General features: G+C 71.7%; 35 protein-coding genes and 1 tRNA gene (2 of these 36 running past the window's edge). 18 read left to right on the top strand and 18 right to left on the bottom strand.

The window, feature by feature from the left end; genetic code table 11:
• Nucleotides 1–611, top strand: partial view of a cryptochrome/photolyase family protein gene (locus tag D458_RS0105800; RefSeq protein WP_017585780.1) — the final stretch only. The gene continues 703 nt to the left of window position 1, outside the view; 611 of the gene's 1314 nt are visible here — the last part of the coding sequence; its start codon lies off the left edge, out of view; it ends in the stop codon at nt 609–611.
• A gap of 218 nt (nt 612–829) precedes the next feature.
• On the opposite strand, the gene D458_RS0105790 is transcribed toward D458_RS0105800, so the two are convergent.
• Nucleotides 830–1267, bottom strand: a complete 438-nt coding sequence (locus D458_RS0105790) for a hypothetical protein (protein WP_017585778.1) — start codon at nt 1265–1267, stop codon at nt 830–832.
• A gap of 100 nt (nt 1268–1367) precedes the next feature.
• On the bottom strand, nt 1368–1892 hold the full coding sequence (locus D458_RS0105785) for an O-acetyl-ADP-ribose deacetylase (protein WP_017585777.1): 525 nt from the start codon (nt 1890–1892) through the stop codon (nt 1368–1370).
• A gap of 192 nt (nt 1893–2084) precedes the next feature.
• Here D458_RS0105785 and D458_RS0105780 point away from each other — a divergent pair, with 192 nt between their 5' ends.
• The 3 genes from D458_RS0105780 to D458_RS0105770 all read left to right on the top strand — a co-directional run bounded on the left by D458_RS0105780 (nt 2085) and on the right by D458_RS0105770 (nt 3879).
• On the top strand, nt 2085–2447 hold the full coding sequence (locus D458_RS0105780) for a BlaI/MecI/CopY family transcriptional regulator (protein WP_083936254.1): 363 nt from the start codon (nt 2085–2087) through the stop codon (nt 2445–2447).
• Nucleotides 2448–2452: 5 nt separating this feature from the next.
• On the top strand, nt 2453–3397 hold the full coding sequence (locus tag D458_RS0105775) for a M56 family metallopeptidase (RefSeq protein WP_017585775.1): 945 nt from the start codon (nt 2453–2455) through the stop codon (nt 3395–3397).
• A gap of 182 nt (nt 3398–3579) precedes the next feature.
• Nucleotides 3580–3879, top strand: coding sequence for a DUF2516 family protein (locus tag D458_RS0105770; RefSeq protein WP_017585774.1), 300 nt, complete (start codon nt 3580–3582; stop codon nt 3877–3879).
• On the opposite strand, the gene D458_RS0105765 is transcribed toward D458_RS0105770, so the two are convergent.
• The 5 genes from D458_RS0105765 to D458_RS0105745 all read right to left on the bottom strand — a co-directional run bounded on the left by D458_RS0105765 (nt 3864) and on the right by D458_RS0105745 (nt 10021).
• Nucleotides 3864–4517: a TetR/AcrR family transcriptional regulator gene (locus tag D458_RS0105765; protein WP_017585773.1), complete on the bottom strand. Its 654-nt coding sequence runs from the start codon at nt 4515–4517 to the stop codon at nt 3864–3866. The two genes, D458_RS0105770 and D458_RS0105765, sit on opposite strands and share 16 nt — an antisense overlap.
• A complete protein-coding gene (locus tag D458_RS0105760; protein ID WP_017585772.1) occupies nt 4480–5124 on the bottom strand; it encodes a hypothetical protein in 645 nt (214 codons plus the stop codon). The genes D458_RS0105765 and D458_RS0105760 overlap by 38 nt, the downstream gene beginning before the upstream one ends.
• A gap of 203 nt (nt 5125–5327) precedes the next feature.
• Nucleotides 5328–7850, bottom strand: a complete 2523-nt coding sequence (locus tag D458_RS0105755; RefSeq protein ID WP_017585771.1) for a hypothetical protein — start codon at nt 7848–7850, stop codon at nt 5328–5330.
• A gap of 156 nt (nt 7851–8006) precedes the next feature.
• Nucleotides 8007–8936 carry a neutral zinc metallopeptidase gene (locus tag D458_RS0105750; protein ID WP_394296574.1) on the bottom strand — a complete coding sequence of 310 codons (930 nt, stop codon included), beginning with the start codon at nt 8934–8936 and terminating at the stop codon, nt 8007–8009.
• A 128-nt stretch (nt 8937–9064) separates the two neighbouring features.
• Nucleotides 9065–10021, bottom strand: coding sequence for a neutral zinc metallopeptidase (locus tag D458_RS0105745; protein ID WP_017585769.1), 957 nt, complete (start codon nt 10019–10021; stop codon nt 9065–9067).
• Nucleotides 10022–10114: 93 nt separating this feature from the next.
• Here D458_RS0105745 and D458_RS0105740 point away from each other — a divergent pair, with 93 nt between their 5' ends.
• Together D458_RS0105740 and dtd are read left to right on the top strand one after the other, a co-directional pair.
• Nucleotides 10115–11965, top strand: coding sequence for a DUF2207 domain-containing protein (locus D458_RS0105740; RefSeq protein ID WP_017585768.1), 1851 nt, complete (start codon nt 10115–10117; stop codon nt 11963–11965).
• Nucleotides 11966–12014: 49 nt separating this feature from the next.
• Nucleotides 12015–12440 carry a D-aminoacyl-tRNA deacylase gene (gene dtd / locus D458_RS0105735; RefSeq protein ID WP_017585767.1) on the top strand — a complete coding sequence of 142 codons (426 nt, stop codon included), beginning with the start codon at nt 12015–12017 and terminating at the stop codon, nt 12438–12440.
• A 10-nt stretch (nt 12441–12450) separates the two neighbouring features.
• Here dtd and D458_RS0105730 read toward each other — a convergent pair whose 3' ends face one another.
• Complete coding sequence (locus D458_RS0105730; protein ID WP_017585766.1) at nt 12451–14331, bottom strand: outer membrane protein assembly factor BamB family protein; 1881 nt, start codon at nt 14329–14331, stop codon at nt 12451–12453.
• A gap of 84 nt (nt 14332–14415) precedes the next feature.
• Nucleotides 14416–15057, bottom strand: a complete 642-nt coding sequence (locus D458_RS0105725) for a pyridoxamine 5'-phosphate oxidase family protein (RefSeq protein WP_017585765.1) — start codon at nt 15055–15057, stop codon at nt 14416–14418.
• 67 nt (nt 15058–15124) lie between these two features.
• On the opposite strand from D458_RS0105725, the gene pdxR reads away from it, so the two are divergent.
• Complete coding sequence (gene pdxR, locus D458_RS0105720; protein ID WP_017585764.1) at nt 15125–16567, top strand: MocR-like pyridoxine biosynthesis transcription factor PdxR; 1443 nt, start codon at nt 15125–15127, stop codon at nt 16565–16567.
• Nucleotides 16568–16803: 236 nt separating this feature from the next.
• On the opposite strand, the gene D458_RS0105715 is transcribed toward pdxR, so the two are convergent.
• A complete protein-coding gene (locus tag D458_RS0105715; RefSeq protein ID WP_017585763.1) occupies nt 16804–17502 on the bottom strand; it encodes a response regulator transcription factor in 699 nt (232 codons plus the stop codon).
• Nucleotides 17499–18692 (bottom strand): sensor histidine kinase, encoded by a 1194-nt coding sequence (locus D458_RS0105710; RefSeq protein WP_017585762.1) that lies wholly within the window; start codon nt 18690–18692, stop codon nt 17499–17501. Before D458_RS0105710 ends, D458_RS0105715 begins: the two co-directional genes overlap by 4 nt.
• A 124-nt stretch (nt 18693–18816) precedes the next feature.
• Between D458_RS0105710 and phoU the strand changes: the two genes are divergently transcribed.
• The 3 genes from phoU (at nt 18817) to ispF (ending at nt 20873) form a co-directional block, all read left to right on the top strand.
• Entirely contained in the window at nt 18817–19479 is a 663-nt protein-coding gene (phoU, locus tag D458_RS0105705; protein ID WP_017585761.1) for a phosphate signaling complex protein PhoU, read from the top strand.
• 405 nt (nt 19480–19884) lie between these two features.
• A complete protein-coding gene (locus tag D458_RS0105700; protein ID WP_026116638.1) occupies nt 19885–20367 on the top strand; it encodes a CarD family transcriptional regulator in 483 nt (160 codons plus the stop codon).
• A gap of 35 nt (nt 20368–20402) precedes the next feature.
• Nucleotides 20403–20873 (top strand): 2-C-methyl-D-erythritol 2,4-cyclodiphosphate synthase, encoded by a 471-nt coding sequence (gene ispF / locus D458_RS0105695; protein ID WP_193374597.1) that lies wholly within the window; start codon nt 20403–20405, stop codon nt 20871–20873.
• 303 nt (nt 20874–21176) lie between these two features.
• Here the strand turns inward: ispF and D458_RS0105690 are convergent, their stop codons facing one another.
• Complete coding sequence (locus D458_RS0105690) at nt 21177–23282, bottom strand: hypothetical protein (RefSeq protein ID WP_051049601.1); 2106 nt, start codon at nt 23280–23282, stop codon at nt 21177–21179.
• A gap of 386 nt (nt 23283–23668) precedes the next feature.
• On the opposite strand from D458_RS0105690, the gene cysS reads away from it, so the two are divergent.
• From cysS to D458_RS0105675, 3 genes are all read left to right on the top strand, one after another.
• The gene (cysS, locus tag D458_RS0105685; RefSeq protein WP_017585758.1) at nt 23669–25072 is read left to right on the top strand and encodes a cysteine--tRNA ligase; all 1404 of its coding nucleotides are present in this window, start codon (nt 23669–23671) and stop codon (nt 25070–25072) included.
• 193 nt (nt 25073–25265) lie between these two features.
• Nucleotides 25266–26243 (top strand): 23S rRNA (guanosine(2251)-2'-O)-methyltransferase RlmB, encoded by a 978-nt coding sequence (gene rlmB, locus D458_RS0105680; protein WP_017585757.1) that lies wholly within the window; start codon nt 25266–25268, stop codon nt 26241–26243.
• Between the two features lie 87 nt (nt 26244–26330).
• Nucleotides 26331–26403 (top strand) — tRNA-Thr (locus tag D458_RS0105675).
• Nucleotides 26404–26824: 421 nt separating this feature from the next.
• Here the strand turns inward: D458_RS0105675 and D458_RS0105670 are convergent.
• Both D458_RS0105670 and D458_RS0105665 read right to left on the bottom strand, forming a co-directional pair.
• Nucleotides 26825–27478 (bottom strand): response regulator transcription factor, encoded by a 654-nt coding sequence (locus tag D458_RS0105670; protein WP_017585756.1) that lies wholly within the window; start codon nt 27476–27478, stop codon nt 26825–26827.
• Complete coding sequence (locus tag D458_RS0105665; protein ID WP_239647898.1) at nt 27466–28695, bottom strand: sensor histidine kinase; 1230 nt, start codon at nt 28693–28695, stop codon at nt 27466–27468. Before D458_RS0105665 ends, D458_RS0105670 begins: the two co-directional genes overlap by 13 nt.
• A gap of 310 nt (nt 28696–29005) precedes the next feature.
• Here D458_RS0105665 and D458_RS0105660 point away from each other — a divergent pair, with 310 nt between their 5' ends.
• The 5 genes from D458_RS0105660 (at nt 29006) to D458_RS0105640 (ending at nt 53379) form a co-directional block, all read left to right on the top strand.
• Nucleotides 29006–29248, top strand: a complete 243-nt coding sequence (locus D458_RS0105660; RefSeq protein ID WP_017585754.1) for a hypothetical protein — start codon at nt 29006–29008, stop codon at nt 29246–29248.
• Nucleotides 29249–29819: 571 nt separating this feature from the next.
• Entirely contained in the window at nt 29820–31178 is a 1359-nt protein-coding gene (locus tag D458_RS0105655; protein WP_017585753.1) for a serine hydrolase domain-containing protein, read from the top strand.
• Between the two features lie 64 nt (nt 31179–31242).
• Nucleotides 31243–45228 carry a non-ribosomal peptide synthetase gene (locus tag D458_RS33025; RefSeq protein ID WP_160168041.1) on the top strand — a complete coding sequence of 4662 codons (13986 nt, stop codon included), beginning with the start codon at nt 31243–31245 and terminating at the stop codon, nt 45226–45228.
• Between the two features lie 54 nt (nt 45229–45282).
• Nucleotides 45283–53145 carry a non-ribosomal peptide synthetase gene (locus D458_RS0105645; protein WP_017585751.1) on the top strand — a complete coding sequence of 2621 codons (7863 nt, stop codon included), beginning with the start codon at nt 45283–45285 and terminating at the stop codon, nt 53143–53145.
• A gap of 24 nt (nt 53146–53169) precedes the next feature.
• Entirely contained in the window at nt 53170–53379 is a 210-nt protein-coding gene (locus D458_RS0105640; RefSeq protein ID WP_017585750.1) for an MbtH family protein, read from the top strand.
• A 105-nt stretch (nt 53380–53484) separates the two neighbouring features.
• Here the strand turns inward: D458_RS0105640 and D458_RS33020 are convergent, their stop codons facing one another.
• The 4 genes from D458_RS33020 to D458_RS0105620 all read right to left on the bottom strand — a co-directional run.
• A complete protein-coding gene (locus tag D458_RS33020; RefSeq protein WP_017585749.1) occupies nt 53485–54387 on the bottom strand; it encodes an ArsR/SmtB family transcription factor in 903 nt (300 codons plus the stop codon).
• A 40-nt stretch (nt 54388–54427) separates the two neighbouring features.
• Nucleotides 54428–55252: an ABC transporter permease gene (locus tag D458_RS0105630; protein WP_017585748.1), complete on the bottom strand. Its 825-nt coding sequence runs from the start codon at nt 55250–55252 to the stop codon at nt 54428–54430.
• A complete protein-coding gene (locus D458_RS0105625) occupies nt 55249–56211 on the bottom strand; it encodes a daunorubicin resistance protein DrrA family ABC transporter ATP-binding protein (RefSeq protein ID WP_017585747.1) in 963 nt (320 codons plus the stop codon). Before D458_RS0105625 ends, D458_RS0105630 begins: the two co-directional genes overlap by 4 nt.
• Nucleotides 56212–56340: 129 nt before the next feature.
• Nucleotides 56341–57671: the 3' portion of an FtsX-like permease family protein gene (locus D458_RS0105620; RefSeq protein ID WP_017585746.1), read on the bottom strand. The gene runs 1219 nt beyond the window's last position; 1331 of the gene's 2550 nt are visible here — the last part of the coding sequence; its start codon lies beyond the right edge, outside the window — the gene reads right to left on this strand; its stop codon occupies nt 56341–56343.

Genomic DNA, 57671 nt, shown 5'->3' with positions numbered 1-57671 from the left:
TGCGCTTCGGCTGCCTGTCCCCGCTGGAGGTCGCCACCGCCGCCCGCGACCTGCCCGGCGGTTCCGAGTACGTGCGCCAGCTCGCCTGGCGCGACTTCCACCACCAGGTCACCGCCGCCTTCCCGGCCATCAACACCCGCGACTACCGGCCCCGGGACCGCGAGTGGCGGACCGACCCCGAGGCTCTCACCGCCTGGAAGGAGGGCCGCACCGGGCTGCCGATCGTGGACGCGGGCATGCGGCAGCTGCTCCAGGAGGGCTTCATGCACAACCGCACCCGCATGATCACCGCCGCCTTCCTCACCAAGACCCTGCTCGTGCACTGGCGGGAGGGGGCCGCGCACTTCGACGCGCACCTGACCGACGGCGACGTCGCCAACGAGTACGGCAACTGGCAGTGGACCGCCGGTACCGGCAACGACACCCGGCCCAACCGCGCCTTCAACCCCCTGCGCCAGGCCCGGCGCTTCGATCCCGACGGCGAGTACGTGCGGCGCCACGTGCCCGAACTCGCGGGTCTGTCCGGCGCACGGGCCCACATTCCGTGGGAGGAGGACGACGGCCGGGGCGTGGCCGGTTACCCGCGCCCGATCGCCGACCCCGGCCGCTGAGCGGGATCGGTCGGACGACCGGGCACGGGCGGTGCGGGCGGTTCAGCCGTTGTAGTGCCCGCAGTTGGGACAGGTGCGCACCCCGGCGTTGAGGTACTCACCGCACCTCTCGCACTGGCCCACGATGGGCTTGTCGTGTTTGGGGGACATGGCGGGGAGGGGCGCGGGGACGCGGGAGGGAACAGGCAGCTGGGAGAGCTGGGGAACCGGCTTCAAGGTCAACCTTCCGTTTCGGCCAGCCCGTCGATGACGTCGTCCAGGACCAGGGAGCGGTCCGCGGTCGACATCAGGCGCAGTTCCCGGAGTGCGGGGACGGTGTCCACCCCGTCGCCCTCGGCCCCCGTCACCGTGCACACGCGCATGCAGTGCTGGGTCGGGGGCTGCCAGAAGTCTCGTTCGTCGATGGAGGCGATGCGGTACACCGTGGCGGGGTACTGGGAGGGCCGGCTCGGGGAGTGCCACTGTTGGACGCGGGACAGGACGAAACCCGTGATCAGGGAGTCGAAGACGCCGCCCGACGCGAGGTCGGACAGGGCGTCCTCGTCGCCCTCGGCACGGCAGGCGTCGCACCCCGCGAGTTCCGCGCGCAGCAGCCAACGGGCGCGCGCGTGACTCACCTCGGGGTTCTTGAGCTTGCTCGGATGCCGGTGTCCCATGGAACGGAGCGTACGACGGACCGGGGCGGCACGGTAGGGCGGGGCGGGGGCACCCGCACGCCTTCCCGCGGGCGCCCCGCGCCTTCGGGCCGCCGTCGGCTCAGGTGGTGTCGAACGCCCGCCGGAACGCCGCCAGCGCGGTCTCGTCGAACAGCACCAGGTCCACCCGGGCCACCCCGACCCGTGCGGTGCGCAGCGCCTGTGCGGCGATCCGGGCCGCGTCGTCCAGCGGCCAGCGGTAGACGCCGGTGGAGATCGCGGGGAAGGCCACCGACTCGGCGCCCAGCTCGTGCGCCACCCGCAGCGACTCGGTGAAGCAGGAGGCCAGCACCGCCGAACGGTCCTCGGACGCGCTGTACACCGGTCCGACGGTGTGGATCACCCAGCGGGCGGGCAGCAGGCCGGCCGTGGTCGCCACCGCCTGCCCGGCGGGGAGGCCGCCCCCGTAGTGGGAGGCGCGGAGCCTGCGGCAGTCCTCCAGTACGGCCTTGCCGCCCTTGCGGTGGATGGCGCCGTCCACCCCGCCGCCGCCCAGCAGGGAGCTGTTGGCGGCGTTGACGATCGCGTCCGCGGGATGCTCGGTGATGTCCCCCCGGGACAGGTGGATACGCGTTCGGTCGGCCATGGTCTCCCCCTGTGAACGGCGGGCCCCGTCCCCGGAGCAGGGGACAAGGGTCACTCCGGCTTGGCGGGCCCCGCGGGAACATCCACCCCAGGGCCCCTGACCACAGGGTCTCAAAGCCCTTCCCCACAAGCCATCCTGAATTAACGTGGGGGTGCCACGGCCGGTAGTACTACCCGTCGTAGACTCGTGTTCATGAATCGGCTTGGCGAACTTGAACGCGCGGTGATGGATGTACTGTGGGCACGAAACGAACCAATGACGGTTCGCGAGGTCGGCAAAGCACTCGCCGAGCGGGACCTGGCACACACGACCGTCATGACGGTGCTCGACCGGCTGGCCAAGAAGAAGGTCGTCGATCGGGCACGTGAGGGCCGCGCTTGGCGGTACCGTCCGGCAGCCAGCCGTGAGAACTACGTGTCGGAGCTGATGTTCGACGCGCTCGGTCAGACGGTGGACCGTGACGCGGCCCTGGCCGCCTTCGTCCAGTCCATGGACGGCCAGGAGGCTGAAGCGCTCCGGCGCGCACTCTCGGAAATCGAGCAGCCAAGGAACTAGTCCGTATGGTCAGTGCCGCCCTCCTCACTCTCGTCGCGGTCAGCTGCCTCGTCGCCATGGAAGCTCTCCACCGGGCGAAGTGGCCCTCCCGCGGCCCCTACACGGCGGTCATCGCCTGGCAGGCGCTTGGCCTGGCCTGGGGTGTGTCCACCATCGGAGCGCTGCTGGCCTACGGCCTGTCCTCCTACGAACTCGGTGCCGCCGGCGGTCTGATGGCCGCCGCAGCGGACCTGTTCACCGGTGAGTTCATCCTCGCCGAGTTCTCCCAGGGGATCGAGGGCGTCAGCCATCTGGCAGCCGTCACCCTGGCGGTCGTCCTGACCCTCGTGCTCTTCTCCGGGCTCGTCGCCTCCTTCGTCCAGGTGGTCCGGGTGCGCCGACGCCACCACGACCTCCTCGAGCTGGTGGCCAGCGAACACCCCGACGTCCCGGGCGCGCGCGTCGTCGACCACCCGGCCGCGGCCGCCTACTGCCTGCCCGGGGTCCTGCGCTCCCAGGTGGTGATCAGCGCCGGGGCCCTCGAAGTCCTCGACACCCGCGAACTCGCCGCGGTGCTCGCCCACGAGCACGCCCACCTGCGCCAGCGCCACGACCTCGTCCTGCTGCCGTTCTCCTCCCTCAAGCGGGCCTTCCCCCGCGTGCGGCTGGTGCGGACCTACTACGAGAGCGTCGCGCTGCTCATCGAGATGTGCGCCGACGACCAGGCCCGCCGCAAGAGCTCCTCCCGCGAACTCGCCATGGCGCTGCTCCGCTTCGGTGCCGCCGGACCCGCGCCCGTGCCCGCCGGCGCGATGGCCGCGGTGCGCTCCGCCGAGCCCGCCGTGATGCGCCGGGTCAACCGGCTCCTGCGTCCCGACGCCGAACTCCCCTACCACGCGGGTGCCGTCATCATGGGCGCCTCGGCCTTCCTGCTGGCCACCGTGACGTGCCTCTGGCACATCCCCATCTGACCCGGACCCCGCCCCGGCCGGCTCCTGTCCCGATCGGACCCGCACCACGGTTCCCGGGTCCGTCGCCGCAGCGCGCCGTCTGTGATATCGACCTCCACGGGGCACGATCTCCGTGCTCCGTCCGTTTAACGTGGGGAGTGGGCGGAACCCCGTTCGGACACGTGTGGCGACTGGAGTGAGTCTTGTTCTTCTGGATCTGGCAGCTGATCTACCTCGTGACCTTCGTGGCCAGCCTGTACGCGTTCATCGAGGCCCTGAGGACCCCGGAGCAGGCTTTCGTGGTCATGGACAAGCAGACCAAGAAGCTGTGGGTCATCCTCACCGGTGTCGCCACCGGTGTCTCGCTGCTCGCGGTCCTCACCGGCACCGGCATGTTCGTCATCCTGGGCCTGGTCGCCACCCTCATCTTCCTGCTGGACGTCCGCCCCGCCGTGAAGGGCGTGGGCGGTAACCAGAACAACGGCCCTTACGGCCCCTGGTAGGACTCCGAGGGCCGCCGGTCAGGCGGCCCCGAGGGCTGCCGGGACACCCGCAGTCCGGACAGGCACACATCGAGCAGGGGTTCGGCGAGTCCGGCCAGCCGGACCGAGGGGTCCATCAGCCACTGGACGAGGCAGCCCTCGATCGCGCCGACCACCACGGTGGCCTCGGGCTCGCCCACGCCGGGCCGCAGGTCACCCTCCTCGGCTGCCCGCCGGAGCAGGTCGGCTACCACGCCCCGGTACGCGCGGTACACCGCCGCCATGTCGAACGGCGCCCCGTCGCCCGTGTGGCGGCCCGCCGCCCACAGGTCGACCATCACCCGGGTGAGGTCGGGTTCGTCGGCGAGCATCGCGACGGCTGACCTCACGAGCCCGCTGAGCCGCTCCAGGGCGGGCTCCCCGTCCGCCGCGGTCTGCTCCAGCACCGTGGCGGAGCGCTCGGAGAGCCGCTCGAACGCCGCGCTCAGCAGCGCCTCCCGGCTGTCGAAGGACAGGTAGACGCTGCCCTTGGCGATCCCGGCCTCGGCGGCGACGTCCTCGATCCGGCTCGCGGCGAACCCCTGCCGGGCGAACACGCGCACGGCGGCGGACAGGATCTCCTCACGCCGCGCCGCCCGATCGACCCTCTTCGGTGCCATGAGCCGCCTCTCCCGTCCTCCGCTGTTCCGCTCCGGGGAGCATATGGCCGATCAGGAGCTTGACGAGCATGACCGGGGCCAGCCACACCAGCGCACCGGGCACGGGCAGCAGCACCAGCGCAGCGGCCGATCCCGTCACGGTGGCGCCGAGGGCGACGGGTGTGCGCAGCGCGAGCGGGGTGAGGCCGACGGCGACCGCCCCGGCCAGGGCCAGCAGGTACAGGGCGGCCGCCGTCCACCAGCCGAGGCCGGGGACGAACAGGGCCAGGACGAACGGCTGGACATGGAGGGCCACGAACAGCAGGTGGTGGCGCAGCGTGCGCCCGGGGCCGTGGTAGCGGCGTCCGGCCGCCGGGGTGGAGGTGGCCGCGGCACCCCCGAAGAAGTCGAAGGCGATGACGCCGACCACCAGCACGGCCGTCCAGGGCAGACCCGCGGCCGCACCGGCGCCGACGGCGACGAGGGTGCCGGCCAGCGCGGTGGCCAGAGCGACGGCGACCTCTCCGGGGGAGGGGTCGGAGCCCACCAGGGCCGCGGTGGTCCACCGCAGGGCGCGGGCGAGGTGGCCGCGCGGGCGGTCGGCCGGGCGGGAGGGTTCGGCGGTCACGGGGTCTCCGATCCTATTATGACTGACTGGTCAGTCATAATAAAGCGCAGGAGCCCGCCAGGGAAGGGCCCGGGCCGGGGACCGTCCCGGTCGGGCTCGCCCGGACCGCGGACGGCCCCGGGCCGTGTGCCCCCCGGGGACGGTCGCCCCCCGGGGTGTGCTGCTCCAGGTACCCCGGGAGCTCCCGGGGCACCTGGAGGCGGTCAGTTGCTCTGGGGGGACGGCTGGGGCACCGGGGGTCCCACGGTCCCCGCCGCTTCCCCGTGCCCCGCGGGCTTCGGCGGGAGCACCTCCGACAGCGCCTCCGCGTAGGCCGGATCGCTGGTGTAGGAGGAGTGGCCGAGGATCTCCGGGCGTCTGGCCTCCCCCGGCGGGGCGTCGTAGGAGCGCGGGTCGGGCAGGGGTTCGGCCTGACCCACGATCTCCTCGTTGCCGTTGCCGTTGCCGTTGCCGTCGTCCGCGTTCCGGTCGCTGTCGGCCACCCGGCGGCGGACCGGTCCCGCGATGGCGTCGGTGACCCGCCACAGGTTGCGCCAGGACGCCACCCTGCCGCTCAGGTCCTCGAACGAGGCCGGCCCGAAATAGGCCGGGAAGTACCGTGAGTACAGCCGGTCCAGCGGTGAACCGTGGGTGATCAGCGAGATCCGGCCCCGGCAGTCCCGTGGCAGCTGCCACACGGTCGCGGCGGCCAGTACCGATCCCTGCGAGTGGCCGGACAGCACCACACCGGTGCCCTCACGGGCCATCCGCGCCACCCGGGCGGTCAGCTGGGGCACGGCGCGCTCGGCGTAGGACGGCGGTGCCAGCGGATGCGCGACCCGGGGCCAGAAGGTCCCCACGTCCCAGACAGCGCCCACGGCCTGCCGGGTCGGCCGGTCCCGGTAGGCGCTCCGGCCGATCCACACCAGGGCCACCAGGCTCGCCCCGCCGATGATCGAACCCACACCCAACAGGGCGTCCAGCGCCCCCTGGGCCACCCCATGGAGCTCCCCGGCCACCGCCATCGGCGCGTCCACCGGACCGGCCACCAGGTTGCCGGTGAGGATCGAGTACAGGGCCAGTCCCACCAGCGGCACCACCGGCAGCAGCAGCGCACCCAGCACCTTGGGCAGCACCTCGGTCATCTGTCCCGCGGCCCTGGCCCTGGCGATGTCCCAGGTCCGCCGGTCCCGCACGCTTCGCGAGTACAGCGAGGTCACGGCGGGCAGCTGCGCCCGCACCGCCCCGCGCAGCCCCAGTGCCAGCACCACCACCACGACCAGCACGATCACCGCTTCGAAGGCGAACGCCAGCTGCAGCCAGGAGTACGCGGTGGGCGGGGACAGCGCCAGGCAGTCCGCCTCGGGAGCGTTCATGGAACCGCAGCCGCTCAGCCACAGCGACCCCTGGTACACGAGCGCCGCCGAGAACCCGCCGCCCAGCAGGGTGCCCAGCGCCGCCGTCGACGGTCCGGCGAGCCCGCGCATCGCGGTGCGCGGGTGCGGCCGGTCCAGGGCGAACAGCACCAGCGCCGCCACCAGCAGCACCAGCACCAGCGCGCCCTGCACGGCGAAGAGCGTGTTCAGCACGGTGCCGCTCCCGGGCAGCCGTCCCTGGGCCACCCAACCGGGTCGCGGCCACACCGTGTACACCGCCACGGCCACCACCAGCACCAGCACGGTGTCCCGCAGGACACGGCAGAACCGGTCGGCCCGCGCGTTCCACCTCGGGTCCATCCCGGGCACCAGCACACTCGCCGTGCTCGCCGCCGCCACGGTTGCGAGCAGGACCGCCAGCACCGTCCCGAACCACCACGCCCCGGGCTCGGTCGGCGGCGCACCGTCCCGCAGGGAGAGGTCGTACAGGAAGGCGGGGAGCAGGAGCAGCGCCGCGACGGTGCCGAGCGCGAGCGCGATGTGCGCCGATCTCAGCCGCGCCATGATCTCGCTGTTGCGCCAGAAGTCCGGGTGGCTCAGAGGAGCGTCCTCGGTGTGCTCCGGCGGTACCGGCCCCGTCACCACCTCGTAGTCGGCCGCGGTCTTCCGGGAGAGCCGCCACAGCACCACGACCACCGCCGCGGGCAGCACCGCGCCGATCAGCAGCCCCCAGCCCGGTACGGACAGCGGTGAGGACGCCGAGGCCAGGAAGGCCAGCCACGGACGCGCCTCGACGCACTCCTCGCCGAGCCCGCCGCACTGCCAGCCCACGAGGTCCATCCCGACCCCGGCCGCGGCCAGGGTGATGAGCACGGTCAGGGACAGCGCGAGCAGCCGGACCCCGGCCCCGTAGGCGATGTTGGCGGCCCTGAGGACCCCGGTCCGCCCCTGGTCCATCCGGCCCGGCCGCATCCAGTACGCCACGTTGAGCATCATGAACGGCAGCAACAGGAGCCAGAACGCCCGAGAGGAGCTGCCCGAGGTCAGGTTCCCCCAGGCGAAGATCTCGCGCCGCACCCCGGGGATGCTCTCGGTGTCCGGTTCGCGCCGCCACCGGAAGAAGCCGGCGAGCCGGTCGCCGCCCACGCGCATGGCGGGCTCCACGTCCAGGAGCTCCTCGGCCTGCCCGCCGCTGACACCGTGCACGCGCAGTTCCACGCAGTTCCGGGCAGGGGTGGGAGGGGTCGGCGTGACGGGGGTGACGGGCGCTATGGGCGCGACGGGGGTGACGGGGGCGGCGGAGGGGGCCCGGGGCGCGGAGGACTGGTGGTCAGGCTCGTGCGAGCCGGGGGCTTCGGGGGTGTCCGGCATGTCAGCATCCTGCCACGCGGAGTGGCGATGAAACACGGTCCGTCCACACCTGTGGACAACTGTGCGGCCCGGCATCCGTCCCGCACAGGTACCGGACGGTCCCGGCGCCCGCCGGGCACAGGGTCCGTGCCCGGCCCCGCACACGTCCCGGCCCCGTTACGCGACCAGGTCCTCGTCGTCCACGTCCCACGTGTTGCAGGCGCCCGGCGACTGCTCGTCCCAGCCGGCCCGCGTCCACCACACGCTGTTGTCCGAGGAACCGTGCGTGCGCTCCTCCTCGGTGCTGTCGGAGCGGTCGGCGGTGGCCGAGGCGTCGTCCAGCAGAGCGGACAGGTCCCCGTCCGTCAGCGGATAACTCACCCGCACCGACCCCAGGAACGCACCGGCCAGGCAGTTGGCCTGGAGCTCGCTGCGGCGCGTCCAGGTGTTGCGGCCGGCGTCGTCCTCCTCCAGCTGACGCTGCTCGTGGTAGTACTCCAGCAACCCGGACTCGCCCTGGACGTGGTGCCCGTACTCGTGTGCCAGCAGGGAGGCGTACACCACGCTGTCCTGCGAGCCGTTCCACTTCTCCACCACGTCCGAGGTGCCGATGTAGACAGCGCCGCTCGCCCGGCAGTAGAACGCTCCGGCGGGGGAGGGGTAGGCGCGGCAGGGGCTCACCCCGGGTTCGCTCCAGAACACCCGGTCCGGAGGTGCGAAGGGGATGCCCGCCCGGTCGAACTGCGTCTTCCACGCGTCGTCCAGGCAGTCGGCCACCAGGTGCAGGAACTGCTCCATGGAGCCGGGGTCGTCCACGTCCAGCTCGGGCACCGGGCACGGCAGCGGGCTCAGCCGCCCGGTGTCGTACAGCGGGTTCGAGACCAGTGCGGTGTGTCCGGAGGGCCGGTCGGGCAGGGTGCGCCCGGGCAGCCCCAACTGGCCGGAGGGAGTGTCGTCGACCAGGTTCTGGCCGGGTTTGTCGTCCCCCGCCCCGTCCGCCTGCCCGGACGCCGTGTCCGCGGTGGAGCCACCGTCGCTGACGGTGGTCCAGGAGAGCAACGACAGCGCCAGCAGGGCCACCAGGAGGCCGCAGAACGCACCGAACACCCGCCGGTTGGTCCGGTGGGCCCTACGGGAGTGCGACAACCGTGAGCCCGGACCGGAACCGGTGGAGCCCGGACCACCGGGCGCGGGGGCACCGGGGCCGCCGAAGCCGCCGAGGCCGTGGTCACCGCTCACCGCACCAGCTCCTCGCGGGCTTCCCAGGTGTTGCAGGCCGCCGGGTCCACACGGTCCAGCCCGTGCGCGGTCCACAGACGACCGTTCTCCACCGAACCGTGCGTGCTCGTGCCCGCGTGGTCGGAGCGGCGCCCGACGGAGTCGAGGATATTCGTCCGCTCCGACTCCCCGTAACCGAGGGACTCCCCAGAGGCGCCGACGAACACCCCGCCCAGGCAGTTGGCCTGGAGCTCGTTGCGCCGCGTCAGCTCGTTCGCGGTCTCCTCGTCGGCGTTGGCCCTCAGGGCGTGGAACTCGGCCAGGATCCGCGACTGCCCCTGGACGTGGTGTCCGTACTCGTGGCTGAGCAGGAACGTGTACGCCTCGGCGTCCTCACTGCCCGCCGACGCCGCCACGATGTCCTCCACCCCCAGGTAGAGGCCCTGGTTGGCCTGGCAGTAGAAGGCCGCCGTGCCCTCCTTCGGGAAGGGCCCGCACGGGCTGTGCCCCTCGGCGTACCAGTACACGCGGTTGGGAGAGGTGAAGGGGATCCCCGCCTCCTCGAAGTACTCGCTCCAGGCGGTGTCCAGGCAGTCGGCGATCGAGTGCACGAACGCCTCCACCGACTCCGGATCCTCGGTGTCCATCTTCGGCGGTGCGCAGGTGACCTCGCCCAGCTCGCCGTTGGCGTACACCGGGTTCTGCCCGAACGGGTCCTCGATCTTCGCCGGTCCGGTGTCCGCCGGCGCGGTGCTGTCCGCGGCCAGCACCTGCGTGGGGTCCGGCCCCAGCGGCTCACCCCACGCCGGCTGGGTCGACGGCAGCATCGCCGAGAACGCCAGGAACCCCGTGAACCCGACCGCGGCCAGACCCGTCCCCAGGGACAACGAGACACCCAGCCCCATCCGCTGGAGGAAACCCGGGCGCTCCGCCCAGGGGTCCGACTCCGGACCCGTCCACCGTTCCCTCAGCACGCGACCGCACCTCCGCACGCCGAGCGAACGGGACCGCCCCAGGGGGCGCCCGATGGACACGGTCCGTGTACGGACCGGATAGGCTCTCGCGTCATGTGGTGGGTCGGCTCCTGGCGCCCGGCCGTCGCGTTGGCGACGGCCCTGCTCGTGTACTCCTCGCTGGTCGCAGCGGTCGCCGTGGCGTGGCCGGGAGGAGAGGCGCACGCGGCGACGGCGGCCGCACCGGCAACCACAGTACCGGGGCAGGAACCGGCGGTCATCGCCCACCGTTCCACCACGGACACGCTCATCACCAACGAGATCAGCCTGGAACTGGACCAACTGGGCGTCCTCCATGGTGAGGAGACCCTCCGTTTCGAGGGGGCCGCCCCGGAGAGCTTCACCCGGGCCCTCACCTCCACGATGCTCTACGACACCGACCACGACCGCCGGTTCGACATCAACGGCGTCTCGGCGGTCGACTCCGACGGCTCCACCCTCCAGATCGAGGTCGAGGAGACCGACGGCGCCCTCCTGGTGCACATCCCCACCGAGGGCACCCGGGGCGTGAAACTCAGCTACCGGGTCAGCGGCACCGTCAGCGAGGTCGCCCAGGGCGTCCAGCTGGAGTGGCGGGCCGTGGGCGCCTACAGCCACACCGTCCGCTCCACCGACGTCACCGTCACCGCGCCGCTGCCGCCCGAAGCCCTGTCCTGCCTGGCCGGCGAGCCCCGCAGCGCCATGTACTGCACCGCCTCCGACATGGGCGGCGACGCGGTCGTCGCACACTTCCTCCAGGCCGACATGACGCCCAGCGACCGGCTGGACATCGTCGTCAACTACCCGCCCGACACCGCCGCCGGCGAACCCATCCTGACCCGCCGCTGGTCGCTGGCCTCCGCCTTCCAGGTGACTCCCGCCACCGCGAGCGTGTTCGGGGTTCTGCTGCTGGTCCTGGTGGGCGGCCTCGTGGCGCTCATCCGCATCCGGGGCCGCGACGAACGCGCGCTGCGCAGGGAGGCGGCCGAGGGCGACCACGCCCCGGTGGCCTCCGGCGAGCACGGGCGCGTGCGCTTCGCCCCGCCCGACGGGGTCCACCCCGGACAGATCGGGACGCTCGTCAACGAGACGGTCGACATCACCGACCTCACCGGAGCCGTCATGGACCTGGCCGTACGCGGCCACATTCGTGTGGAGGAGCTTCCGCACGAACGCTTCACCTCGGTGGACTGGCGGCTGGTGCGCCTCGACGCCCCGCCGGGGGAGACCCTGCTCTCCTACGAGTGGCTCCTGCTGAACGCCCTCTTCGGCGAGAAACGCACCGTGCGCCTCTCCGAACTCGGCTCGCCGCGCCGCTCCGCGGACTTCCCGGCCCGCATCGACCGGGTCCGCGAGGAGCTGTACCGCGACATGGTCCGGCTCAAGTGGTTCTCCCGCTCGCCCCACCGGGTGCGCAGCACCTGGACGGTCGCGGGCATGGCGCTCACCGCCGCCGGAGTGCTCCTGACCGGGCTGCTCGCGGTGTTCACCACCGCCGCCTTCACCGGTCTGGCCGTGATCATCGCCGGCGCCGCCGTCACCGCCGGCGCCCAGTACATGCCCGCCAAGACCAAGCTCGGCAGCTCCGTCTTCGCGCACACCGTGGGTTTCCGCGACTACCTGCTCAGCCGACGGGCCCAGAACGCCCCGCCGGGCCAGCGGGTGGAGCTGTACTCGCGCTACCTGCCCTACGCCGTGATCTTCGACGACGTCGACCGCTGGGCCAACGTCCTGGCCGCCGCCGCGATCGCCGACCTCACCCCCGAGGAGCTCACCGGGGACGGCCTGGCCTGGTACACCGGCCCGCGCGAGTGGCGGATCGAGGACTTCGCGGACTCCATCAGCACGTTCGCGGTCACCCTCACCGGACTGATCTCCAACACCCGCCGCGTGCGCCTGCTCAACCAGCTGCAACGATCGAGGTAGGAACGCCCCGCACCAGGGGCGGAGAGTTCGGGAAAGACAGGGGGAGCCCATGCGCGCGGTCGTGCAGAGGGTGTCGCACGCTTCGGTGACGGTGGACGGCGAGGTGGTCGGCGAGATCACCCGCCCCGGCCTGATGGCCCTGGTGGGGGTCACGCACACCGACACCGAGGAGGAGGCCCGCAAGGTCGCCAGGAAACTGTGGACGCTGCGCGTCCTGGAGGACGAGAAGTCCTGCTCGGACATCGGCGCCCCGGTCCTGGTGGTCAGCCAGTTCACCCTCTACGGCGACGCGCGCAAGGGCCGCCGCCCCACCTGGCAGGCGGCCGCCCCCGGCCCCGTCGCCGAACCCCTCGTGGACGCCGTCGTCAAGGAGCTGCGCGACCAGGGCGCGGAGGTGGCCACGGGGGTGTTCGGCGCCCAGATGTCCGTCGGCCTGACCAACGAGGGCCCGTTCACCGTGATCGTCGAGGTCTGACGACCCGGAGTCAGAGGTCCTCCGGCGTCGATCCCAGCCCGATGACGTGGGCGTGGTCCTGCCTGCCGGTGCCGAAACCGGTGATCACGACGCCGCCGGGGGCGATGTGCGCCTCGATCCCGGTGGCGCTGCCGTTCGCGTACGTGGACACCTCGTCCTCGATGGCCACCCGCACGGGCCCCTGCCCCTTCCGCCCCATGAGGATGACCTCAGGGTTCACCGTGGTGTCCCACCGGCCGCGCTTGTTGCCGCCGCTGACCGAGCCGACGACCAGCGCCTCGGACACGGTGACCGGCCCCACGGCGTTGCCCCGGGCACCCCTGCCGGCTTTCAGCGGCACCCCGGTACCGCCGGTCGCGGGCGCGTCCCGGTAGGCCAGTCCGCCGCGTTCGTCGATCTCCGTCCACAGCAGGTGGCCGCCGGCGGCGGGAGTGACCGTGCTCAGGGTCTCGCGCTGGTTCAGCCCGCCGGACCAGGTGTGATCCCCGGGGAGCCCTTCGGCGAACACCGTTCCGTCGGCCGGATCCACGGCCACCGCGTCGGGCCCGGGAGAGCCGCGATCCTGGCTCTGGTGACTGATCACCGCGACGGAGCCGTCCGGGGCGACCGCCAGGTGCCCCACCCCGGAAGGCAGTTCGAGCTCACCCCTGGACTCGCCGGTGGCCTCGTCGAGGAAGGTGACGTGGTCCTCCCGATCCGAACCGCACGCTTCCACGACCATGATGCCGGTGGTGGCGGTGGTCACCGCCTGTCGGCCGGTGCCCGCCAGGCAGCCGTCCTCGGGTTCACGCGTCCACAGCTCCTCGCCCGTGGTGAGGTCGTACGCGACGAGGGGGGCCTCGCTCTTCTCCCGGGGAACCGAGAGGACCGACGAGTCGGTCAGGTGCGGTGCGCCGTTGAGGGGGTCCCGGCCCCGGGAGTACGAGGACCCGGAATCCTCCTCAGGGCGGTTTCCGGGCTCGTCGAAGTCGTAATCGGCGATCACCTGCCCGGTCGCGCTGTCCAGCAGGCTGAGGCGGTCGCGGAGGGAACCGTCCAGCCGCCGCAGCGGGCGCAGGACCACCACGGACTCGCCGTCCGGTGTGGCGGCCGCCCGCATGACGGGATCGGCGGAGCGGAACCGCCACACCTCCTTGCCGGTGGCCGGGTCCAGGGCGAACACGCCCCGCCGGTCCATGACCAGGAATCCGGTGGGTGTCACCGCCGAGTGGAATGCCTCGCGGGAACCCGGCTGGGGGTGCTCCCACAGCCACGCGACGCCCCCGTGGCCGTACAGGTTGTCCGACCCGGGAACGGCGGCCGCCTCGGGGGCGTGCGCGGTCCGATGGCTGACGCTGTCGCGCGGTCCCTCGGTAGCGAGGTACCCGGCGATCAGGACGAACACGAGCAGCGGGCCCAGGGCCGCGACCAGGGTCTCCCGCCCGGAGCGGAGCCGCTCGGGGACCCCCGCGAACATCGTGGTCGCCGCACCGAGGGCGACGGCGACCAGCCCCAGCAGGCGCAGCACCGACGCGTAGTCCGCCCCAGCCTCCGCCGCACCCTCGGCGTCCGCGCCGGGCTCACCGCCGAAGTAGGCCGAAGGGTAGTTCTGGAACACCAGGACGGAGCAGAGGACGAGTACCAGGGCAGCCACGAGGAGCGGCAGCCGGGCTTCCTCCCGTTCCCCGGCGCTCGCACGCGCCAGGGGGAGCCAGGTCAGTCCCAACAGCAGCAGCAGGCCCCACAGGACCCACCACAGTGGGCCGCTACCGCCCCCGGAGAGCCCGGGGGCGAACTCGGCGGCCACCAGGAGCACCAGGCCGGTCAGCAGCGAACCCAGCCCGGCCCAGGATCGGGATTGCGGACTGAACCGCGCCTCTCGCAGTCCGCTGAACCATGGCGGCGTACGCACGTATCTCGTTCCTCCAACGGGCCCGGGGGCGGGATCGCGCCGAATCGGTTCCCGGCGTGCCGTGGAGGATCGTAGCGGTCCGGTTCAGCCGCCGGTCACTCGGGCCAGGACGTGCTCGGGGGCGGGGAGGTCGTGGATCAGGGCCGGGTCGGTGACCGGGGGGTCGAACACCGTACGGACCGGCTGCACGCCCGCCCAGACCGGGGTGGCGTGGTCCGACTCCTCGTCGTTGGGCGGTCCCGTACGGACCTTCACCGACGCCTCCTCCAGCGACAGCGCCAGCACCCGGGTCGCCGCCATCTCCTTGGCGTTCGGCGGACGGACCGCGTCCCACTGGCCGGGGGCGAGCTGCTCGGTGATCGCGCGCAGCCCGTCCCAGCGCTCCTGCTCGTCGGTGACCAGGCGCGGGGTCCCGAACACCATCGCGGAGCGGTGGTTCACGGAGTGGTGGAAGCCCGAGCGGGCCATCACGATCCCGTCCAGCAGCGTCACCGTCACGCACACCTCGCCCCCCGCCTGGAGGGAGCGCGCGCCGGTCGAGCCGTGCAGGTAGAGGGTGTCGCCGATCCGGCCGTACCCGGTGGGCAGCACCCGGGGCGAGCCGTCCACGACCACGCCGAGGTGGCAGACCAGCCCTTCGTCGAGGAGGTCGTGGAGCTCGGCGCGGTCGGTCCCGGCCTTGTGCTTGGCACGGCGGAGCCGCGTGCGTTCTGTGGTGGAGAGCATGCGTCTACCGTAGGGAGAAGTGGATACCCGAACCATGGCCACTTCAGGCAGGAAGTGAAAGACCACTTTGCCCCGACGCCTCGCCGAACCCCCGGTCCGCCTCGACCGCTCCGACCCCACCCCGCTCACCGCACAGCTCTCCGGCGCACTGCGCGAGGCCATGTCCTCCGGGGCGCTCCGCGCCGGTGAACGGCTGCCCTCCAGCCGCACCCTGGCCACCCAGCTCGGAGTGAGCCGCACCGTCGTCACCGACGCCTACCAGCAGCTCTACGCCGAGGGCTGGCTCGACGGACGCCACGGCTCGGGCACCTTCGTCACCGAACACGAACCCCTGCCGCGGCCGAGCGGGCAGGGACCGCAGGGAGCGCGGACCGGGAGCGCGCCGCGGACCGAGCGCCTCCGGGACCGGCCCTCACGGGAGGAGCTCCGCCGCTCCGGCACCGTCAACCTCCTGCCCGGAGCCCCCTGGGTCCGCGACCACGACCGCGCCGCCCTGCGCCGCGCCTGGCGGCACGCCGCCGAACACCCGCCCTCGGACGACCCCGACCCCCGGGGCCTGCCCGGGCTGCGCGCCCTGCTCGCCGAACACCTGCGCCGCACCCGCGGCGTCCGGGTGGGACCGGAGAACGTCCTGGTCACCCGGGGCACCGGCAACGGCCTCGACCTGGTCGGCGCCATGACCGGGGCGGAGGCGGCCCCCGGCGCCCGCGTCCGCGCCGGAGTGGAGGAGCCCGGCTACGGCAAGGCCCGCACCATCCTGGCCGCGCGGGGCGCCGAGATCGTCCCCTGCCCCGTCGACCACGACGGCATCCGCCCCGGGGACCTGCCCGAGGACCTCTCCGTCGTCTACACCACACCCGCCCACCAGTACCCGCTGGGCGGACGCCTGCCCCTGCCCCGCCGCGAACGCCTCCTCGCCTGGGCGCGCAGGACCGGCGCCCTGGTGGTCGAGGACGACTACGACGCCGAGTTCCGCTACGACGTCGCGCCCCTGCCCGCCCTGTACGGGCTCGACCCCGAACGCGTCGTCCTGCTCGGCACCCTCTCCAAGACCCTGGACCCCGACCTCGGCATCGGTTGGATCGTCGCCGAACCCGACCTGCTGCACCGGCTGGCCCGCGTCCGCGCCGAGCTGTCCGACCGCACCAGCGGCCCCGTCCAGGCCGCCACGGCCCTGCTGCTCGAACGCGGGGACCTGGACCGGCACCTGCGCCGGATGCGCCTGGAGTACGCCCGCCGCCGCGCCCTGATCGTGGAACACCTCGGTCCCCGGATCGGCGGGGACACCGCTGGACTGCACGTCCTGCTGTCCCTGCCCGAGGAGGCGGTGGCGCCCGTGATCGCGGCTGCCGCCGAGGAGGGGGTCCTGGTGGAGGACACCAGCCGCACCAGCCACGGCGCCCCGACGGTGCACGGGTTGGTCATCGGCTACGGGTCGGCGGGCCGCACGGAGCTCAGGCGCGCCTGCGAGGTCCTGGCCCGCGCGGTGGAACGGCACGCCGGGGGCTGACCAGGGAAGGGGCCGGAAGGGAGAGGGGAGACCTGCCGGGAGAGGGGAGCGCCGGGCAGGGGGGTCGGCCGGGGCCGGGCGCCGAAGCGGCGGCAGCGGCTCGGAGAACACGGCGTCCCGGGAGCGGCACGGCCGCCACCCGGGACACGGGAGGTTGGAACTCGTCGGAACTCGAAGGAGCGCCGGGATGAGGAAGGAATCGGCAGGGGGATGATCTCCCGTGCCCTGCCTCTGCCCTACTCCACCTCGACGGTGACCGGCTCGAACTTGTAGCCCAGACCGCGCACCGTGACGATGTACCTGGGACTGCTCGGGTCCTCCTCGATCTTCGCGCGCAGCCGCTTGACGTGCACGTCGAGGGTCTTGGTGTCACCGACGTAGTCGGCGCCCCACACGCGGTCGATCAGCTGCATCCGGGTGAGCACCCGCCCGGCGTTGCGCAGGAGCACCTCCAGCAGCTCGAACTCCTTCAGCGGAAGCTGCACGTTGTCGCCGCGCACCGTCACCACGTGCCGCTCCACGTCCATCCGGACGGGACCGGCTTCCAGTGCGGCGGGCAGCACGACCTCGTCCTCGCCCCGGCGGCGCAGCACCGCGCGGATGCGCGCCACCAGCTCACGGGAGGAGAACGGCTTGGTCACGTAGTCGTCGGCGCCCAGTTCCAGACCGACGACCTTGTCGATCTCGGAGTCCTTGGCGGTGAGCATGATCACGGGGACGTTGGACTTCTGCCGCAGCGTCCGGCACACCTCGGTGCCCGACAGCCCCGGCAGCATCAGGTCCAGCAGCACCAGGTCGGCGCCGGTCCGGTCGAAGGTCTCCAGAGCGACGGTCCCGGTGGGGGCCACCGCGACCTCGAAGCCCTCCTTGCGCAGCATGTACGACAGGGCGTCGCTGTAGGACTCCTCGTCCTCTACTACGAGTACGCGCGTCACTGTGCCGTCTCCTGGTGGTTGTCGTTCCGGGACGCGTCGAGCTCCCGGTTCTCGGGTCTGGGCAGACGCAGTGTGAACGTCGACCCCGACCCCTCCTTGCTCCACACGGTCACTTCTCCACGGTGGTGGGTCATGATGTGCTTGACGATGGCCAGGCCCAGTCCGGTACCACCGGTGGCCCGGCTCCGAGCGGCGTCCACACGGTAGAACCGCTCGAAGATCCTTTCCAGGTCCTGCTGGGGGATTCCGATCCCCTGGTCGGCGACACTGACGTCCACGCTGGTCCGCGAGATCCCGACGGACACCGCGACCCGCGTGTTCTTCGGACTGTAGGCGACGGCGTTGGCGATGAGGTTGCGCAGGGCGGTCCCCAGCATCGCCTCGTCGCCCAGCACCGTCAGTCCCTCGGCGCCGCTTCCGACCAGCTCGATCCCCTTGGCGTCGGCCGGCATGCGCACCGTGTCGATCGCCTCCTCGACGACCGACTCCAGGTCCACCGGGGCGGGTTCGGCGATGGGCTCGGCACCCTGGATGCGGGAGAGCGTGATGAGGTCCTGGATGACCGCCGTGAGCCGGGAGGCCTCGGTCTGCATGCGCCCGGTGAAGCGGCGCACCGCCTCGGGGTCGTCACTGGCATCCTGTACGGTCTCCGCCAACAGGGACAGCGCACCCACCGGAGTCTTGAGTTCGTGCGAGATGTTGGCCACGAAGTCGCGGCGGACGGCCTCCACCCGGCGGTGTTCGGTCTGGTCCTCCGCGAGCACCAGCACCAGGCCGGTGCCGCCCAGCGGGGCGACCCGCACGGCGAAGGACGTGGCGTCGGGGCCGAACTTGCGAACGGCCACCTCGATGTCGGTCTCGCGGATCACTCCGTCGCGCCGGACCTTGCGGGCCAGCGTGAGGAGTTCGCCTATGACCAGTTCCTCTCCTCGGACGATGCCGAAGGCCCGGGCCGCGGAGGAGGCGCGCAGCACCCTGTCACCGGAGTCCAGGACCACGGCGGAGGAGGGCAGCGCGGACAGGACCTCGGCGATCCCGGGCGGGAGGGTGTTTCCGTCGTGTCGTGGTGACGGTGGCTCCTCGCGTGTGGTTCGCGTACGGAAGAGAGGGCTGGCGGCGACGACGCCGATGGCGACGCCCACAACGAGCCCGATGATGCCGACAACGGCGGCGAGAAGTTCCCCTTGCACGGTTCGATCGTAAACGTGCGGACTGGGGCTTTACCCGGTCAGGGCACGCGACACAACCGAGGTTCTTCCATCGTTCACCAATTCTTGGCCGATTCTTCAAACACAGACTGGGAGCATTGACGCCATGCGCGATACGTATCACGAGGACCTTGACAGCCTGAGCGAACGCCTCGTCGAGATGACCAGGCTCGCCAGACACGCCGTCGCGCGTGCCACCACCGCTCTGCTGGACAGCGACCTGAACGCTGCCCAGGAGGTGATCTCGGGTGACGAGGAGCTCAACAGCCTCGACCAGGAGATCGAGGACACCGCCTTCAGCCTGATGGCCCGGCAGCAGCCGGTCGCCTCGGACCTGCGGACCATCATCACCTCCCTGGCGATGCGCGGTGACCTGGAGCGGATGGGTGACCACGCCGTTCACCTGGCGAAGATCGCCCGGCGCCGCCACCCGGACTCGGCGATCCCCAAACCGGTCCGCTCCATCGTCCTGGAGATGGGCCACCAGGCCGAGCTGCTGGTCACCAAGGCCGGCGAGGTGATCCTGGAACGGGACCCGGACACCGCCCTGGAACTGGACAAGGACGACGACAAGATGGACCGGCTGCGGCGCAAGCTGCTGCAGCGCATCCTCGCCCCGGGGTGGGAGTACGGGGTGGAGGCCACCATGGATGTGACCCTGGTGGGTCGGTTCTACGAACGCTTCGGTGACCACGCGGTGCACGTCGCGGACAACTTGGTCTACATGGTGACGGGCGAGAAGCGTGAGGATTACGAGCCCGAGAGCTGACCCCCGGCCCGTCCGGACGCGGCCCGGTCCGGCCGGGGCGCGGCCGGGTGCGTCCGGGGAGCGCTCGGCGGGTGCGGACGGGTTGGCCGGGGCCGGAGATCCGGACGGGTCACGGGTTGGTCAACCCGATCCGAAAACGTGACCTATATCGCTACGAGCCCTCGCGGAGGGTGGTCGGGCGGGGGTGCACCCTACCCTGAACCGGGCCGCTCCGCGGCCGCACTTCGGCTGGCCAGCGGGGGTGGAGGGCTTCCGGGGCCGCTCCGACCGGCTGTCCGGTACTCCTCGGGTACACTTTGTCAAGCCCTAAAAAGTGTGGTCTGACCTGCGTGTTCGTAAACCTGATAGGTACGTTAAGTCACAGATTCATGGTATCCTTGTGGTAGCGGAAGGGGTACCTGTCACATGACTTTCAAGGTCGGCGACACTGTTGTCTACCCCCATCATGGGGCTGCTCGTATTGAAGCGATCGAGACTCGCACCATTAAGGGCGAGGACAGAACCTATCTCGTTCTGAGGGTTGACAAAGGCGATCTGACGGTGCGCGTGCCGGCTGCGAACGCCGAGGATGTCGGCGTTCGTGACGTGGTGGGGCAGGAGGGCCTGGACAAGGTCTTCGAGGTGCTGCGTGCGCCTCACACCGAAGAGCCCACCAACTGGTCCAGGCGCTACAAGGCGAACCTGGAGAAGTTGGCGTCCGGTGACGTCAACAAGGTCGCCGAGGTGGTTCGGGACCTGTGGCGCCGGGACAAGGAGCGCGGTCTGTCGGCGGGCGAGAAGAGGATGCTCGCCAAGGCGCGGCAGATTCTCGTCAGCGAACTCGCACTCGCGGAAAAGACCAACGAGGACAAGGCGGAAGCCCTCCTCGACGAGGTTCTGACGAGCTGATAACAAGTCGCGGAATCACGTAATTCATGACGAAAATGCCTCGGGTGGGCGTCGGAACCGACGTCCACCCGTTTTCTCCTGGACGAACACTTTTTCTCGCCGGTTTGGAATGGCCGGGAGAAGACGGTGTCAGCGGCCATTCCGATGGTGATGTCGCCGCCCACGCGGCGTGCGACGCCCTGCTGTCCGCCTGCGGACTCGGCGACCTCGGTTCGAACTTCGGCACCTCCGATCCACGGTGGAAGGGCGCCTCCGGCGCCGCGCTTCTCACCGAGACCGTCGCGCGCGTGCACGCGGCCGGTTTCGAGATCGGCAACGTGGCCGTCCAGATCATCAGCAACCGACCCAAGTTCGCTCCCCGGCGCGACGAGGCGGAGAAGACGCTCTCCGAGGTCGTGGGTGCGCCGGTGAGCCTCTCGGCCACCACCACCGACGGCCTGGGCCTCACCGGCCGCGGTGAGGGCATCGCGGCCGTCGCCACGGCGCTCTGCGCGCCCAGGGACTGACGTACGCAACTGAAGCGGCCCCGCGCCAAGCGGGGCCGCTTCTGTGCGTCTGGGGTCGCCTGAGGCTCCCTGAGGCCCCTCCGGCCGAGTCCCGGGTGACCGGGCTCCGTGGCCAGGACCCCGGGTGGTCGGCCTTCGCGTGGCCGGTGGCCCCGTAGTCGGTATCCGGTCCGTGACACTGCGCCAGGCCAGCGGGCCGAAACCCGCTCCCGGCCCGGGCCGGGCAACACCCCCGGAAACAGGTCGGCCCCGGAACCCGCGGGGTTCCGGGGCCGAGGCCGTGCGTCCGGTGTCCGCCCGGGTTCAGCGCTCGTCCGGGCGCAGCGGCTCGCTGCGGACCCGCCGGGAGGGCGGGCCGGAGGCGAAGTCCGGCAGGGGCGGGCGCTTCGGCTTCAGGACCATCGGGCGCTTCCGCAACGGCTCTCCCGACCCGGGCGCGGGACGCGTCATCCGCTCCGTCACCTGCTCGGCTTCGGGCTCGGGCTCCGGTTCGGCTTCGGGCTCCGGCTCGTACCGAGCCACCGGCTCGGGCTCCGGTTCGTACCGAGCCACCGGCTCCGGCTCGGGTTCGTACCGAGCCACCGGCTCCGGCTCCGGTTCGGGACGTGCGGCGCCGGGCGGGACCGAGCCGAGGTGGAAGGCAGCGCGCACCTCGGGACCGGTGTCGTGGTCCAGGGCCGGGGCGGTGTCCTCGGCGGACTCGGTCGCCATCCCCACCAGGGGGGCGGGTTCGGCGGGGGAGTCGTCCTCAGGTGGGGTCCACACCGGCGGCACGTAGTCGGCCAGGGAGGAGGTGCCCGCGTCGTCGGAGGGCGGTTCCCACAGGTCCCCGGCCGCCGGCCCGGGGGTCGGTTCGGGTGCGGTCCCGGACTCGGGAGCGGCCTCGCTCTCCCCCGCCCTGGGCAGGTCCTCGACCTCGGGCAGCGGGTCGGCCCCGGCCTCCTCCGGGGGCCACAGCTCGACGGTGTCGTCGAAGGGGTCGGTGTCGTCGAACGCCTCGACGGCGGCCTGTCCGGGCTCGGACGCCGGCTCGGGTGCGCGTTCCGGATCGAACCCGGGCCGGGGAGAGGGGTCGGCGGCGACCGGGGCGGGAACCGGCGCCTCCGCCTCGTCCGTGCTCGGGTCGGCGATCGGGGAGTCGTGTTCGAAGCCCTCGTCGGCCGGCTGTTCCGGAACCACCACGGCCTGTTCGGCCCCGGCGTCGTCCCAGGCGGTGTCCTCGGCCCCGGCGGCCGCGTTCGGCTCCGGTGCGGGGGCGGCGGCGCCGGGTACCACCGGCGGCTCGGCTGCCGCCCGCTTGATCGGATTGCCACTGCCCCGGGCCCGGCGGGGGAGGGGCAGGGTGGGCACGGACGCCTCGGCCAGGTCGTCCGGCTCCCCGGCCTCCGCCTCCGCCTCGGACCGGTCCGTGGCGGGGATCGGTTCGGTCGGGTCCTCCGGGCCCGCCGGGTACACGGCGTCGGCCTCGTCCGCCGCGCCGTCCCTTCCGTACCAGGCGGCGAGGCGGCCCACCGAACCGGTCTCGGCGAGGTCCTCCTCCGCACCTTCGCGTTCGGCCCTCTCGAGCTCCTCACGATCCTCGCGCGCACGCCTTTCGAGCTCTTCCCGCTCCTCGCGCTCCCGGGCCTCGCGTTCCCGCGCGGTCCGTTCGCGCTCCTCGCGTTCGAGGCGCTCCTTCTCCCTCTGCTCCGCGCGGTCGCGGCGCAGGGTGGAGGTGCGGGTGGGCAGCGGGGCCGCCTCGGGGAGGGTGTCCTCCCCGTCCCGGCTGTCCGCGGTGTCCGGGGTGGTGCCCTCCGCCTCCGCCCGGGCCTCCGAGAGGACCTCGCCCCGGTCGGCGGCCGGCTCAGCGTCTTCGTCGTTCCTGTCGGCCTCCTCGGAACCCAGCCGCAGCAGACGGGTCTTGAGTGCCTCCGGTTCGTGCGCCTCCCGCACCCGCGCCTCGTCCACCTGTGTCCCGGGGCGGCTGCGCAGCACGGTGGCGCGGTCGTCGGAGGGCTTCGGACGGGGACGCGCACCGTTGCCGCGCCTGCGGATGTGCGCGCGCACGGCCATCCACAGCAGGAAGGCCACCAGCAGGGCGGCCAGCGGTGCGACCGCCACCACCACCTGGACGATCCTCGGCTGGTTCGCGCCGAGGGACTCGACCAGCCCCATGCTGTTCAGCACCATCGGCACCGCCGCGGCGAGGATCAGCAGGGGGATGAGGACGACGTCCACCCAGAGGCGTTCCCCCGGTGGCGCGGCGCGGAGCACGTAGCTCACCCAGAAGGCCATGAGGACCAGCAGGGTGAAGGTCACCGGGAAGACGTGTGCGAGGAAGGTGCCTTCCTCGTGCACGAGCAGGGCGAACCGGTAGATGCCGTTGTAGGCAATGACAAGGGCGCACAGGGCGATGACACTGACGAACACGGCGCCACCGACGAGAGCTCCGGCTCCCGCGCCGCGACCCGCGGTCCGACCGTTCCGTGTCCCTGTCTCGGGGGCGTTGTTGAAAGGGGCCATCGTCATCGCAGCGTAGTCGAGCCGGTGCCGCTAACACGAGATTCCGGCCGATTCCGGCTGCTTCCCGACGCCGTTGTCCAAGGGCGTTCTGGGGTGCTCTGTCGTGGTTGGCGGAGGGTGTCGGCCGATCCTCCGCCGAGGCCGGCCCGGAATGTCGGGTCATCTCACATGCGGGTGAACCCAATACGGCTCATCCCATATGAGTTCTCTGTGCTGTCCGGAGCGCGTCGAAGCTGATGGCAGTCACTGGTTTGTGACGTCCGTGCGAAGGGAAAGCGGATAGTCTTGACAACGTGAGTCTGCGCTTCTACGACACCAGTGCCCGACAGGTCCGAGACTTCACCCCGATCCGTGAGGGGTGTGCCTCCCTGTACCTGTGTGGTGCCACGGTGCAGGCACCGCCCCACATCGGCCACATCAGGTCGGGGGTCAACTTCGACATCCTGCGCCGTTGGCTGACCCACCTCGGATACGAGGTCACGTTCTGCCGCAACGTCACGGACATCGACGACAAGATCATCAGGGTCGCCGCCGACGAGGGTGTGCCGTGGTGGCAGGTGAGCGAGCGCAACCAGCGCGCCTTCACCTGGGCCTACGACACCCTGGGCTGCCTGCCGCCCACCGTCGAGCCGCGCGCCACGGGCCACGTGCCGGAGATGATCGAGCTCATGCGGCGGCTCATCGACGCCGGGCACGCCTACGCGGCCGACGACGGTTCGGGTGACGTCTACTTCGACGTGCGCTCGCACCCCGCCTACGGCGAGCTCTCCAACCAGCGCCTGGACCAGGTCGTGGAGTCCTCCGACTCCGACCCGGACCGGGACAAGCGCGACCCGCGCGACTTCGCCCTGTGGAAGGGCGCCAAGCCCGGCGAGCCCAGCTGGGAAACCCCGTGGGGGCGCGGCCGACCGGGCTGGCACCTGGAGTGCTCCGCCATGGCCACCAAGTACCTGGGTCCCAGCTTCGACATCCACGGCGGCGGACTCGACCTGATCTTCCCGCACCACGAGAACGAGCAGGCGCAGTCGCGCGCCGCGGGCGACGGCTTCGCCCAGTACTGGCTGCACAACGGCATGTTGAAGGTCGGCGGCGAGAAGATGGCCAAGTCGCTCGGCAACTCGATGCGGATCCCGGAGATGGTCGAGAAGGTCCGCCCGGTGGAGCTGCGCTACTACCTCGGCCAGGCCCACTACCGGTCCACCATCGACTACTCCGAGGCCGCCCTCCAGGAGGCCGCGACCGCCTACCAGCGCATCGAGGGCTTCCTCACCCGGGCCGTCGAGGTGCTGGGCACGGTCACCCCGGCCGCCGGCGTCCCCGCCGAGTTCGCCGAGGCGCTCAACGACGACCTCGGTGTCTCGCAGGCGCTCGCGGTCGTCCACGGGCACGTGCGCGAGGGCAACACCGCACTGGGCTCCGGTGCCAAGGAGCGGGCCCAGGAACTCGCCTCCGAACTGCGCACCATGCTCGGCGTGCTGGGTCTGGACCCGCTCGGCGAGCAGTGGTCCGGCGGCGGTGACCAGGGTCTTTCCGAGGTCGTGGACGCCCTCGTGGCGGTCGCCCTCGAACAGCGCCAGGCCGCGCGCGGGCGCAAGGACTACGCCGCCGCGGACGCCATCCGCGACCAGCTGGCCGAGGCCGGTGTGGTGGTGGAGGACACCCCGCAGGGACCCCGCTGGGACCTGCGCCACGGCTGAGGGTTCGACACGGGTTCTGATCGGGGCCGGGACCGGGGGGTTTCCCGGCCCGGCCCCGAACGCATACCGACGCGTGTGGTAGCGCGTCGGCATTAGGCTGGGAGTTTGCCGCCGCCCATCGGCGTCGCGGCTACCCCATCGGCCGGAAGAGTTCTTCCGGCATGCTCGCAAGACGTAACGGGAGGCGGCGACCATGCCGGCGAAGAAGAACAAGAAGGGCCCCACGAAGGGCAGTGGCGGTAAGAACCGTCGTTCCCTGGAGCCCAAGAGCGGCACCCTGCCCGCGTCCGAGCGCCACTGGTACGACGGCAAGCAGCGGCACAAGGCCAACAAGCGCGCCACCCAGACCGGTGGGCCCGAGGGTGCCTCGGACAGCCCCCGCAAGGACCGCTCGCCCAACCGGCCGGACAACTCCGACCTGCTGATCGGCCGCAACCCGGTCGTCGAGGCGCTGCGCGCGGGCATGCCCGCGACCCGCCTGTTCCTGGCCAACAGCCTCGACCCCGACGACCGCGTCAACGAGGCCGCCAAGCTCGCCGGCGCCCAGGGCGTGGACGTGGTCGAGGTCAACCGCACCGACCTGGACCGCCGCTGCGAGAGCAACGGCCTTCCCGGGGCCACCCACCAGGGCATCGTCCTGCAGGTCCGCCCGTACCAGTACTGGGCGGCCGAGGGCCTGCTCGACAAGGCGCTGGCCTCGGACACCCCGCCGCTGATCGTCGCCCTGGACGGGGTCACCGACCCGCACAACCTGGGCGCCATCGCGCGTTCGGCCGCGGCCTTCGGCGCGCACGGCCTGCTCATCCCGGAGCGGCGCACCGCCAGCGTGACCATGTCCGCGTGGAAGACCTCCGCCGGAACCCTGGCCAAGCTGCCCGTCGCCCAGGCCACCAACCTGACCCGCGCCCTGGAGGGCTACAAGAAGGCCGGGCTGTTCGTCGCCGGCCTGGACGCCGGGGGCGACACCCAGCTGCCCCAGCTCGAGCTGGCCACCGGCCCGCTGGTGATCGTGGTGGGCTCCGAGGGCAAGGGCCTGTCCCGCCTGGTCCGCGAGGTCTGCGACGTGGTCGCGAGCATCCCGATCAGCGGCGCCGAGTCCCTGAACGCCTCCGTCGCCGCCGGTGTGTCCCTCTACGAGGTCGCGCGCCGCCGCGGAGCCGAGGCCGAGTAACCTGGTCACCGGTGCCGAGTAGGCCCCTCGGCACCGGAACCGGTACGATTCTCCGTGGACGTACCGAGGCTTCGACCTCGGCGGTCGGCCAGCGTAGCTCAATTGGCAGAGCAATCGCCTTGTAAGCGATAGGTTAGGGGTTCAAGTCCCCTCGCTGGCTCTCACTTTGCCTGACCTGGGACAACTCCCCAGGCGACACCTACACCACGTAGCCTCGTCGCCTGGAGAGCTATCGCCTATGGGTACCCAGCGTGTTCGTCGAGGGCCGCGCAACATGGCCGCCGGACCCCTGAACCTCCACATCACGTCCAACGCCTGCGCACCTTCGTGCGGAGAAGCCGAATCCTCTCCGTGAACAGAGGCCGGAGGGGAACGCGATCAGCGTCGCCTCCCTGAAAGCCGGTACTGCATCGCTTTTCCCGCCGACCATCCCCGCTGTGGCCGTATCCGGGGAGGATCCGAAAAACCGCGGACGATCGAGTCATGGGTCAGCTTTATGTACCCGTGAGCCATTGTTCGTCAGGGCGACTCGGACGGGTGGTCCCGCTCGTCGCCGAGCGCTCGCCTGTCGGCGGGCCGGTTCAGGTGCGGTTGGAGTCGAGGTAACGCAGCACGGCCGCCACGCGCCGGTCCGACCTGTCGTCGGGGGACAGGCCGAGCTTGCCGAAGATGCTGCGGATGTGCTTGTGTACCGCCCCTTCGGTCACGAACAGCTGCTTCGCGATGGCCGTGTTGCCCAGGCCCTCGGCCATGAGCGCCAGCACGTCGCGTTCGCGCGGGCTGAGCTTGCTGAGAGCCTCGTCGGCCTTCTGGTGCACGAACAGCTGCGTGACCACCTCGGGGTCGATCACGGCCTGGCCCTCGGCCACCCGGTGCAGGGCCTTCAGGAACTGGTCGACCCGGCCGACCCGTTCCTTGAGCAGGTAGCCGATGCCCGAGGCGCTCACGGCCATCAGGTCGCTGGCGAAGGACTGCTCGATGTAGGCGGAGAGCACCAGCACCGGCAGCCCGGGGTGGAGCTCTCGGATGCGGATCGCCGCCCTGATCCCCTCGTCGGTGTGGGTGGGCGGCATCCGCACGTCCATGATGGCCAGGTCCGGGGCCTGCTCGGTCACGGCGCTGATCAGGGCGTCGGGATCGCCGACCGCGGCGGCGATCTCGAACCCCTCCCCCCGGAGCAGCGCGGCGAGCCCTTCCCTGAGGAGCATGTCGTCCTCGGCGATCATGATGCGCACGGCAGCTCCGCGTGCAGGTGGGTCGGTCCGCCGACCGGGCTGGTCACGATCAGCGACCCGTCGTGCGCCTCGACCCGTGTGCGGATTCCGGCCAGCCCCGTGCCGACGCCCTCCTGGGCCCCACCGCGACCGTCGTCGTGGACTTCGATGTGCAACCTGTCTTCCCTTCCGGTGACGCTGACGCGAGCGCGGGTGGCCCCGCTGTGCCGGGTGATGTTGGTGATGGCCTCGGCCACGACGAAGTAGGCCGTGGCCTCGATGCTGGAGGCGTACCGGTCCAGACCCCGAACCGCTACGGCACAGGGCACCGAGCAGCCGCCGGCGAGCGCGTTGAGCGCGCCCTCCAGACCCCGCTTCTCCAGCACCGGCGGCAGGATGGTCCGGATCAGTCCGCGCATCTCGGCCAGGGCGTCCTCGGCAGCGGCCTGTGCCTGCTCCAGGGCCTCGTCGGCCCGTTCGGGACGGGTGCGCACGACTCGTCGCGCCGTCCCCAGCAGGATCGTGACGGCGACCAGTCGGTTCTGCGTGCCGTCGTGCAGGGACCTCTCGATCCGGCGCAGCTCGGTCGTGTGCGCCTGGAGCGCCGCGGCCCGTGTCGCGGTGAGGTGGTGGATGCGCTCGGTGAGGACGGTCTGGGAGCGGGAACCGAGCAGCCGTTTGCCGGGCAGACCCTGGAGGCGGGCCAGCGCGGGGCTCAGACCGAACATGATGGCGCACCAGGCCAGGCCCAGGAAGCCCACGGCCAGGGCGGCGGGCCAGCTGTGCACCGGAAGGCCCACCGAGGCGCCTGCGGTGTTCGGGGGCAGCAGGTGCCACCACAGGGGAAAGGTGATGTCGCGGACGGCGATGATCGGGAGCAGGACCCCGAACAGGCCGAGCGGCAGGCCGAGGACGGAGTGGCACACCAGCCACAGGGCATTGCGCCGGACCTGAACGTCGTGCTGGAGCGAGCCCAGCGCTCGGAGGGGGCTGCGCGGCACTTCCTCGCAGTAGGAGTGAATGATCTCGACTCCCCAGCGCAGGAGCCGCTCCCGCTCCCAGTTGGCCACTGTACGCAGCAGGCGCAGGGCGGCGGGGACGAGGAGCAGGCCGACCCCGGCGAGGGAGGCCAGGGCGACGGCGGCCAGGAAGAACAGGGTGAACAGCGCGGCCAACCCGGTCAGCAGGCCTCCCGAGAGCCGCTCCAGGCTGAGAAACATGTTGTGGAGACCGGTCACGGTGAGGTCCCGCAGGGGTGTGGTCGGAGCGGACCCGGTCGCTGGGCCGGGGGGTGTGTTCAGGGGGGCGGGGGGCGTGTTCGTCTCCGGCTGGGGCACAGCAGAACCCTACCCGGGCGTCCGGTCGCGGTTTCGGGCCACAGGGCAACGGCGGCCGGGAGGTACAGCCTGCTGTACCCGGGGCCGGCAGGCTGCGGGATGGCTGTCGGCGCGGGCGCGATCCTAGGCTGGTGAGCGTGCCCAACCCACGGGTCGTCATGACGGTTGTTCTCGTCCGTCCGCGCGGCCGAAAGCATCGGGAGAACATGACATGACCGACCCCTACAGGTTCTCGGGCAGCCCTGCCGGCCAGGGACGTCGAAACGATGCCGCCCCCAGGGGGCGGCGTACGGCGATTCGGGGCGTGCTGTGGACGCTGCTCATTCTCGGGGCCGCGGGTAACGCCGTCACCTCGCTGAGCGGGTTCAGCGCGCTGATCAGTCTGGGGTTCGGTCTGGTGACCGTGCTGTGTATCGTTCTGCTGATCGTGGACCACTTCCGTCACCGCAGGTGAGCGCCGGTCCGCAGGTCCAGGTCGGCCGGGGGACCCCGAGTTCCCGTTGACCCAAGAGTAAGCAAAGGGTGAGAGAATTTCTCTCACCCTTTTTCGTGTGTCGTGCTTCATATTCTGAATAATTTTCATTTAAATGGCCGGTTGTGGCCATTTCCTGCCCTTGCGCTACTCTCTCGAAATGTGACCCTGTGTGGTCTGTCGAGGTTGGTTGCGGTGCTCAATGATCTTTACTTCCTGTTTGCCTTTGTGCTGCTGTTTGTTCGGGAAGTGCGCGCGGATGTGGTTCTGCGAGGTGGGGCGGTGTGCAGAGGGTTTTCTCCTTGCCTTGGTCGGCGTTGGGAGAGGTTCGTTTTTGCTGTTCAGCGGGTCTGTGTCGTTGTCTGCATGGGGGTGGGCGCTTCCTTGGGGAAATTTTCTCGTGTGAACTTAAGGTCTTAGCCGTATGGCTTGCCATGGGGTGGGGGTATGGGTAAGTATCAGTTTGCGCTGCTGGAGTTCTGCAGGGGAGTCCTCGTTGTTGATCTTGACTCAACTTGTAAGTGCTTAAAGCTTTTATTCTTAGGAGTTGGCCTTGGAAAACGATCTGTCTGACCTGTTCAGCGGTCTGGTTCGCGAGCATTCCGTACCCGGGGCCCAGCTGTCGGTCTACCGGGAGGGCGCCCTGTACGAGCTGGCGGAGGGGGTCGAGCACACGGGATCGAGACGGCCGGTGACGCCCGCCTCCCGGTTCGCCTACGGTTCGGTGTCCAAGATCTTCACCGCCGCCCTGATCATGCAGCTGGTGGAGGACGGTGACCTCGACCTCGACGCGCCCCTGACCGGCTACCTGAACCTCCGTGGCCTGCCCGTCGGCCACCCGGCGCACGCCACCACCCCTCGCCAACTCCTCAGCCACACGGCCGGACTCGTCTCCGACCACGAAGCGGATCCGGCCCGCACCGAACCCCTGCGCCACTACGCGGCTTCCCTCCTGCGGAGCGAGCCCGTGGGCGCCCCCGAGAGTGCCTTCTCCTACTCCAACAGCGGATACGCCCTGGCGGCCCACCTCGTGGAAGCCGTCACCGGCCAGGACTGGTGGGAGACCCTGGAGTCCTACCTGGCCCTGCCCACCGGCCTCGACCTCGCCTTCGTGTACGACGCGCGTGCCCCCAGGGCATCGGGCGGCCTGGTCAGCGGACACGCCGTGGACACCGGCTCCGGCCGCGCCGAACCGGTGGACTTCCACATCGAATCCGAGATGGCCCCCGCCGGCGGCCTGGGCGGAAGCGCGACCACACTTGTCGACTTCGCCCGCGCCTTCATGACCCCGGACGACGCGGTACTGGACAGCGACATCGCGGACACCGCGGTCCTCAACGAGATGGGCCGCGCCGTCCCCTCGGCCGACCCCTTCGGCCTGGCCGACGGCTGGGGTGCGGGTTGGGCCCTCCACCTGGCGGCGGACCGCTTCTGGTACGGCCACGACGGCACCCTCGACGGCGGGACCTGCAACCTGCGCGTCGACCCCGTGGGCCGCGTCGCGGTGGCCCTGACCACCAACGGCACCACCGGGATCCAGCTGTGGGAGGCCCTGGTGCCAGGACTGGGCGAACTCGGTCTGGACGTGGGCCACTACCGGCAGCGCGCACCGGTGATCCGCTCCCAGGAGACGGGCGCGGAGGTCACCGGGCACTACGCCAATGGGGACCTCGCCGTCGAGGTCACCCGCCACGAGGACGGAGCCCTGTGGTTCACCCTCTCCAACGGCTTCTCCGGACCTCTCGTCGCCTGCGCGAACCTGGACTTCTCCGTGACGGTGAGGGACCTCGGCGACATGTCCTTCGACGGCCGCTTCCTGCGTGCGAGTGACAACCCCTCGACCATCACGGCCATGCAGTACAACGGCCGCGTCCTGCGCCGCGCGTTCGCTCCCGTGCGTTCCCGGGTCTGAGCCCCGACCCCAACAGCCACTGCTCGGTCCGACACCAGGCCACCCCTCACAGGAGTAAGTGAACGTGCTGTCTTCCGCTACCGCCCCCAGTTCAGACCAGACCGCCCGTACCCTTCCTGACCTGTTCGCCGCACGGGTGGCCGAACGGCCGGAGGCCATCGCTCTGGTGTCGGAGGAGCACACCCTCACCTACGCCGAGCTCGACGCCCTCGTCGAGAGCCGGGCCAGGGGCCTGGCTGCTTCCGGCGTGGTGCCGGGGGACCGCGTGGGGGTCCACCTCGGGCGCGGGACCGACCTCGTGGTCGCCATGCTCGCGATCACCCGGGCGGGCGCCGCCTACCTGCCCCTGGACCCCGCCTATCCGGACGAGCGCCTGGCCTACATGCTCGCCGACTCCGGCACGCGCCTGGTCGTGTCCGGCGGGGACACACCCTGGCGGGGTGAGCCGGCGGTGGCCACCGTGGACTCCGAACGGCTGGAAGGCACCGTTCCGCTTCCGGGCGACCGCCCCCTGCCCGACGACGTCGCCTACGTCATCTACACCTCCGGTTCCACCGGCCGTCCCAAGGGCGTGCTGGTCACCCACCGGGGTATCGGGGACCTGGCGCGGACCCAGCGGGTCCGGATGAACGTCACCCCCGACTCCCGGGTGCTGCAGTTCGCCTCGCCCAGCTTCGACGCCTCGTTCTTCGAGGTGTGCATGGCCCTGCTCAACGGCGCCGCCCTGGTGGTCCTGCCCCGCCCCGCCCTCCTGGGTGACGCACTCGTGCGCACTCTGGCCGACCACCGCGTCACCCACGTGACCCTGCCGCCCGCAGTGCTCCCGGGGCTGGACCCGACCGGCCTGCACGAGCTGCGGTCGGTCATGGTCGCCGGGGAGAGCTGTCCCGGGGACATCGTGGAACTGTGGTCGCGCGGGCGCGACGTGTTCAACGGCTACGGGCCCACCGAGACCACCGTGTGCGCCACCATGAGCGCGCCGCTGTCCGGAGACGGGGCTCCGCCCATCGGACGCGCCGTGGACGGGACCCGGGTCGCCGTGCTCGACGACCACCTGCGCCCCGTGGGGCCGGGTGGCAGCGGTGAACTGTACATCTCCGGCGCAGGGCTGGCCCGGGGCTACCACGACCGCCCCGGACTCACGGCGGAGCGGTTCGTGCCCGACCCCTCCGGGCCGCCCGGATCCAGGATGTACCGTTCCGGCGACCGCGTGCACGTGCTGCCCGACGGCGACCTGGAGTTCCGGGGCCGTGTCGACAAGCAGGTCAAGCTCCGCGGCTTCCGGATCGAGCCCGGTGAGATCGAGACGGCCGCCACCGGCCTTCCCGGCGTGGCCAACGCCGCCGTCCTGGTGCGCGAGGACCGGCCCGGCATCCGTCGGCTCGTGGCCTACGTGGTGGGTGAGCCGGGTGGCGCCGCCCCGGAGGAGGAGACCGTCGTCCGGGGCCTGGGTGAGGTCCTGCCCGACCACATGGTGCCCTCCGCGGTGGTGGTGCTTCCGGCCATGCCCACCACACCCAACGGCAAGATCGACCACGGCCGGCTGCCCGCGCCCGACGCCGCCCGGCGGGAGTACGCGGCGCCTGAGGACAGGACCGAACGGGTCGTGACCGAGGAGTTCGCCCGCGTCCTGGAGCTGGAGCGCGTCGGCCGGCACGAGGACTTCTTCGACCTGGGCGGTGACTCCATCCTCGCGGCGCGCGCCCTGTCGCGGGTCGAGGCCCGGCTGGGCCGCGGCGTGGACCGCAGGGCGGTTTTCGCCCTGCGCACCCCGGCCCGGATCGCCGCGGCGGGGTTCACCGGGCAGGAGGCGCCCAGACCCGTCGAGCCCGTCAGCCGGGACCGCGCCCTGCCGCTGTCCGCGGCCCAGCGCCGCCTCTGGTTCCTCCACCAGCACGACCCCGAGAGCGTCGAGTACTACACGGGCAGCGCCTACCGGATCCGCGGAGACCTGTCGATCCCGGCGCTGCGCGAGGCCCTGGGCGACCTCCAGGCCCGCCACGAGGCGCTGCGCACCACCTACGCCTCCACCGACGAGGGGCCCGTGCAGCACGTCCGCACCCCCTGGCGGGCTGAGGACCTGCTGGTCAGGGCCGACCTGGCAGAGGCCGGGCCGCACCGGGAACGGCGGCTGGAGGCGCTGCTCAGGGCCGAGACGGAACGCCCCTTCGATCTGGAGAACGGTTCTCCCTTCCGTGCCCTGCTGGTGCGCATGGGCGCGGACGACCACGCCCTCGTGCTCAGCGCCCACCACATCGCCTGCGACGGCTGGTCCGTCGACATCCTCGCCCGGGACCTCGGTGCCTTCTACCGAGCCCGGGTCGGCGGCACCGCCTCGGAGCGCGCCGCCGCACGGGTGGACTACGCCGACTTCGCCGTGTGGGAGCGGGACCGCTGGACCCGGGAGACCGAGCGGGAACACCTGGAGTACTGGACCCGGGAACTGGAGGACGCGCGAGCCGCCGAGGTCCCCGCGGACCACCCCCGTCCCGCGGTCCGGACCACGGCCGGGGCGGTCCTCCGAGCCGAGCTCCCACCGGAGGTCACCGCCGCCCTACGCGACCTCGGCCGCCAGCGGGGGACGACCCTGTTCGTGACCCTCACGGCCCTCACCCAGCTCCTGCTGTCGGCCTCCTCGGGCAGTGCGGACGTGACCTTGGGCGTGGCCTCGGCGGGGCGCGACCACCACCAGGTGGACGACCTCGTCGGCTTCTTCGTCAACCCCGTCGCGGTGCGGACCCGCGTGGACCCCCGTGCCACCCCGGGGGACTTCCTGGACGGGGTGCGCGACACCGTCCTGGCCGCCTTCGACCACGAGCTCCCCTTCGACCGGGTCGTGGACGCGGTGGCCGCCGAACGCGACCAGTCCCGCACGCCCGTCTTCCAGGCCCTCCTGGTGCTCCAGAACGCCCACTCGGGTGAACTCGGCCTGCACGGCCTGGACGTGGCCCCCTTCGACCTGCCCCGCACCTCGTCTCTCTTCGACCTGGTCTTCGAGTTCGAGGAGCGGGGGAACGGCCTCAGACTCAACCTGGAGTACAACACCGACCTGTACGAGGCCGAGCGGATCGCCGTGCTGGCCGAAGGGCTCCGCCTGCTCGCCGTCGCGCTCACCGAGGCCCCGGACCGGCCGGTCGCCCGGATCGGTGTGCGCACCGAGACCCAGGAGCGGACCCTCGCGGAGTGGGAAGGCGTCTACCCCGAGGGCGCGGAACAGACCATTCCGGAGGCGTTCGCACGACGGGTCGCGCTCGACCCCGACGGCCTCGCGGTCACCTCGGCGGACACGGAACTGACCTACGCCGAGCTGGACGCGCGCTCGGCCGCGCTGGCCGAACGGCTGCGCGCACACGGCGCGGGAGCCGAGTCGCCGGTGCTGCTCGTGCTGGAGCGCGGGGCGCACGTGATCGTGGCCATGCTGGCCTCCGCACGCGCGGGCGCCGCCTACGTGCCCGTGCACGCCGACGATCCGGCCGAACGCGTGGCGTGGCTGGCGCGGGAGACCGGAGCGGTCTGCGTTCTGACCGACACCCCCTCGCACGGGCGGGCGTCGGGCGTCGACGGGCTTCCGGTGCTGGACCTGGACGGGCCCGCGCCTGCCCCGGTCCGCTCCTCGGCCGAGGCGGAGGCCCTGTCACAGAGCGAGGCGCGGGTCCTGCCCCGGAGCCTGGCCTACGTGATGTTCACGTCCGGATCCACCGGCAGGCCCAAGGGCGTAGCGGTCACGCACGAGGACGTCGTGCGCCTGGCCCACGATCGGCTGTGGGCCGGTGGCGACCACGATCGTGTGCTGTTCCAGTCCTCCCACGCCTTCGACGCCGCCACCTACGAGATCTGGGCGCCGCTGCTGAACGGCGGAGTCGTGGTCGTCGCGCCGCCCGGGCGCATGGACGCCGAGGAGTTCGCCGGGACCGTCCGCGCGCACGGGGTCACCGGGGTGTTCCTCACCACCGCGCTGTTCAACCTCTACTCCTCCCAGGACCCCTCCTGTTTCGCAGGGCTGCGCGAGGTCATGACCGGTGGCGAGGCGGCCAACCCGCAGGCGCTGGAGCGGGTCGTCGAGTCCTGCCCCGGTACGCGGGTCGCCAACGTCTACGGCCCGACCGAGAGCACCACCTTCGCCACCCACTTCCCCCTTCCCGGTGCCGTGTCCGTCCCGGTGCCGATCGGCGGTCCGCTCGACGGCACCCGGCTTCACGTGTTGGACCCGTTGTTGCGTCGTGCTCCTGCGGGGGTTGTGGGTGAGTTGTATGTGGGTGGTGCGGGTGTGGCTCGGGGGTACTGGGGGCGTCCGGGCTTGACTGCGGAGCGTTTTGTGGCTGATCCGTTCGGTTCGGGTGGTCGTTTGTACCGCACGGGTGATCTGGTGCGGTGGAACGGTTCCGGGCAGTTGCAGTACGTGGGTCGGGCGGATTCCCAGGTGAAGTTGCGGGGGTTCCGGATCGAACCGGGCGAGATCGAGTCCGCGCTTACGGCCCTGCCCGGAGTGGCGGAGGCGTCAGTGCTCGTCCACCGGTCTCCGTCCGGGGCGCGACGCCTGGTCGGTTACGTGGTGCCGGACGAGACGGGGCTGCCGGAGGGCGGTGGGCCGGCCCTGCTCACCGGACTCTCTCGGGCACTGCCCGCGTACATGGTCCCCGCGGCCCTGACCGTGCTGGAGGCCATGCCGCTGAACGCCAACGGCAAGGTGGACCGGCGGGCGCTGCCCGAGCCGGATCTCGACAGCGCCGGTGAGACGGTCGCTCCGCGTTCTGGGGTCGAGGGTGTGTTGGCCGGGGTGTTCGCTTCGGTGCTGGGTGTGGAGCGGGTGGGGGTCTTCGACGACTTCTTCGCTCTGGGCGGTGATTCGATCCTGAGTATTCAGGTGGTTTCGCGGGCTCGTCGTGCGGGTGTGGTGGTTTCGTCCAGGGATGTGTTCGCGCGGCCGACGGTGGCGGGTCTGGCCGAGGTGGCGGGGGAGTCGGGTGCGGCCGCGGTGGTGTGGGGTCCGGTTTCGGGTCCGGTGCGTTCCACACCGATCATGCGGTGGTTCCTGGAGCACCACACGGTTCGACCGGACCACTTCAATATGTCCGTGCTCCTGGACCTGGTCGAGGACACCGACACCTCGCTGCTGCCGACGGTGCTGGCGGGTCTGGTGGAGCACCACGACATGCTGCGCCTGCGCATGAGCCCCGGATCGGACTGGACGGACGGCGCCGACAGCGCTGCCGTGATCGTTCCGGCGGAGGAAGCCGGAGCCGAGCTGACCACGGTCGACCTGTCCGGGCTCGACGAGCCGAGCGCGCGGGCCCTGGAGCGCGAGCACGTGCACGAGGCACAGAGGTCCCTGGATCTGGTGTCGGGGCCGGTGGTGCGTGCGGTGTTGTTCGAGGGTCGGGGGGTCGCGCGTCTGCTGTTGGTGGTGCATCACCTGGTGGTGGACGGGGTGTCCTGGCGTGTGTTGCTGGAGGACCTGGGGACCGCTTATGAGCAGGTGGCTCTGGGTGGGGTTGTGGATCTGGGGGAGCGCACCACGCCGTTCCCGGTCTGGGCCGGGCAGTTGGAGGAGGCGGTCGGGGGTGGCCGTTTCGACGGGGAGGAGGGGTACTGGGCTGCCTTGGCCGGTCCGGGTCTGAGGTCCCTGATCCCGAGGGATGCGGGGTCGGGTTCCAACACGGTGGAGTCGCAGTCGGTGGTCTCGGTGGAGCTTCCGGTGCAGGTGACCCGTTCGCTGTTGCGTGAGGTTCCGGGGGAGTTCCGCACGCGTGTGAACGATGTGCTGTTGGCTGCTTTGGGTCGGGTGCTCTCGCAGTGGTGTGGTGCGGACCGGGTGTTGGTGGATCTTGAGGGGCATGGTCGTGAGGACCTGTTCGAGGGGGCGGATCTGTCTCGTACGGTCGGTTGGTTCACCACGATGTTCCCGGTGGTGTTGGGGTCGGTGCCGGGGTGGAAGGAGCAGATTCGCTCGACCAAGGAGATGGTGCGTTCGGTTCCCGGTCGGGGTGTGGGTTTCGGGGCGTTGCGTTATCTGGGTTCGGTTGCGCAGCGTGAGGTGTTGGCGGGGGTGCCGGAGCCGGAGGTGAGCTTCAACTATCTGGGCCGCTTCGACACCGCCACCGGTCTGCACAGCAACGTACGGCTCAACGCGGGGGGCGAGTACGAACCCCGCGAGGAGAGGGCACACCTGCTGGACGTGGTCGGCCGGGTCGAGCACGGCGCCTTGGTCTTCGACTGGATCTTCTCCGATCAGGTCCACGACCGGGAGACGGTCGCCGCACTGGCCGAACGCTTCGACCGGGCTCTGTCCGACCTGGTGCGGTTCTGCCTGAGCGAGGGTGTGGGCGGGGCGACCCCCTCGGACTTCCCGCTCGCCGGCCTGGACCAGGCCGCGGTGGACCGCCTGGTGGGCGACGGCCGCGGGGTCGAGGACGTGTACCCGCTGACCCCCATGCAGCAGGGCATGCTCTTCCACTCACTCGGTGAAGGAGGGTCCTCCTACCTCGAGCAGGTCGTCGTCGAGATCGAGGGTGTGGACGATCCCGAACGCCTCGGCCGTGCCTGGCAGAAGGTCGTGGACGCCACCCCCGTACTGCGTTCCGTTCCGGTCTGGGAGGACCTGGACACCCCGCTCCAGAAGGTCCTGCTCGGGGTCTCCCTGCCCGTGACGGTGCTGGACTGGCGGGGTCTGGACGAGGCCGGCCAGGAGCGGGTCCGGGCCGATTTCCTGCGTGCGGACCAGGAGCGGGGTTTGGACCCGGGGGTCCCGCCGCTGATCCGGGTGGCCCTGGCCCGGCTGAGCGAGACCCGTGTGGTTCTGGTGTGGACCTTCCATCACCTGTTGCTGGACGGTTGGAGCCTGCCGTTGGTGTTGGCCGACGTGTTCGCCGCCTACCGGAATCAGCCGCTCGCAGCGCGTCCGCCCTTCCGGGACCACCTGGAGTGGATCGCCGGGCGCCAGGAGCAGGAGGGTCTGGAGTACTGGCGCGGTGTGCTGGCCGGGCTGGAGGCCCCCACACCCCTGCCCTACGACCGCAGGCCGGACGACGTCCACGCGGCGGTCTCCCACGCCAGGACCGTCCGCACCCTCCCCGCCGACCTGTCCGACCGCGTCCACAGCTTCGCGCGTGAGCACGGTCTGACGGTGAACGCGCTGGTCCAGGCGGCCTGGGCGCTGCTTCTCTCGGCGTATTCGGGCGAGGAGGACGTGGTGTTCGGCGCGACCACCTCCGGGCGCCCCGCCGACCTGCCCGACGTCGAGTCGGCGGTGGGCATCTTCATCAACACGGTGCCCGTGCGAGCCCGGGTGGAGCGGGACGCCACGGTGGCGGAGTGGCTGCGCGGTCTCCAGGACACTCTGGTCGAGGCACGCCAGCACGAGTACCTGTCGCTCTCCCGGATCCAGGCGGCGTCTGCCCTCCCGGGGGACACCCCGCTCTTCGACAGCCTGGTGGTGTTCGAGAACTACCCGGTGGACCAGGACTCGGCCGCCCAGCACGGCCTGGAGATCGTCGGGGTCACCGCCGACGAGGCCACCAACTACCCGCTCACCCTCGTCGCCTACGACGGTGAGCGCGTCGAGGTCCAGCTGCGCTACGACCCCGACGCCTTCGACACCGCCACCGCTGACCGGCTGGCCGACCACTTCGCGTTCCACCTGCACGCCCTGGTGGAGCAGCCCGACCGCTCCGTCAGCGCACTGCCGCTCCTGACCGGCGCGGAGCAGGAGGACCTCGTCCGCTGGGGAGACGGCGGTCCCGCGCGGGCCGACCGCACCTTCGTCGAGCTGTTCACCGAGCAGGCGCGCCGCAGTCCCGGAGCCACCGCCCTCGTCGGCTCCACCGAAGAGTGGACCTACGCCGAGGTCGACGCGCGCAGCGACGACCTCGCCCTGCGCCTGCACGCTCTGGGCGTCACCCGCGGGACCACGGTGGGCGTGAGTCTCGAACGCGGACCGGACCTGGTCGTCGTGCTCTTGGCGGTCATGAAGGCGGGCGGCGCCTACCTACCCGTGGACCCCGCCTATCCCGCCGAACGGCAGGCCTTCGTCATCGCGGACTCCGGTGTGCGCGTCCTGCTCACGGAGCCGGACCACCCGGACGCGAACGCGGCCGGAGCCGCGGCGGTGACCGGAGCCGCGGATCCGGCCGGCGCGGAGAGCGGGCCGCTCTGCCTCACCCTGGACGATCTGGCCCGCCGTCCGCTGCCCGAGGGAGCGACCGTCCCCGCCCCGCCGGGACCGGACGACCTCGCCTACCTCATCTACACCTCGGGGTCGACCGGTACGCCCAAGGGCACCATGGTCACCCACCGCGGCACGGGTGAACTGGCCGCCTCCATGGCCGAGCGGTTCGGCACCCGGCCCGACTTCCGGGTCCTGCAGCTCGCCTCGTCCAGCTTCGACGCCTCGGTGATGGAGGTCCTGATGGCCCTCGGCGCGGGCGCCGCCCTCGTGGTGCCCCCGCCCGGCCCGCTGGTCGGTGAGGACCTGGCCCGGACCCTGCTCCGGTGCCGTATCGGGCTCACGATCATCCCGCCGTCCGTGCTCGCCTCGGTACCCGCTGGGGACTACCCCGACCTGCGGGTACTGGTCGTCGGTGCGGAGGCGTGCCCGGCCGAGCTCGTGAACCGGTGGGCGCCCGGCCGACGCATGGTCAACGCCTACGGGCCCACCGAGATCACCATCGCCGCATCCCTGAGCGACCCCCTGGCCACGGGTGGCAGCCCGCCCATCGGCCGACCGGTCCAGGGCACCCGGCTTCACGTGTTGGACCCGTTGTTGCGTCGTGCTCCTGCGGGGGTTGTGGGTGAGTTGTATGTGGGTGGTGCGGGTGTGGCTCGGGGGTACTGGGGGCGTGCGGGCTTCACTGCGGAGCGTTTTGTGGCTGATCCGTTCGGTTCGGGTGGTCGTTTGTACCGCACGGGTGATCTGGTGCGGTGGAACGGTTCCGGGCAGTTGGAGTACGTGGGTCAGGCGGATTCCCAGGTGAAGTTGCGGGGGTTCCGGATCGAACCGGGCGAGATCGAGTCCGCGCTGGTCGCGATCCCGGGCGTTCGCCAAGCCGCCGTCACGGTTCGCGAGGACGCCCCGGCCGGCCGAGCGCTGGTCGGCTACGTCGTCGGCGGGGCGGCCGACCCGGCCGAACTGCGCGAGGTGCTCGCCACGACGCTGCCCGTGCACATGGTGCCCGCCGTCATCCTGGTCCTGGACGAGATGCCGTTGACGCCCAACGGCAAGACCGACCACCGCGCCCTGCCCGCGCCCGAATGGGACGAGCTCACCACACACCGGTACATCGCTCCGCGTTCTGGGGTCGAGGGTGTGTTGGCCGGGGTGTTCGCTTCGGTGCTGGGTGTGGAGCGGGTGGGGGTCTTCGACGACTTCTTCGCTCTGGGCGGTGATTCGATTCTGAGTATTCAGGTGGTTTCGCGGGCTCGTCGTGCGGGTGTGATGGTTTCGTCCAGGGATGTGTTCGCGCGGCCGACGGTGGCCGGTCTGGCTGAGGTGGCGGAGGAGTCGGGTGCGTCCGCGGTGGTGTGGGGTCCGGTTTCGGGTCCGGTGTGTTCCACACCGATCATGCGGTGGTTCCTCGACCGGCGGACCACGGACCCGAACGGGTTCGTGATGTCGGCCCTGCTGGATCTCGCCGAGGACACCGACACCTCGCTGCTGCCGACGGTGCTGGCGGGTCTGGTGGAGCACCACGACATGCTGCGCCTGCGACTCGGGGCGGACGGGCCCACCCTGCTGACCGAGGAGAGCAGCACGCTTCTGGAGATCGTCACCGGTACCGACGAGGCGACCGTCGCCGAGCACACCGCCCGTGCGGGTGACTCCTTGGATCTGGTGTCGGGGCCGGTGGTGCGTGCGGTGTTGTTCGAGGGGCAGGGGGCCGCGCGTCTGCTGTTGGTGGTGCATCACCTGGTGGTGGACGGGGTGTCCTGGCGTGTGTTGCTGGAGGACCTGGGGACCGCTTATGAGCAGGTGGCTCTGGGCGCGGCGGTGGATCTTGGGGAGCGCACCACGCCGGTCCCGGTCTGGGCCGGGCAGTTGGAGGAGGCGGTCCGGGGTGGCCGTTTCGACGGGGAGGAGGGGTACTGGGCTGCCTTGGCCGGTCCGGGTGTGCGGTCTTCGGTTCCGAGAGATGCCGGTGCGGGGCCGGGCTTGGGGTCGGGTTCCAACACGGTGGAGTCGCAGTCGGTGGTCTCGGTGGAGCTTCCGGTGGAGGTGACCCGTTCTCTGTTGCGTGAGGTTCCGGGGGTGTTCCGCACGCGTGTGAACGATGTGCTGTTGGCTGCTTTGGGTCGGGTGCTCTCGCAGTGGTGTGGTGCCGATCGGGTGTTGGTGGATCTTGAGGGGCATGGTCGTGAGGACCTGTTCGAGGGGGTGGATCTGTCTCGTACGGTCGGTTGGTTCACCACGATGTTCCCGGTGGTGTTGGGGTCGGCTCCTGGTTGGAGGGAGCAGATCCGCTCGACCAAGGAGATGGTGCGTTCGGTTCCCGGTCGGGGTGTGGGTTTCGGGGCGTTGCGTTATCTGGGTTCGCCTGCGCAGCGTGAGGTGTTGGCGGGGGTGCCGGAGCCGGAGGTGAGCTTCAACTATCTGGGCCGCTTCGACACCGCCACCGGTTTCCACACCGGCCTCACCCTGGGCGGCGGCGACCTTCCCGGGGAGCGACGCCCGCATCTGCTGGACGTCGTCGGCCGTGTGGTGGACGAACGACTGGTCCTGGACCTGGCCTACTCCCGCTGCTTCCACCACGAGACCACCGTCCGGTCACTGGCCTCGGACCTGGTGGACACCCTGAAGGATCTGGTGCGGTTCTGTCTGAGCGAGGGTGTGGGCGGGGCGACCCCCTCGGACTTCCCGCTCGCTGGCCTGGACCAGGCCGCGGTGGACCGCTTGGTGGGCGACGGCCGCGGGGTCGAGGACGTGTACCCGCTGACCCCCATGCAGCAGGGCATGCTCTTCCACAGCCTGATGGAGGAGGGGGCGTCCTACTTCGAGCAGGTCATCGTCGAGATCGAGGGTGTGGACGATCCCGAACGCCTCGGCCGTTCCTGGCAGAAGGTCGTGGACGCCACCCCCGTACTGCGTACCCACGCGGCCTGGGAAGGGCTGCCGAAACCGGTCCAGCTGGTCCGCCACTCCGTAGCGCTTCCCGTGACGGTGCTGGACTGGCGAGGGCTGGACGAGGCCGGCCAGGAGCGGGCCCGGGCCGATTTCCTGCGTGCGGACCAGGAGCGGGGTTTGGATCCGGGGGTCCCGCCGCTGATCCGGGTGGCCCTGGCCCGGTTGAGCGAGACCCGTGTGGTTCTGGTGTGGACCTTCCACCACCTGTTGTTGGACGGTTGGAGCCTGCCGTTGGTGTTGGCCGACGTGTTCGCCGCCTACCGGGGCCAGCCGCTCGCAGCGCGTCCGCCCTTCCGTGACCACCTGGAGTGGATCGCCGGGCGTCAGGAGCAGGAGGGTCTGGAGTACTGGCGCGGGGTGCTGGCCGGGTTGGAGGCCCCCACACCCCTGCCCTACGACCGCGCACCCCAGAACGTGCGCACCGCCCGCTCCCGGGTACGGATCGAGACCCACCTCCCGGCAGAGCCTTCCGGGGCCGTCCACGCCTTCGCGCGTGAGCACGGTCTGACGGTGAACGCGCTGGTCCAGGCGGCCTGGGCGCTGCTTCTCTCGGCGTACTCGGGCGAGGAGGACGTGGTGTTCGGCGCGACCACCTCCGGGCGCCCCGCCGACCTGCCCGACGTCGAGTCGGCGGTGGGCATCTTCATCAACACCCTGCCGGTCCGGATCCGGGTGAACCCCGCCGCCACGGTCCTCACCTGGCTGCGCGCGTTCCAGAGTGCGCAGGCGGACGCCCGTCTGCACGACCACCTGCCGCTGTCACGCATCCAGGCGGAGGCCGCCCTCCCGGGCGACACCCCGCTCTTCGACAGCCTGGTGGTGTTCGAGAACTACCCGGTGGACCAGGACTCGGCCGCCCAGCACGGCCTGGAGATCGTCGGGGTCACCGCCGACGAGGCCACCAACTACCCGCTCGCCCTGAGCGCGTACGGCACCGAGCGAATCCGGCTCCTCATCGGCTACGAGCCCGACCACTTCGACCCGGACACGGTGGAACGCCTGCTCACCGACCTGGAGCACATCCTCACCTCGCTTGTGCGGGACCCGGGGCGGCCGCTGGCCGCGCTGGCGGGCGCGGACACCTCCGTCACGGCCGCCTTCACCGACGGCGTCGCCCTGCGACCGGACGACCGCACGGTGGTGGACCTGTTCGAGGAGGGGGTGCACCGTCACCCGGACACCGTCGCCGTGGTGGGCGAGGGCCGGGAGTGGACCTACACGGAACTGGACACCGAGGCCGAACGCCTCGCGGACCACCTCCGCGCGCACGGCGTCACCCACGAGTCCCGGGTGTTCCTGTCCCTGCCCCGGAGCCCGAGAGTCGTCGTCGCCATGCTGGCCGTGCTCAAGGCGGGCGCCGCTTACGTGCCCCTGCACGACACGGTCCCCGCCGCGCGGGTGGCCGAGCTCGCCGCCGACAGCGGGGTGCGCGCGGCCCTGGTCGATCCCGGCATGCTCGACCTCTACACCGGGATCGTGGACGTCGCCGTCCACCGCTACGGCCCCGACGGTTTCGCCGCCGTGGCCGTCCCGGGGCCGGTACCCGGGGCACCCACCGCCCCCGCCGAGCGGGGAGAGCGGTCCGTCCCCGTGCGGCCGGTCTCCCACTCGTCCGCCTACGTCATGTTCACCTCCGGCTCCACCGGAGTGCCCAAGGGCGTGGTCGTGGACCACCGCAACATCGTGGCCCTGGCGGCGGACGGCAGATGGCCCGGCGCGCACGAGCGGGTGCTCTTCCACTCGCCGCACGCCTTCGACGCCGCCACCTACGAGGTCTGGGTACCGCTGCTGCACGGAGGCACCGTCGTCGTGGCACCCGAGGGCGGGGTCACCGCCGAGGCGGTCCGCGCGGCCCGCACCGACCACGGGGTGCGGTCCGTGTTCCTCACCACGGCCCTGTTCAACCTCTTCGCCCAGCAGGATCCCGCGTGCTTCGCAGGGCTGCACCAGGTGTGGACCGGAGGCGAGAAGGCCGATCCGGCCTCCTTCGCCAGGGTCCTGGAGGCCTGCCCGGACACCGAGGTCGTTCACGTGTACGGCCCCACCGAGACCACCACGTTCGCCACCTGCGTGCCGATCGGCGCCGAGTGGGCGAGCTCCGGGCACTGCCCGATCGGCGGCCCGATGGACGGCACCCGGACCCACATCCTGGACACCGCCCTGCGCCCGGTACCGGTCGGCGCGGTCGGTGAGCTGTACATCGCGGGTGAGGGGGTGGCACGCGGCTACGACGGCCGCCCCGGACTGACCTCCGAACGCTTCGTCGCCGACCCCTTCGGCTCGGGCGGTCGCCTCTACCGCACCGGTGACCTGGTGCGCTGGTCCACCGGGGGACAGATCGAGTTCGTGGGCCGAGCCGACGGCCAGATCAAGCTGCGGGGCTTCCGTATCGAGCTGGGCGAGGTCGAGAACGCCCTGACCCGGGTACCGGGCGTGGCGCAGGCGGCGGTCGCCGTGGTCGCCGCGCCCTCCGGGGCCAAGGTCCTGGCCGGGTACCTCACCGAGACCGCGCCCGGCCGGCTGGACACGGCGGAGGTGACCGACGAACTCCGCCGCGTCCTGCCCGCCTACTCGGTCCCCGCAGTTCTCACCGTCCTGCCCGAACTACCGCTCAACACCAACGGCAAGCTGGATCGCCGATCCCTGCCCGCCCCCGAACCCGCCGAATTCTCCGAAGCGGGCTTCGCCCCTCCCCAGACCCTCACGGAGGAAGTCGTCGCCGAGGTCTGGGCCAACGTCCTCAAACTCGACCGGGTCGGACGCGGGGACAACTTCTTCGACATCGGGGGTGACTCGGTCCGCAGCATCCAGGTCGTCGGGGAACTCGGGGACATGCTCGATGTCCAGGTCCCCACGAAGGCCCTGTTCGACCACCCCACCCTCCAGGGCTACGCCCAGGTCGTCGAAGGCCTGCTTATGGGCCAGATGGCCAACTGACCTCATGGGTGCCGCCGAAAGCCACCAGCTTCACGGATCTTCGAGGAATACACGATGAACCACGCCCAGGACCGGGGACAGCGCCCCAGCGACACCGCCGACGAGAGCACGAACCAGGACCTCCTCCGTGAGGAGATGCTGCGCCGCCTGCGCGGGCACAGGAAGCGGACCGAGGACTTCCCGCTCGTGGACCGGTCCGTGCCGGCCGTCCTCTCCTTCGCCCAGCAGCGCCTGTGGGTGCTGGACCGCATCGAACCCGGACGGGTCGACTACAACTCGGGGTTCGCCCTGGACCTGGGCGGATCCCTGGACGTTCCCGCGCTGGAACGGTCCCTGACCGCTCTGCGCCACCGGCACGAGTCGCTGCGCACCACCTTCCACGAGGTCGACGGTGAGGGCAGACAGGTCGTCGGCGACCCCGCCGACCTGCCCCTGCGCGTGTCCGACGTCCCCGGCGGAGAGAAGGAGCTGGCCGAACTCGCCGCCCGCCGCTACGCGGAGCCCTTCGACCTGGAGCGGGGACCGCTGGTCCGCGCGGACCTGTTCCGCGTCGACGACGCCCGGCACGTCCTGCTGGTCGTCCTCCACCACATCGTCACCGACGGCTGGTCCCTCGGTGTCCTCCAGGGGGAGCTCGACCACGTCTACACCGAGGCCCTGCGCTCGCCCGGGCAGGGAGCGGCCGAACTGGCGGCGACACTGGACCCGCTCCCGTTCCAGTACGCGGACTACGCCGCCTGGCAGCGCGACCGCCTCAGCGGCGAACGCTACGAGGCCTCGCTGGATCACTGGCGCGACCGCCTGGCCGGTGCCGAACCGCTCAAGATGCCACTGGACCGACCCCGCCCTCCCGTACGCACCATGCGCGGTGACAGCCACCCCTTCCGGCTGCACGCCGGGACGCTCCGTGTCCTCGAACGCGTCGCACGCGACCACAACACCAACCTCTTCATGGTGCTGACCACCGCGGCCCGGGTGGCCGTGGCGCGGTGGACCGGTGAGGACGACGTGGTCCTGGGCACCGTCACCGCGGGCCGGGAGAACAGCCGCCTGCACGGTCTCAACGGTTTCTTCGTCAACACCCTGGCCCTGCGCGGACGGGTGGACGAGCGCGTCTCCTTCGGCGAGAACCTGATCCGGACCCGCGACGGGGTCCTGACCGACTTCGACCACGCCGAGGTCCCCTTCGACGCGGTCGTCGACGCCGTGCTCGACGACCGCGACCTCGCAGTCCCACCCCTGGTGCAGGCGGCCGTCGTCTTCCAGAACGCGGGCGGCGGGGGCGCGGCCTCCCTGGGGCCCCTGGACGCTCGCCCCTTCTCCATCCGCCGAGAACACTCCGTCTTCGACCTCACCCTGGAGTTCCAGGCCGAGGAGGACGGGCTCGCCGGTTCGGCCGAGTTCAACACCGACGTCTTCGACGCGGAGTCCGTGGTCCGCCTCGTCGGCGACCTCGTCCGGGTACTGGAGGACGCCGAGGACGAGCGCCCCCTGCGTGCCCTGGACCTGGGCGGTTCCGGGGCGCACTCCGGTCCGGCCGGACCCCGGCCGCGCACACTCATCGACCTCATGGCGGAGCGGGTGGCACGGCACCCCGACGCCCTCGCGGTATCCGGGGCCGGGGACGACCTGACCTTCGCCGAACTCGACGAGCGCGCCGCCCGGATCGCCGGGTACCTGCGCTCCGCGGGCGTGCGGCGCGGCGACCGGGTCGGGGTCTGCCTCGAACGCGGCACCGACCACGCCCTCCTGCTCCTCGCCGTCGTCTACGCGGGCGCGGTCCACATGCCGCTCGACCCTGACTATCCGTCGGCGCGCCTCACCCACATGATCGAGGACGCGCGGCCCGCAGCCGTGCTCACCACCCCCGAGCTCGTCGGACGCCTTCCGGACACCGCCCGGGTCCTGCACCCCTCGCCGTCGTGGTCGGCCGAACCGCTGCGCGAGGACCTCACCGTCGAGGACCCCGCCTACCTCATCTACACCTCCGGCTCCACCGGGCGGCCCAAGGGGGTCCTGGTCCCGCACCGGGGTCTGGCGGCACTGGCCGCCACCCAGGGCGAACGCATGGACGCGGCCCCGGGAGACCGGATGCTCCAGTTCGCCTCCCCCAGCTTCGACGCCGCTGTCGCCGAACTCCTGGTGGCCCTGCTCAACGGCGCCGTCTCCGTGCTGCTGCCCCGCGAACAGCTGCGCGGTGAAGGGCTGCCCGAGGCACTGCGGACCCACGGCATCACACACGTGACCCTGCCTCCGGCCCTGCTGCCCGCGCTGTCACCCGAGGACCTCGGCCCGGTCGAACACCTGCTCGTCGCGGGCGAGGCCTGTCCGCCGGAGCTGGTCGGCCCCTTCTCCCGCGGGCGCCGGATGTACAACGCCTACGGGCCCACCGAATCCACCGTCTGCACCACCATGAGCACGCCGCTGACCGGGTCCGGGATCCTCCCCCTCGGGGAACCCGTCGCCGGTACTCGCATCCAGATCCTCGACCGCTGGCTGCGCCCGGTGCGCGAGGGCGTCCCCGGTGAGCTGTACATCGGCGGCGACGGTCTCGCGCACGGCTACCTGAACCGGCCCGGCCTGACCGCCACCCGCTTCGTGGCCGACCCCGCCGGTCCCGCGGGCTCCCGCATGTACCGCTCGGGCGACGTGGTCCGCCGCCGCCACGACGGCTCCCTGGAATTCCTGGGGCGCGCGGACGACCAGGTCAAGGTACGCGGACACCGTGTCGAGCCGGGCGAGGTGGAGGCCTCCCTGAGCGCGCTGGCAGAGGTCGGTCAGGCGGTCGTGGTCGCACGGGGCGGGGGCTCGGGCACCCGGCTCGTCGCCTACGTCGTCCCCGAGGCCGGCGCCGCCCCCACCCCGGCCGGCCTGTCGGCCCTGGCCGCCGAGACCCTGCCCGCTCACATGGTGCCCTCCGCCTTCGTCGTGTTGGAGAGCGTCCCGCTCACCCCCAACGGCAAGACCGACCGGCACGCCCTGCCCGCAGTGGACTGGCAGGCCCAGGACCTCGCCGAGCACACCGCGCCCGCCACAGAGGCCGAACGCCGCCTGGCCGACCTGTGGACCGACCTGCTCGGCATCGAGCGCGTGGGCGTCCACGACAGCTTCTTCAGGGTCGGGGGTGATTCGGTCACCGCGGCGCGCATGATCGCCCGCGCGGCGGACGCGTTCGGTACCCGCTTGCCGGTACGCGCCGTCTTCGACCATCCGACCGTCGCCGGACTCGCCCCGATGCTGACGGCCGGGGCCGCGGAGGACACCGAGGGCGCGCCCGCGCTGGTGCCGGTCGCCCGGGACACCGCGCTGCCGCTGTCGGCCGCCCAGCGCCGGCTGTGGTTCCTGGACCGCTACGAGCCGGGCGGCTCCGAGTACAACTCGGGGTTCGCGCTGCGACTGCACGGCCCCCTGGACACCCGGGCGCTCACCGCTGCCCTGGGTGCCCTCGTCCACCGGCACGAGTCCCTGCGCACCACCTTCGAGGAGCACGACGGCCTCCCCGTCCAGGTGGTCCACCCGGCTGACGGCACCGGCCCCGCCGCGGTGGACCTGACCACGACCGACCTCACCGGCCCGGACGGGCGGGGGGCGCTGGACCCCCTCCTGGAGGAGTTCGTCCAGCGCCCCTTCGACCTCGCCCGGGGCCCGCTGCTGCGCTGGTCCCTGGTCACCCTCGCCTCCGAGGAGTACGTGCTGGCCCTGGGCATCCACCACATCGTGGTGGACGCCTGGTCCCTGTCCGTCCTGACCGCGGAGCTCGGTGCCCTCTACGGCGCGGCGGTCCGTGGCGCCCGGGGCGGCGGGGCCGACGGCCCGGGCGGCACCTCCGACACCGCTCCGGCGGATCTGGCCGCACGTGCCGGGCTCCCGGCCGCCCGCCTCCAGTACGCGGACTACGCTGCCTGGCAGGGCGCCCACATGGAGTCCGAGGCGTTCGAGGCCGAACTGGAGTACTGGCGGACCGAGCTGCTCGGTGCGGAACCCCTGGACCTGCCCACGGACCGCCCCCGCCCCCTGGTCCGCCGCGGCCGCGGCGCCACCCACCGGTTCGAGGTGGGTCCGGACACGCTCGCTGCGGTCCGTACGCAGGAGGCCTCCGGCGGCCTGACCCTGTTCATGGTGCTGACAGCTGCCGTCCAGGTCCTGCTGTCCCGTTACACCGGTCAGCGGGACGTCACCGTCGGCACCGTCGTCTCCGGCCGGGAGCACACCGAGTTGGAGGACGTGGTCGGGTTCTTCGTGAACACGATCGCGCTGCGCACCCGGGTGGACGAGTCGCTCACCGGCTCCGAATTCCTGGCCCGCGTGCGCGAGACACTGCTCACCGCCTTCGAACACGGCGGAGTCCCCTTCGACGCCGTCGTGGACGCTGCGGAGGTCGAGCGCGACCCCTCCCGTCCCACCCTGGTCCAGGCGGTCGTGGCGCTCCAGAACACCCCCGCCCAGGAGTGGAGCATCGACGGGCTGGAGGTGGCCGACCACCCTCTGCGCCGACAGCACTCCCTCTTCGACCTCAGCGTGGACTTCCACGAGTCCGGGGACCGCCTGATCGGCTCGGTCGAGTACGACACCGACCTGTTCGACCCGGCCACCGTGGACCGGTTCGCCACCCACCTGTGCGTCCTGCTGGACGGGCTCGCCCGGACACCGGGGTCCCCGCTGCGCGAGGTGGACATGCTGCCGAGCGGGGAACGCGGGGAACTGCTCGCCGCCGGGCGGGGCGCGCTTCCCCCGACCCCGGAGGAGCGGCCCGGGGACGCCCACGTCCTCGACGCCCTGACCCGCCTCGCGCACCAGCGACCCGAAGCGGCGGCCCTCACAGCCGGATCCACCACCCTTGCCTTCCGGGAGCTGGACGAACGCGTCGACGCCCTGGCCCACCACCTGGCCGGACTGGGCGTCGGCCCCGGTGACAGGGTCGTCACGCTGCTGCCCCGCACCGCCGAGGCCGTGGCGGTCCTCTTCGCCGTGCTCCGTGCCGGAGCGGCCTACGTCCCGGTGGACCCCAAGGCCCCGGCCGAGCGGGCGCGCTCCGTGATCTCCGGGTCCGGAGCGGTGTACGCGCTCACGGCCCGCGGGGCGCAGGAGCGGGCCCACACCCTGGTGGACGGCGCCGTTCCGGTACTGGTCACCGACGACCTGCCCCGAAGCGACGGTTCCGAGCCCTTCACCGCCGACCACCGGGTCCGTACCCTGCACGGAGCCCACCCCGCCTACGTGATGTACACGTCCGGCTCCACCGGCAGACCCAAGGGAGTGGTCGTCACCCACGCCAACGTGCTCGCTGCCGTCCGCGCCTACCGGACCGCCGTCCTGGACACCGACGACACCTCCGGCCGCACCCTCACCGCGGCCCACCTGGCGGCCTGGACCTTCGACGCCTCGTGGGACCCCTTCGTGTGGCTGCTCGACGGGCACCACCTGCACGTCGTGGACGAGGACACGCGGGTCGACGCCGAGGCCCTGTGCGCCTACCTGAACCGCCATCGCGTGGACTACCTCGACACCACTCCCTCCTACCTGAACCAGTTGGTCGCCGTCGGCCTCCTGGACAGGGAACACCACCCCGTGAGCGTCCTGAGCGTGGGCGCAGAGGCCCTGGACACCGCGCTGTACGAGCGACTGGCGTCGGCCGGGGTGCGCGCGGTCCACAATTTCTACGGACCCACCGAGAACACCGTGAACAGCACCGTCTGGCGGGTGCGGGAGGGCGAGCGCCCGCGGATCGGGCGGCCGGTCGCCGGCACCCGCGCCCGCGTCCTGGACACCTGGCTGCGCCCGGTACCGCCCGGCGTGTACGGAGAGCTGTACCTGTCCGGCGACTCCCTGGCCGCGGGATACGACGGGGCCCCGGGGCACACCGCGGAGCGGTTCGTCGCCGACCCCTTCGGTTCGGGCGGCCGCATCTACCGGACCGGCGACGTCGTGCGCTGGACCGCCGACCACGAGCTGGAGTTCCTGGGCCGCAACGACGACCAGGTGAAGATCCGGGGGTTCCGGATCGAGCTCGGCGAGGTCGAGTCCGTGGTGGCCGCCCTGCCCGGCGTGCTCGCCGCGACCGTCGTCGCACGCGAGGACCGGCCCGGTGTCAGACGCCTGGTCGCCTACGTCGTGCCCGATCCCCGAACGGGGCCGACCGGCGCCGCCCAGGTACGGGAGGGCGCGTCCCGGTACCTGCCCGACTACATGGTCCCGACCGCCGTGGTCCTGCTGGCGGCCCTGCCGCTCAACGCCAACGGCAAGACCGACCGGAAGGCGCTTCCGGCACCGGACGACGAAGCCTTCGTCACGGTCGGCTACGTGCTGCCCCGGACCCCCACCGAGGAGGTGCTGGCCCGGGTGTGGACGGACCTGCTGGGTGTGGAGAAGGTGGGTGTCAACGACAACTTCTTCGAGCTGGGCGGCGACTCCATCCTCAGCATCCAGCTGGTGTCGCGGGTGCGCACGGCCGGGTTCGACGCCACGTCCAAGGACGTGTTCCTCCACCAGACCCTCGCCGCGCTGGCCGAGACCCTCGACGGCCGCGGGAGGAAGGAGCCCGCCCGGGGCCGTACCGAGGCGGCTCCGATCACCGGGGAGGTGCCCCCGACCCCCGTGCAGAGCTGGTTCCTGGACACCCACCCCCGCCGCCCCGAGCACTTCGACATGTCCCTGCACTGTGAGCTGGCCCCGGGGACCGAACCCTCCCTGGTGGCCGAGGCGGCCGCCCGCGTCCTGGCCCACCACGACATGCTGCGGCTGCGGGCCGAGCGGGTGGACGGCGCCTGGCGCCAGCACCTGGACGCCGACGTCCACGGCCGGGCGGTACGGATCCTGGACGCCTCGGCCATGACCGAGGACGAGACCGAGCGGGCCGTCCACGCCGAGGCCCTGCGGGAACGGCCCGCCTCCCGGCTGGCCGAGGGGCCGCTGTTCGAGGCGGTGGTCGTGGACACCGGGGAGCGGGACCGGCACCGGGTCCTGCTGGCCGCGCACCACCTGGTGGTGGACGGGGTTTCCTGGCGGGTGATCCTGGAGGACCTGACCAGCGCCTACGGCCAGCTGGCCGTAGGCCTCCCGGTGGACCTGGGCGAGCGCACCACGCCCTTCCCCGAATGGGCGCGCCGACTGGCCGAGCACACCCGCGAGGGAGGGTTCGACGCCGACGCCCCCGCGTGGCTGGCCATGGTGGAGAACGCCGCGGACCTACCCCTGGACCACACCGGGGGCGCCAACGACGTCGCCTCCCAGGACGTGGTCACCGCGGCCGTTCCGCCCGAGGACGCCGAGGCCCTCCTGTCCTGGGCCCCCGGCGCCTTCCGGAGCAGGATCGACGACGTCCTGCTGGCGGCGCTGGGCCGGGTCCTGGCCGACTGGACCGGATCCCGCCGAATCCTCGTCGAGAAGGAGGGACACGGCCGCGAGGACCTGTTCGAGGACCTGGACCTGTCCCGTACCGTCGGCTGGTTCACCACCATCCACCCCGCCCTGCTGGAGATCCCCGAAGAGGGCGGCTGGGCCGAGACCGTCGCCGCCGTCAAACGCGGCAACCGCTCCGCTCCGGCCGGTATCGGGTTCGGAGCTCTGAGCCGCCTGGCCGACGGACCCGGGGCGCGGACCCTGCGCTCGCAGCCCGACATCCCCGTCTCCTTCAACTACCTGGGCCGGTTCGGCGGCGCGGAGGAGGGCCTGGTCCGGCGCACACTGCCCCTGCCCCCCTGCGATCACGCCCCGGCCGAGAAGCGCACCAACCTGCTCGACGTGACCGGCGCGGTCACCGGCGGCCGGATGGAGTTCTCCTGGACCTACTCCGCCAACCGGCACCGGCGTTCCACGGTCGAGCATCTGGCCGAGGCGTTCACCGAAGCGCTGGGCGAACTGCTCCGCGCCGCGCCCCGGCGCCGCAGAGCAGCCGCCGAAGACCACCACAAGCGGTAACACCACGAGAGGAAGAACCCCACCATGAGCAACCCGTTCGAGAACGATGACGCCCAGTACCTCGTCCTGACCAACGCCGAGGGACAGCACTCCCTGTGGCCCTCCTTCGCGGAGATCCCCGGGGGGTGGGACATCGCGCTGGAGGCGACCTCCCGCGCCCGCGCGCTGGAGTACGTCGAGGAGAACTGGACCGACATGCGCCCGACCAGCCTGGTGTCCGCCCTGCAGGGCTGAACCGGCCGATGCGCCCGGCCCGGAGCCGGGGCCGTGCGCCGACAGGACGGGGGTGACCGCCGGTGCGGTCACCCCCGTCCCCGTCCGTGCGGAGCGGTGGCCCCCTCAGGCCGACTCCACCAGTGCGACAGCGCGCTCCCGGGCGTCGGCGTGCTCCAGCAGGGCCAGGCCGAATGCGGTGGCCAGGTGCCGGACGCGGTTGCCCTCGCGGGTGGTCGTGATCAGACCGGCCTGCCGCAGCGCGGCCGTGTGCTCGCTGACGGAGGTGGGTGACACGTACAGGTCCTTGGCCAGTTGGCCGGTCGAGGCGGGCACGACCAGGGCGGCCAGGACCGCCGTCCGGGTTCGCCCGATCAGCCGTTCCAGGTTCTCCCGGGAACGGCTCCGCTCCAGGAGCGAGTCCAGGGCGTCACACGGGCCGAGTGCGGGGAACAGCAGGACGGTGCGCCGGCCCTCGGCGCCGTTCCAGCGCGCCACGTGCGGTTCGGGGCCCGTGAACACCGAGGGCAGCAGGAGGAGTCCCTCCCCGCCCGTCTCGTACTCGCGTTCCAGGCCGTCGTCCACGAACAGGACGTCGTCCTCCCAGCGGCACCGGGAGGACAGCGAGTCCAGCGCGGCGGCCACACCCAGCGAGCCGACACGGAGACCGAGGAGGTGGGCGGCCCGGTGCTGCCGGGCCTCGATCTGCTTCCGGTAGGGCTCGACCGCCGCTTCGGACACCGCTTCCAGGGTGCGCAGCACCCGCCGCAGCCCGGCCGGGGTCGCGCCGGTGCGCGGAGCCCTCGGCAGGTCCGGCCCGAACAGGGCACGGGCCTCGGCCAACTCACGGCGGGTCAGGCGCGTGCGGGCCAGACGGGTGAGGGAGAGGCGCACCCACTCCGCCCCGTCCCGTGGTGGTACCGGCCTCAGCAGCGGACCGAGGGCCTGGGCGGCCTGGGCCTGCGCGGGCAGTTCGGCCCGGACGCGGACACGGGCCGTGCCGCGTCCGTCCAACAGGATTCTCGACATACCGTCACACCTTCCGTCGACCAGGCTCACACGCGCCGCGTCAGCGAACTTTTCGCAGGTAGGCGCGGAGCGCCAGGGGCAGGAGCACCAGGTGCGCGACGACCACCGCGAACAGGCTCACGATCAGCGGCTGCGCGACGGGACCGCCGATCATCAGCCCGCGCACGGTGTCGACGAAGTAGGTCACCGGATTGACGCCGATCCACAGCTCCAGCCAGCGGGGCATCGTCTCGGGGTCGGCGAAGATGTTGCTGCCGAAGGTCAGCGGCAGGATGACCGCCATCGCGATCCCCGGGACGGCCTGCGGGGTGGAGGCCACCATCCCCACCAGTACCGACAGCCAGCACAGCGTCAGCCCGAACACCACGACCAGTACGAACGCGAACAGGGCGGACAGGGGGTCGGTCTGCACACGGAAGCCCAGCGCGAAGGCCAGGGCCAGGAGCACGGCGACGGCCACCACGTAGCGGATGACGTCGCCCAGGACCGCGCCGACCAGCGGCGCCGAGCGCGCGATGGGCAGACTGCGGAAGCGGTCGAAGACCCCCTTCGAGATGTCGTTGCTCAGAGCCATGCCCGTGCCGATGCTCGCGTACATGGTGATCTGCACCATCAGGCCCGGCACCAGGGTCTGGAGGTACTCCTGCCAGGTGCCGGAGATGGCCCCGCCGAACAGGAACACGAACACCAGCAGGAACAGCACCGGCTGGATGACCGTGTCGATGAGGCTGCTCGGCGTGCGCACCGCGTAGCGCAGGTTGCGCTTGGCGAGGGTGAGGCCGTGGGCGAGCCCGAGCAGCGGGCCGATCCGTTCGGGCTGGGTCCGGACGACGGTGACGGGCGGGGGCACGGCGGTGGCGGTCATACGGTGCTCTCCTCGGTGTGGGCGTGGCTGCTTCGTCCGGTCAGGGACAGGAAGGCGTCGTCCATGCTGGGCAGCCGTGTGCCCAGTTCGTCGGTGGCGATCGCCTCCTGGTCCAGCCGGCGGACCAGGGCCGCCAGCAGGACGGTGTCGTCGGCGGGCGCGGTGATCGTCGTGTTGTCCTCGTGGACGGAGGGACGGAACCCGAGGAGTTCGGTCAGCAGGCCGACCGCGCGCTCGGTGTCGGCCGGGTCGACGGTGCGCACGTGCAGGGTCTGGGACCCGGTCCGCCGCTTGAGCTCCTGGGGCTCCCCTTCGGCCACCACCCTGCCGTGGTCGATCACGGTGACCCGGTCGGCCAGCTCGTCGGCCTCCTCCAGGTACTGGGTGGTGAGCAGGATCGTGGTCCCGTCCTCGGCCAGTTCCCGGACGGTCTGCCACAGCCCGTTGCGGCTGCGGGGGTCCAGCCCGGTGGTGGGTTCGTCCAGGTAGAGGACCCGGGGGCGGCCCACCAGGCTCGCGGCCAGGTCGATGCGGCGCCGCATCCCCCCGGAGTAGGTGCGCACCGGCCGGTCACCGGCGTCGGTGAGGTCGAACCGCTCCACCAGCTCGCGGGCCAGTGAGCGGTACTCCCGGGTCGGCAGGCGCAGGAGCTGCCCGATGAGCTCCAGGTTCTCCCGGCCGGTCAGCTCCTCGTCCACCGACGCGTACTGGCCGGTCAGGCCGATGATCCTGCGCACGGCCACCGGGTCGTGCAGGGCGTCGTGCCCGGCGATGGTCACGGTCCCCGCGTCCGGTCTGAGCAGTGTCGCCAGAATGCGCACGGCGGTGGTCTTGCCCGCGCCGTTGGGTCCCAGGACACCGAGGATGGACCCGGTGGGGACCTCCAGGTCCACTCCGTCCAGGGCGGTGGTGTCTCCGAAGCGCTTGACCAGGCCGGTGGCCCGGATGCAGATGGTCATGGGTTGCCTCCTCGTTCTCGGAGACCACCGTTCCAAGCCGGGCGGACACTGGGCGGACACCGGGCGGACACCGGTGTCCGCGGGGGAGCGCGGGCGTGGCGGGGGCGGGCGGCACGGCCCCCGCCACGGCTATTCGCGCACGTTGACGGCTTCCACCGGAGGCGTCCGCAGAGCGAGGCGCACCGGCAGCATGACCGAGAGCACACCCAGCGCGCAGGTCGTGCCCACCACGCCGGCGTAGACGAGCGGTGATCCCGGTGGGACCGGGGTACCGAGGAAGGCCGTGCTCAGCACGGCCAGCGGGGCGAGGGCCACCACGGTGCCGATCAGGGCAGCCAGGACGGCCAGGACCGCGGCCTCCAGGCGCATGGCGTTCAGGACCTGGCCCCGGGTCGCCCCGATCAGCATCAGGAGCGCGAACTCGCGCGAGCGGGCCGCCGTGGACATCACCAGGCTGTTCACCACGGCGATCGCGATGTAGGCCAGGATCACGCCCAGCCCGACCAGGTTCACCCAGGCGCTCAGGTCGGCTTCGGCCCGGGCACTGTCCGCGAACCCCTCCCGGTCCGACGCGGCCAGGGTGGGGTGCTCCTCGCCGAAGTCGGCCAGCGCCACCGACAGCTCCTCGGCCGAGGTTCCCTCGGCGGCGTTCACCAGGACGCGTGAGGGCTGTCCCGTGTGCCCGTCCAGGACCTCCTGGGGCAACAGCATCCCGGCCAGCCCCAGCCCGCGCTCGTAGGTGGCGGCCAGACGCAGGTTCCGTTCCTGACCGTCGCCCAGCACCACCGTCACCTCGTCACCCACGGACGCCCCGAGCAGGGTGGCGCCCGAGGATTCGAGGGCCACCGTGTCTCCGGCCAGGTCGTCCAGGCTTCCTTCCCCGACGCCCGGGTCCAGCGTGTCCGCGGCCGTTTCGGGGCTGATCCCCAGCGCGGTGAAGGTGGCCACGTCGGGGTCGCCGAACACCGAATAGGGAACGAACACCCCCGTCTCGCGCAGCGGCGAGACGGTGCCCGTCTCGGGCAGGGCGGCCAGAGCCGCCAGGACCTCGGGCCCCACCCCTCCCGATCCCTGTTCGACCACCACGGCGTCGGCCGTCACCCCGGCCTCGGTCTGCTCGGTCACCGAGGCCGCGAGCACCGACTGCGTGTGGACCATGGACAGCGTGACCCCGATCGCGAGGACCAGGGGTGTCAGCACCGCGGTGAGCCGTCCCGTGTTGGCGGCGCTGTTCTCCGCGGCCAGGAATCCGCCGGCCCGCATCCTGCGCAGGGGCCGCGCGAGCAGGGACACCAGGGGCGCGAGCAGGAACGGTCCGCTGAGCGCCACCCCGATCACCAGCAGCAGGGTCGCGCTTGCGGTCCCGGCCGCGCCCGCGTCGTTGCCCAGGGCCACGGGGGTCATCGCCGCGCTGGTTCCCAGCACCAGGCACACCAGCCCGGCGGTGATCCGCCAGCGTC

Source organism: Nocardiopsis ganjiahuensis DSM 45031, assembly GCF_000341085.1.
Lineage (GTDB): Bacteria > Actinomycetota > Actinomycetes > Streptosporangiales > Streptosporangiaceae > Nocardiopsis > Nocardiopsis ganjiahuensis.
This window is presented reverse-complemented; position numbering and strand designations above follow the sequence as displayed.

What these genes read in the sequence shown, in the direction of transcription:
- D458_RS0105625 (WP_017585747.1), bottom strand. Translation starts at nt 56,211, where the DNA reads ATGACCATCTGCATCCGGGCCACCGGCCTGGTCAAGCGCTTCGGAGAC.
- D458_RS0105775 (WP_017585775.1), top strand. Translation starts at nt 2,453, where the DNA reads ATGGTCAGTGCCGCCCTCCTCACTCTCGTCGCGGTCAGCTGCCTCGTC.
- D458_RS0105630 (WP_017585748.1), bottom strand. Translation starts at nt 55,252, where the DNA reads ATGACCGCCACCGCCGTGCCCCCGCCCGTCACCGTCGTCCGGACCCAG.
- D458_RS0105725 (WP_017585765.1), bottom strand. Translation starts at nt 15,057, where the DNA reads ATGCTCTCCACCACAGAACGCACGCGGCTCCGCCGTGCCAAGCACAAG.
- D458_RS33020 (WP_017585749.1), bottom strand. Translation starts at nt 54,387, where the DNA reads ATGTCGAGAATCCTGTTGGACGGACGCGGCACGGCCCGTGTCCGCGTC.
- D458_RS0105765 (WP_017585773.1), bottom strand. Translation starts at nt 4,517, where the DNA reads ATGGCACCGAAGAGGGTCGATCGGGCGGCGCGGCGTGAGGAGATCCTG.
- phoU (WP_017585761.1), top strand. Translation starts at nt 18,817, where the DNA reads ATGCGCGATACGTATCACGAGGACCTTGACAGCCTGAGCGAACGCCTC.
- dtd (WP_017585767.1), top strand. Translation starts at nt 12,015, where the DNA reads ATGCGCGCGGTCGTGCAGAGGGTGTCGCACGCTTCGGTGACGGTGGAC.
- D458_RS0105645 (WP_017585751.1), top strand. Translation starts at nt 45,283, where the DNA reads ATGAACCACGCCCAGGACCGGGGACAGCGCCCCAGCGACACCGCCGAC.
- D458_RS0105755 (WP_017585771.1), bottom strand. Translation starts at nt 7,850, where the DNA reads ATGCCGGACACCCCCGAAGCCCCCGGCTCGCACGAGCCTGACCACCAG.
- rlmB (WP_017585757.1), top strand. Translation starts at nt 25,266, where the DNA reads ATGCCGGCGAAGAAGAACAAGAAGGGCCCCACGAAGGGCAGTGGCGGT.
- D458_RS0105660 (WP_017585754.1), top strand. Translation starts at nt 29,006, where the DNA reads ATGACCGACCCCTACAGGTTCTCGGGCAGCCCTGCCGGCCAGGGACGT.
- D458_RS0105785 (WP_017585777.1), bottom strand. Translation starts at nt 1,892, where the DNA reads ATGGCCGACCGAACGCGTATCCACCTGTCCCGGGGGGACATCACCGAG.
- ispF (WP_193374597.1), top strand. Translation starts at nt 20,403, where the DNA reads ATGCCTCGGGTGGGCGTCGGAACCGACGTCCACCCGTTTTCTCCTGGA.
- D458_RS0105640 (WP_017585750.1), top strand. Translation starts at nt 53,170, where the DNA reads ATGAGCAACCCGTTCGAGAACGATGACGCCCAGTACCTCGTCCTGACC.
- D458_RS0105700 (WP_026116638.1), top strand. Translation starts at nt 19,885, where the DNA reads ATGACTTTCAAGGTCGGCGACACTGTTGTCTACCCCCATCATGGGGCT.
- D458_RS0105740 (WP_017585768.1), top strand. Translation starts at nt 10,115, where the DNA reads ATGTGGTGGGTCGGCTCCTGGCGCCCGGCCGTCGCGTTGGCGACGGCC.
- D458_RS0105780 (WP_083936254.1), top strand. Translation starts at nt 2,085, where the DNA reads ATGAATCGGCTTGGCGAACTTGAACGCGCGGTGATGGATGTACTGTGG.
- D458_RS0105790 (WP_017585778.1), bottom strand. Translation starts at nt 1,267, where the DNA reads ATGGGACACCGGCATCCGAGCAAGCTCAAGAACCCCGAGGTGAGTCAC.